We start from the raw sequence: 48,171 nt of genomic DNA on the forward strand, positions 1-48,171 counted from the left end.
CCATTCGGGCGAGCCGTTATAGGTTTGTTATCCGTATTTGCTCAGCTCGAAAGAGAGCAGATAAAAGAGCGTATGCAATTAGGTAAGCTGGGACGGGCCAAGTCTGGAAAGTCCATGATGTGGGCTAAAACCTCCTACGGGTACAACTACGACAAAGAAACAGGATCACTGACCATAAACCCAGCACAATCGCTAGTAGTCAAGTACATTTTCGAGCGCTATCTGGCAGGTCGTTCTATTACCAAATTAAGGGACGACTTAAACGAGAAGTACCCAAAAGAAATTAGCTGGAATTACAGAGCTGTCAGAGGGATCCTGTCAAATCCTGTCTACTGTGGCTACAATCAGTACAAGGGCCAGCTATTCCCTGGAGAGCATGAACCTATTATCTCAGAAGATGTGTACAAGAGGACGCAAGAGGAGCTAAAAATCAGACAGAGGGCTGCTGCAGAAAAGACAAATCCTAGACCGTTTCAGGCAAAATACATGTTGTCAGGACTAGCCAAGTGCGGATATTGTCACGCGCCTCTCAAGCTAATAATGGGCGGTATCCGCAAAGACGGTACTAGATTTATTAGATACGAGTGCTACCAGAGACATCCAAGGAAAACAGCTGGGGTCACTGTTTACAATAACAATCAAAAATGTCACTCTGGAGCTTATGAAAAGGACGAATTAGAGAAATATATCATTACAGAGATAAGCAAGCTACAGCATGACCAGAGCTATATCGAGAAGCTGTTTAACACCCAATCAAGCACTATAGACCGTGATAGCTACCAAAAGCAAATCGAGGAGCTGACTAAGAAACTGAGCAGATTGAATGACTTGTATATTGATGACCGCATCACTTTGGATGAGCTACAAAAAAGGTCCTCAGAATTTATGACAATGAGGACAACACTTGAGGAAGAACTAAAAAATGACCCAGAAAAACAAGGTCAGGAACGAAGAAATAATATAAAACAGGTACTAGACTGTGAGGATATCGCAAGTATTGATTATGATGGCCAAAAGGTCATTGCTAGGGCATTGATCGACAAGGTACAAGTGACATCTGAGCGGATTGTCATAAATTGGAGAATATAAAGAATTTTACTATCCTTCATTTCAATCAGAGTAAAAGCTTTTACCTTGAGTGTGCGCAATGATTTCATAAAGGAACCTCCAAATTTTCATAAATTGGCAGCAACATGGCTGCATAGAGCAAAACAATCATAAGAGCAACAAAGACAAAGACCAGTGGTTGGACGACATTCATGGCCTTGTTCAAACGATGGAAAAAGCCTGCCCAGGTCTTGTCTGCATAGATTTCCAGCTCACTACCGAGCTTGGACTTGGCCTCCCCATATTCAATCATGAGGGCCAGCTCTCGTTTAAAGAAAGGATAAGTCTGAATATGGTCAGAAAAAGACCTGCCACGAGCCAATGCCCGTTCTAAATCCTGTCCAATCTCTCGAAAGAGACGGGAACGTTGCCCCTGCATCACAGGAAAAATTTGATTCAGCTCCAACCCTTGGGCAATCATACTTCCCCATTCTCGAGCATAAAAAGCGGTCAGATAATCCTGTAAGAAGGGGCGAAGAAAAGGAAATCTAGCCAAACATGAAACCAGGGCCAGCCGTTTGGCACGACGGCCTAGGAAAAGGAGCATCAAAACTCCAATCGTCAGCAACACACTCCCTAACAAAACATACTGGGGAAAGACACTAATCAGTCGTGTCGCCCCATTTTGATTCTCCAACTGAGGCAAGAGATAATTTTTCAGCCCCAGCATAATCAAGATCAAAAATCCCAACAAGAGCACGGGATAGGTCGCCACCTCAACTAGTTTCTTTCGAACCTGGGTCAGATTTTCCAAGTAGCTACGGATTTTTTCCAAACTTAAGGTAACATTTCCATGCTGCTCCGCAAGTGCCAATTGAGTCGTTACCTGATCGGAGAAACCTAGATCAGAGAGAATGGCTGACAGGGGCTTCCCGTTGGCCAGTCCGACCTGCATCCTCTCGACAAAATCTGCCTCTACCAATTGACTGCGCCGAAGAAAGTCGATGACCTCTGATAGATGAAAGCCACTGCTGTAGAGATTGTGAAAGAGTTCAATGACATGTTCTTGCTTAGCAATCGATAATTTTTTCGGCTTGCGCCTGATCCAGCTCAATATGTCCCGCTTCATAAAGCGCATCCATTTGCTGGTTCCACTGTTGACTGGAGTGGTTTTGGTAATCTTGGATGGCAAAGTCAGTGACACCTCCTCCCTTTATCAAACGCTGGTAACATATCCCTTGAAGGACAATCCGTAACTCCTCCTCATTCACCCCCAACTCCAATAGGCGTTCATAGACCCCAGGAATGCTCTTGGCATGGATGGTAGAAAAGACCGTCACACCTGTCAGACTAGCCCGAATAACTGCACGAGCTGTCTCCGTGTCACGAATTTCTCCGATGAGGAGGAGATCCGGGCGATGGCGCAGAGACAGTTTAATCAAGCTATCATAAGTCATGCCAATCGCTTCATTGAGCTGCAGTTGCAGCATCTCTTCTTGCTTAATTTCTACCGGATCTTCAATCGACATGACTTGTTGCCCCGAAAATTTTTTCTTGGCCAGGGCATGCATCAGTGTTGTCTTCCCCGATCCGACTGGACCCGCAAATAAGTAGAGCCCCCGCTTACTCACCTTCTCTTCTAGCTCTTGAAGTTGGTCGAACCAGAAACGGAGCTCCCGGTCCTCATTGTGGAGCAGGCGAATAACTAAACTCTCGTATCCCCTATAGTCTCCCACAGTAGACAAGCGTAAGGACAAGACCTTATCCCCTAGAGAATAGTCACAGGAGCCCAATTGACTCCGGCGCCTTTCCCCCACATTCATCCCTGCCATAAACTTAAAATGACTGATGACCGCTACCATTTGTTCTTGCGAATAGGTCTCGACAAAGCGTCGCTCATCCCCAACCCTTAGAAAGAGCTGATAGTCTGACACTCGAGGAACAAAATAAATATCCTGAGCTTCGGCATTCGATGCCATTCGAATTATGGATTGTGCAATTTCTTGAACCATATTTCCTCCTTTCACTATATAATTCGCAATTAATTGGCCAACTAGCGCTGGATTTAGAAAAAAGAGCAAAAAAAAGAAACTCAACTGCATATTGAATTTCTCTTCCTATAGATTATTGCTCTCGTAGTCTAGCTTACAAGAGCGATGAGCCGTGTGGGCATTACCTTTTTCGTATCCTGGACGACGCTTGCTTCTCGGAATCTTCTGATCATTTTCTAATAAGGCAACTGAATGATATTGTTGCACGTATTCCGCACACTCTTCACACCAGCGCTGATCCTCAGGATCCCAAAAAATCGTCATTAAATCACTTCTACTTTTAAATAATGGAGATTGCTCTCTTAAAAGTAACCATTGGCGTTTGTAGTATTTTAGGGCTTCATAATAGTCATCAAAACTCTGACTAGTGACAATGTCCTTCTCCCAATCTTCTAAAAACCACCAGGGTTCGTAATCCCCATACATTTCAATTACTTGATACATATTTCTCTCCGTCCTTTGTATCCAATATTATATATAAAATCCTTTGATAATAAAAGAATTCTGCTCATGAAAGAAAAATACAGTAAATTTTCCGAATATTTTCATGTTTATCTTTCAAAATCTCCCCTTATGGAGGAGAGACAGGCTATTTTTTGACAAGAAAAAACTGAGAAGCCTAAAGTTCTCAGTTTTTCAAATGATGATCCATTAGAACAATTGAAGGGCAATCATGGTTGTCATGGTTGCATCGTAATAATTTTCTGTTGATAAATCTTGCATAAAGATAAACTTGTTCTGCTGCACCAACTTGAGATAGCCATCTCCATTTTCAGCCGCATAAGATACAGGAGCAATGAAGCTAGCTGCTTGGTACTGATGAAGGGCATTGCCTTTCAGATCATAGCCGGCATAGATATTTCGTTGCTTCATAAAGAAGTCCAGCATCTTCTTGCCCAATTTTTGACTGGTCTTGTCCTGGCTTTGAGCCAAGTTGTATGGCAGGCGACAAGCATTGTAAGAATAAGCACCATCATACTTGGATTCGATGGTATCTGGATCCGCTACACGCGCCCCTTGTTCATCTACCCACATAAAGTCTGGCAGAAGGCCTGTTTTAGTTTGCGAACTGATGGCGTCAAGCTGGGCCAACATCTTCTCTTTAATACTTAACCATTGTTCATTTCCAGTCAACTCATAGAAGGATTGGAAAAAGGATGGAAGGGTATCAGAGGTTCTCATCAAGTGATAGAATTCGGAATCTTGATTGGCCCAATTCCCAACGGTCAAGACACCCGTTGTCTCATTGTAGTTGTATTTGAGAATGTCGTCCAAGATAGCCTTGGCTTGCTGTTGATAGCCTTTACCTTTTTCAGGCCACTGTTTTGCGGCTTCCATCAAGGCATAGGCTATATATAGATCACCATCCGTCGCATTTTGATGCTCAGATGAAAGCTCCCCTTTTTTGATGATTTGTTTCCAGGCCATCAATTGGGTATCATCTAAGCGATTGTTTTGATAATACCGATACAGACGGTCAAAATCCTCTTGATTGGCTAGGTCTTTCTTGGCAGCCTCTACTGTGATCAGCATGCCATAACCTTGCGCTTCTGATAAGACAACCGTTTCTTGGTCACTGTTAGTCGTACGAACATAGGACTGTTTTCCATCCGTCACAAGGTAGTGTTCCGTCCATTGACGATAGAGGCGGTTCCGCATTTCCACCTTGCTTCTTGTCCGAGCCAAGAAGAGAGTCAAACAAAAGACTGCCAGGATGACCACAAACCATAAATATTTCATTTTTTTTGTTCTCATAAGTCCTCCTAACCAGCAAACCGTTTCGTTTTCACCCACTTGGTTCCTTCACGGTGAAGCAATTTATCCATGATGATGGATGAAATCGAATCAATCGAAACAATGATGAAGAGTTGGGAATAGCTAAAGTAGGCTGCTAGGGCCAACCAAATCTGTTTCACCGTCGCCTGACCAAACTGAGAAGCCATGGCAATGTTGATTTGCAACAAATACAAACCAATCATCAGCACCCAGTTAAAGAGCATCAATTGGGCAATGTAGATATTTTCGGAGTCAAAAGCAAAGGGAATCTGTACGCCCGGAGCAAAGAGATGGATAAACATAGCAAGGACATTGGCAAAGAAAATCAAGTCTGACAAGACAATCGCTGCATTAAACCAGAAGAAAATACATGAATAGTTGAAGACCTCTAGTTTTACCCGCCAGTTCCCTTTTCCGAATAAGTGTTTAAAGTTGGAAAGTACAACCTCGTAGTTCCCTTTTGCCCAACGTTTCCGTTGCATGTAGTAGGTTTTTAGAGTCTCTGGCTCTTGTTGGAAGGCTTCCGAGTTGTAAGCCAAAGCGATCAGTTTTCCGCTTTGCATGATCTTGAAGGAAATATCCGTATCTTCCGTCAAGGCACCATTCTTCCAACCACCGATACTTTTGACAAATTCTGTTTGGATAATAAAGTTGGTACCTGGAATCCGTCCGATTTTGAAGAGATTCCACATCCCGACGTGATGAACCCGTTGGGTCACGACGATTTCTTGGTTGATACAACGCGTCAAGAAGTTCTGGTTGGCATTTCTCGTCTTATTGCGTCCAAATGAAGCCACATGGCGTTCTGGATCTTTAAGAACTTCCTTAACCAAGAAATAAAGAGCATTTTTCTCAGGCATGGCATCCGCATCATAGACACAGATATAATCTCCTGTCGCCATCTTCAAGGCATCATTCAATACTCCAGCTTTCCCACCTGTACCGGTACGGTCAATAATGGTCACGTCCCGGCCAGCGTATTCCGGAAGGGCCTTGACAGCCAAACACTCCTCATAGGTACGATCCGAGCAGTTATCTGCAAAGAGAAGCAACTCCACACGATCATGAGGGTAATTCATATCCAAAATCGCCTTAGCAGTTTGAGCAATGACCACATCTTCATTGTGGGCAGGTACCACGATGGTTACTTTAGGATAATAGAGAAGCGGGCTCGTATCCACTCGAAAATCACTGTGTTTCAACCAGAATTGAACCGCTGAAATCAAGATCACCAAGCCCCAGGCTAGAGACAACCAGATAGAAATCAAGGTAAAAATCATTAAAATTTGACTAATCATGGTCCACCGCCTTAAAGTTTTTGTTTACCCGATGGTAGATGACCAAGTAGGCAATGAATAATGCACAGAAGCACACCGCAAAGAATAGACTAATCCCGAGGGCTAGCCCAAAAAATAGGTTTGTAAGAGTCATCGGTTCCCCCTAATATTCCACAATAATATCCGTTTCAAGTTGACGTTTCAAGTTACTAATAGCTTCCTGGTAGCTATGGAATTTCGTCCGATTGGTCGAATCCACTACCAAGTATCCTTTTTGGAATTGAATAGCTTGATTACCGTCTTCTCCCTTAAAGACCAGAGATTCCAATTGATTTTTTAAATACAACTGATAATATTCTTGCAAATTTCGTTGCTGACTATTCGTAAGTACTAGGAAATTGCCATCTGAAACATAATAAAGTCTCTCATCTTGTATCAAATGGTGGCCAATCAGATAATGAATTTGGTTCAGTGTCCGATTGTACTCACGAGGATGAATTTGATAGAAGAGTTCCTCATGAGACCAATGGATCAAGAGGGCTTGTAATTTCTGTTCCTGTTGAACACCTGAGTGTTCCAGCAAGCCACGGTAGGCAACTTCAGCATCCTCTTCTTGGTTTTGAACCTTGGCAACTTCTTTAAATAAGTAGTAGCGAATTTTTGATAGAATCCCAATCAAAATAGGGAAAGAGAAAAGTAATAACAGTGCCTGGTTTGCAGGGATATACACGACTCCTGCTACCAGAAAGACAATTCCTAAACCGAATGAAATTAAAATCGTCCAGGTCAGAAGCAAATTGGATAAGACAAGAGAGGCAAACAAGGCTAACACGAGAAAGAGAGCTTCCTCAATAATAATTTCCCGTGCAAAGAATAGACAGTATATCAGGACGGCCAATACAAAGCCGACTAAAATAAGCATCCAGTTTCCTAAATGATTCCTTTTTTTCATTCCTAAATCTCTCCCTCCATAAATTCAGATACCGAGTCAACGAGGCCATAATAGTGCTGAATAGCTTGAACAATCCGCTCAGATGCCTTCCCATCTCCATATGGATTTCGAGCCGAAGCCATTTTTTGATACAGATCTGGGTCCGTCAACAAAGCCGTCATTTCTTCCTTGACACGCTCAGGATCGGTTCCGACCAATTTTAAGGTTCCAGCTTTGACACCTTCTGGACGTTCGGTCGTATCCCGAAGGACTAAGACAGGCTTGCCTAAAGAAGGGGCCTCCTCCTGAACTCCTCCCGAATCAGACATAATAAAGTAACTTCTCGAAGCGAGGTTATGAAAGTCAAAGACGTCCAAAGGCGCAATCAAATGAATGCGGTCGTGTTCTCCTAAGATGTCCTTAGCCGCCTCTTGAACAGCTGGACTAAGGTGGACTGGATAAACGACTTCCAATTCCGGATGGGCATCCACCATTTCTCTCAAGGCACCAAACACAGCTCGCATCGGTTGGCCTTGGTTTTCCCGACGGTGCATGGTCACTAAGACCAACTTCTTCTGCGGATCCAACTGATCAAGAACCTGGTGGTGATAATCCTCTTGTACTGTTAATCGCAGGGCATCAATCGCCGTATTCCCTGTAATGAAAATAGACGACTCTGGATGATGTTCCATAAGAAGATTGGCCTTGCTTTCACTGGTTGGGGCAAAATAAAGATCCGCCAAGTTATCCGTCATTTGACGGTTCATCTCCTCAGGGAAAGGCGAATACTTATCGAAGGTTCTGAGCCCCGCCTCTACGTGACCGATACGGACTTGGTTATAGAAGGCAACAAGACTAGCCGCAAAAGTCGTCGTTGTGTCCCCATGTACCAAAATCATATCCGGTTGCACTTCTTTCACGACTGGGTCAAATTTTTCAAGGATTCTAGCCGTGATATCTAGAAGAGATTGGTTTTTCCCCATAATATCTAGATCGTAATCCGGTTGAATGCGGAAGGTCTCTAGCACTTGATCCAGCATTTGACGATGCTGTGCAGTTACCACTGTGATCGTTTCAATGGTCTCACTTTGCTTTTGGAGCTCTAGAACCAGGGGAGCCATTTTAATAGCTTCTGGGCGCGTTCCAAAAACAACCATCACTTTAATCTTTTTCATCATCTCACCTTTTTACCTTGTGATTTTATTAACAAAATCAACAACATATTTACCATCCATTCTACCTTCAATTGCTTCATAAGTCAAACTATCTCAATGCTTTCGTAATACATTTAATCGAATTTTAATAATCTGTAATTTATGTGTAATATTAATTAGTTTAAAACCCGTAAAAACCTTGAGATAGCTGGATTTTATACCATATTTATTTTAACAATCAAATCTTTCTAAACTTCCTTTTTCAGTCTTAATATATGCATTTTTTTGAATATATATTTATTATTGCGCATATCTTTGACATGGTATTATAGGAGAAAACAGTATCTTTCTATTCATTTTTAGGCATAAAAAAGAAGCCTTACTGAAGATCAGTAAAGCTTCTTTTGGGATTAATTTTCTTCCACTACAGGTGATTCAACAATTCCTGTTGCTTCTTCTGTGACTGGAACTTCTTCGATAATTTCGACTTCATTGACTGCTTGTGGTTCCAAGTTACGGTAACGAGCCATACCTGTACCGGCAGGAATAATCTTACCGATGATAACATTTTCCTTAAGTCCAAGGAGATGGTCTTTCTTACCACGAATCGCTGCGTCAGTGAGGACACGAGTTGTTTCTTGGAAGGAAGCCGCTGACAAGAAACTATTGGTTTCAAGAGAGGCTTTGGTGATTCCCATAAGGACAGGACGAGCCGTCGCAGGAACCCCACCAGAAATAACCACATCACGGTTGGCATCTGTAAAGTCTGTGATATCCATGAGAGTACCCATGAGAAGGTCTGTATCTCCTGGATCCATGACACGAACCTTACGGATCATTTGACGCACCATTACCTCGATGTGTTTGTCGCCGATTTCTACCCCTTGGCTACGGTATACTTTTTGTACTTCCGCAAGGAGGTAAGTTTCAACTGATAAGACATCACGAACGGCAAGGAGACGTTTTGGTTGGATAGACCCTTCTGTAAGAGCCGCACCACGAGAGACTTGATCTCCCACTTCGACTTTCATGCGGGCTGTGTAAGGGACAACGTATTCTCCCTCTCCAGTCGCACCACGTACAAAGACTTTCTTGGTCCGTGTCGAAGCATCTTCTTCAATGGCTGTGACTTCCCCTTTGACCTCAGTGATAACCGCTTCCCCTTTCGGATTGCGGGCTTCAAAGATTTCTTGGACACGAGGAAGACCTTGCGTGATATCGGTATTTGAGGCAACCCCACCCGTGTGGAAGGTACGCATGGTCAACTGTGTACCAGGTTCCCCGATCGATTGGGCAGCGATGGTTCCGACTGCTTCACCAACTTCAACCGCATCACCAGTCGCCAAGTTGATACCATAACAGTGACGGCAGACACCATGACGAGTGTTACATGTAAAGACAGAGCGGATGGTCACTGCTTCAACACCCGCATTGACGATGTCGCGAGCGATATCTTCTGTAATCAAGGTATCTGGACCAACGATGACTTCTCCTGTTTCAGGATGTTTAACAGTTTTCTTGGTATAACGACCTGTCAAACGTTCTTCCAATGGTTCAATCATTTCTTTACCATCTGTAATAGAGGTAATCAGAAGTCCACGGTCAGTTCCACAGTCATCTTCACGAATGATTACGTCTTGGGCAACGTCAACCAAACGACGAGTCAAGTAACCTGAGTCGGCTGTCTTAAGGGCCGTATCGGTCATCCCTTTACGAGCACCGTGAGTAGAGAAGAACATTTCCAGTACTGACAAACCTTCGCGGAAGTTTGAAAGGATCGGCAATTCCATGATCCGTCCGTTTGGAGCGGCCATCAAACCACGCATACCGGCAAGCTGTGAGAAGTTTGAGATGTTACCACGGGCTCCAGAATCCATCATCATAACGATTGGGTTCTTCGGATCTTGGTTATCAATCAGACGTTTTTCCAATTTCTCACGGGCTGCACGCCATTCAGCTGTAACCGCATTGTAGCGTTCATCATCTGTAATCATCCCTTTACGGAACTGTTTGGTGATTTGTTCTACACGTTTGTGAGATTCTTCAATGATTTCAGCCTTGTCTTCAACAACTGGAATATCGGCAATCCCCACTGTCAAACCAGCAAGGGTTGAGTGGTGGTAACCTAAGTCTTTCAAACGGTCCAAGAAAGCAGATGTTTCTGTTGTACGGAAGCGTTTGAAGATTTCCGCGATAATATTTCCAAGGTTTTTCTTCTTGAATGGAACATTTAATTCCAATTTCTCAATCGCTGCTTTGACATCTTGACCAGGCTCTAAGAAGTACTTAGCTGGAACGCCTTCTGTCAAGTTAGCATTATTTGGCTCTTGAAGATATGGAAGTTCTGCAGGCATGATATCGTTAAAGAGGATCTTACCAACAGTTGTCAAGAGAATCTTGTGTTGTTGCGCTTCTGTCCATGGTTTGTTCAAGCTATCCGTCGCAATTCCGACACGGGTATGCAAGTGAACATATCCATTGCGAAGAGCCATGACCGCTTCATCACGGTCTTTGAAGACCATGCCTTCGCCTTCACGACCAGCTTCTTCCATAGTGAGGTAGTAGTTCCCCAAAACCATATCCTGAGATGGGGTAACGACTGGCTTCCCGTCTTTCGGATTCAAGATGTGCTCAGCAGCCAGCATCAAGATACGAGCTTCTGCTTGGGCTTCTTCTGAAAGCGGTACGTGGATGGCCATTTGGTCCCCGTCAAAGTCGGCATTGTAGGCTTCACAGACAAGTGGGTGCAAGCGAAGAGCTTTCCCGTCAATCAAGACAGGTTCAAAGGCTTGGATCCCCAAACGGTGAAGGGTCGGTGCGCGGTTCAAGAGAACTGGGTGTTCTTTGATCACTTCTTCCAAGATATCCCAGATCCGCTCATCTCCACGTTCGACCAAGCGTTTAGCGGCTTTTACGTTTTGCACGATGTCACGCGCAACGATTTCACGCATGACAAATGGTTTAAAGAGCTCGATGGCCATTTCACGTGGCACACCACATTGGTACATCTTAAGAGTTGGACCAACGGCGATAACGGAACGTCCTGAGAAGTCAACACGTTTACCGAGCAAGTTTTGACGGAAGCGTCCTTGTTTCCCTTTGAGCATATGGCTCAAAGATTTCAGTGGACGGCTACCTGGTCCTGTGATCGGACGACCACGACGACCGTTGTCGATCAAAGCATCAACGGCTTCTTGGAGCATCCGTTTTTCGTTTTGCACGATGATACCAGGGGCATTCAACTCAAGCAAACGTGCCAAACGGTTGTTCCGGTTAATCACACGACGGTAAAGGTCATTCAAGTCAGAGGCAGCAAAACGGCCACCATCCAATTGGACCATCGGACGAAGATCTGGTGGAATAACGGGAAGGATGTTGAGAACCATCCATTCTGGCTTGTTGCCAGATTTGTAGAAGGCATCTAAGACATCCAAACGGCGAACTGCCTTCACACGTTTTTGACCAGTTGCAGTCTTCAATTCTTCTTTCAAGACAGCAATTTCAGCTTCCAAATCCACTTGTTTCAAGAGGTCTTGGATCGCTTCTGCCCCCATCTTAGCTACAAAAGAACCTGGTCCGTATTCGCGCAAGCGTTCACGGTATTCACGCTCTGTCATGATGGACTTATGCTCAAGCGGTGTATCTTTTGGATCGATCACCACGTAAGCTGCGAAGTAGATGACTTCTTCAAGGGCACGAGGACTCATGTCCAAGGTCAACCCCATACGAGAAGGGATGCCTTTAAAGTACCAGATGTGTGACACAGGTGCTTTCAATTCGATATGTCCCATGCGTTCACGACGAACCTTGGCACGTGTTACTTCCACACCACAGCGGTCACAAACGATCCCTTTGTAACGGATTCGTTTGTATTTTCCACACGCACATTCCCAGTCTTTTGTCGGTCCAAAGATGACTTCATCAAAGAGACCTTCACGTTCTGGTTTCAATGTACGGTAGTTGATTGTTTCAGGTTTCTTGACCTCTCCATAAGACCATGAACGGACCTTGCTTGGAGAAGCTAGGGTGATTTGCATACTTTTAAAACGATTTACATCAACCACTATTTCTTACCTTTCTTTATGTTCATTATCGATTGTATGTTCTTCTGCTTTTTGGCGAAGGAGAGAAAGAACTTCCTTCACTCCTTCAAGCCTAAAGCTTGGGATAGAGAACCTTCTCAGGTTTTCAATCCTATTGAACTACATATTAAATTATTCTTCTTTCCCTTCAGCTTCAAAAGCTGCGCGAGCTTCCTTGGCTGCTTTTTCACGTGCTTTTTCTAGATCATCTACGTGGATGACATCGTCGTCTTCCCCTTCGTCAAGATCGCGAAGTTCAACTTCTTTGTCATCTTCATCTAGGACACGCATATCCAATCCAAGTGATTGCAATTCTTTCACAAGTACTCGGAAGGACTCTGGCACACCTGGTTTTGGAATTGGTTTTCCTTTGGTAATCGCTTCATAAGCTTTCAAACGTCCGTTGACATCGTCTGACTTGTAGGTCAAGATTTCTTGAAGGACATTAGATGCACCATAAGCCTCAAGGGCCCAAACTTCCATTTCCCCGAAACGTTGTCCACCAAACTGAGCTTTACCTCCGAGTGGTTGTTGGGTAACCATTGAGTATGGTCCGACAGAACGAGCGTGGAGTTTATCATCAACCATGTGGTGAAGCTTGATCATGTACATGACACCGACAGAAACACGGTTGTCAAATGGCTCACCTGTACGGCCATCGTAAAGAATGGTCTTGGCATCGCTATCCATACCAGCTTCACGAACGGTATCCCAGAGGTCTTCTGAGCTTGCTCCGTCAAAGACTGGTGTTGCGATGTGGATACCCAAGTTACGAGCCGCCATACCAAGGTGAAGTTCCATAACCTGACCGATATTCATACGTGATGGCACCCCAAGTGGGTTCAACATGATATCAACCGGTGTCCCATCTGGAAGGTAAGGCATGTCTTCAACAGGAACAATACGGGATACAACCCCTTTGTTTCCGTGACGACCGGCCATCTTATCTCCGACGCGGATCTTGCGTTTTTGTGCGATGTAAACACGAACCAACATGTTGACACCCGATTGCAATTCATCTCCGTTTGCACGCGTAAAGATCTTGACATCACGAACGACACCATCTCCACCGTGAGGTACACGAAGAGAAGTATCCCGCACTTCACGAGATTTATCTCCAAAGATAGCGTGGAGGAGACGTTCTTCAGCAGAAAGGTCTTTTTCACCCTTCGGTGTCACCTTACCAACTAAGATATCGCCTTCTTTTACTTCCGCACCGATACGGATAATACCCATTTCGTCAAGGTTTCTGAGAGCATCTTCCCCAACGTTTGGAATTTCACGAGTGATTTCTTCAGGGCCTAACTTAGTATCGCGCGTTTCTGATTCGAATTCTTCCAAGTGAACAGATGTGTAGACATCTTCTTTCACCAAGCGTTCGCTCATGATAACGGCATCCTCGAAGTTGTAACCTTCCCATGTCATGTAGGCAACGATTGGGTTTTGACCAAGGGCCATTTCCCCTTTTTCCATCGATGGACCGTCTGCGATAAAGTCGCCTTTTTCAACGACATCGCCAACTTTTACAAGGGTACGTTGGTTGTAAGCCGTACCTGAGTTTGAACGACGGAATTTTTGGATATGGTAAACATCAAGAGATCCATCTTCCCGACGAACTTCTACCTTGTCAGCATCGGCATAAGTAACCTTCCCATCATGTTGCGCAATGACTGCAGCTCCTGAGTCATGGGCTGCTTGGTATTCCATACCAGTACCCACGTAAGGCGCTTTTGGATCGATCAATGGCACAGCCTGACGTTGCATGTTGGCACCCATGAGGGCACGGTTGGAGTCATCGTTTTCCAAGAAAGGAATACATGCTGTCGCAACGGCAACTACCTGTTTTGGAGATACGTCCATGTAGTCGACTTGATCAGATGGGAACTCTTGGTTGTTACCACGGTGACGTCCCATAACGATTGGCTCAGCAAAACCACCTTTTTCGTTCAACTTAGAGTTGGACTGGGCTACGATGTACTCATCTTCTTCATCAGCTGTCAACCAAACGATTTCGTTGGTGACCACACCTTTTTCACGGTCTACTTTACGGTATGGCGTTTGGATGAAACCATACTTGTTCAAGTGTCCATAGGATGACAAGTTGTTGATCAAACCGATGTTTGGTCCTTCAGGTGTTTCGATTGGACACATACGACCATAGTGAGTGTAGTGCACGTCACGGACTTCATATCCAGCGCGGTCACGTGTCAAACCACCAGGCCCTAAGGCAGACAAACGACGTTTGTGGGACAACTCAGAAAGTGGGTTGTGTTGGTCCATGAACTGGGACAATTGGGAAGAACCAAAGAATTCTTTGATTGCTGCAGTTACTGGACGGATGTTAATGATTTGTTGAGGTGTTAATACTTCGTTATCTTGAACAGACATACGTTCACGAACGTTACGTTCCATCCGTGAAAGTCCAAGACGCACTTGGTTGGCAAGCAATTCACCAACGGCACGAATACGACGGTTTCCAAGGTGGTCGATATCATCCACGCGGCCAAGACCTTCAGCCAAGTTAAGGAAGTAGCTCATCTCAGCAAGGATATCAGCTGGAGTGATGGTACGAACCTTATCATCTGGATTAGCATTGCCGATGATAGTGACAACGCGGTCTGGATCCGTTGGTGCCACAACCTTGAATTTTTGAAGAACGACTGGTTCTGTCAATACTGCTGAATCATTTGGAGTGTAGACAATCTTGTTCAAATCACCGTCCAAATGTTCTGAGATGCTGTCGATGACATCGCGTGTCATCACGGTACCAGCTTCTACAAGGATTTCTCCTGTTTCAGCATCTACCAATGGTTCTGCAATCGTTTGGTTCAACAAGCGGTTCTTGATATTGAGTTTCTTATTGATCTTGTAGCGACCAACTGGGGCCAAGTCATAACGACGTGGGTCAAAGAAACGGGCTACCAACAAGCTACGTGAGCTTTCCGCTGTTTTTGGCTCACCTGGACGAAGACGCTCATAAATTTCTTTGAGGGCTTCATCTGTACGAGAATCCATTGGGTTTTTGTGGATATCTTTTTCAACTGTGTTGCGAACCAATTCGCTATCCCCAAAGATATCAAAAATCTCGTCATCCCCAGAGAAACCAAGGGCACGAACCAAGGTCGTAAATGGAATCTTACGCGTACGGTCGATACGAGTATAAGCAATATCTTTTGAGTCTGTTTCAAGCTCTAGCCAAGCTCCACGGTTCGGAATAACCGTTGATCCATAGCCAACCTTACCGTTCTTGTCCACCTTATCATTGAAGTAGACACCTGGAGAACGTACGAGCTGAGATACGATGATCCGCTCTCCACCATTGATGATAAAGGTTCCCATCTCAGTCATGATTGGGAAATCACCAAAGAAGACTTCTTGAGTTTTGATTTCGCCTGTTTCCTTGTTGACCAAGCGGAAGGTTACAAAAATTGGGGCAGAATAGCTCGCATCATGGATACGTGCTTCTTCCAAGGTATACTTTGGTTCTCTGATTTCATAGCCGACGAATTCCAACTCCATTGTGTCTGTGAAGTTCGAAATTGGCAATACATCTTCGAAAACTTCTTTCAAACCATGATCCAGAAAATCTTTAAATGAATCCGTTTGGATTTCAATCAAATTTGGTAAATCAAGAACTTCTTTGATTCTTGAAAAACTACGACGGGTCCGATGTTTCCCGTATTGAACGTCATGTCCTGCCAAAGTTTTAACTCCTTTTCTATACTAGGATACCAGCTAGGGGAAGGCCCTCTCTGAAAATCCGGTTTCTAGATCGCTTCTGACCATATCAGAATGGTTCTGATCCAGTCGAAACGATGTTATGAAGGGGGTGTGATCTACATCACGTGAGAAGAAATCTCCTCCGTATCATTCATCCTTTTTGGAATTTTTAGAAAGATTAAGTTTGTGTGACAAGCTCCGTTTTTTCTAAAAATAGGCACAAAAAGAGCAGCTAAATCGACTTTTATAAAGTTTGATTTAACTGCTGTAAGCTTCTATTTGGACAATATTTCAAATAAAGCGCACGACAAATTACTTGTCCTTATTATATCGTATTTTCATAAAAAACACAAGGTTTTCTCTAGACATGAAAACGATTTTATGGTATTGCAACTCGTTATTTTTATCTGTTTTGTCCACTAGATGATGAACTAGCTGTCGTGTTCGAACTACTTGGCGTATTCGAACTACTTGGCGTGTTCGAATTGCTTGTCCGGTTGGTATTTCGATTTCCATTGGAAGTATTAGCTGAACCGCCTAGAATTCCAGCCCAGGCACTAGCATAATCACTATCCGATCCACCAATTGCGAAGCGGTAGGTCGTTTGTGGAGCGCCATTTTTAGCCCAATAGCTGGTAACCGTCGCACCCGACACATCGATATCACGACCATTGACATTGACACGACCAGGTCGTTGTCCTGTCGATTTGAGAACAGTCGATGAAATGACACTGCTATCTAGGGTGAAGCGATCTTGCACGCCCCAAGCAGCTGGATCCGCCTGGTAGATGGCATTGGCTAAATAGGCCATGTAACTTGCGTTATTATTGTAGCCTGTCAACGGAGCCATGGAAGCATTGTTGTCATGTCCAATCCAGCCACCTAAGGTAAGATTTGGAGTAGACAGCATGAGCCACATATCTCCATTCTCATTGGTGGTTCCAGTTTTCCCGATCCAATCGGCATTCGCAAGAGTTGGATTGACCTGGCTGATTCGGCTCTTAAAGGTCGTTGTCGCACCAGAGCTGATGACACCTCTTAACAGGTCTTGCATGATAGTCGCAGTTGCTGCTGAGTAGACGCGGGTCGCCTTGCTCTCATGTTGGTAGACCACTTCCCCATTGCGATCCATGATTTTTTCAATCATGTAGCTTTTTTGGTAATTTCCATTATTTGCAATGGTTTGATAACCATTTGTATGTTGGGCGACGCTTACTTCGATCCCGCCTCCCATTGGCAGACTTTCAATGCCGTACTCAGCGATATCGTAGCCCATTTTTTCCATATAGCCTGGGACATCGACACCCTTTTCACGGAGAGTACGATAGGTCCAATAAGCTGGGATATTCCATGATGTATTGAGGGCCTCTCGGAGGTCCATCATACCAGTTCCTCGGTTATCCACGTGCATAATTGGCTCTCCACTAGAGAAGTTGGTTGGGTAATTGGAGACGATGCTATTGCTTCCCATCAATCCTTGGTCAATGGCGATTCCATAAGCCAGCAAGGGTTTAATGGTAGATCCTGGAGAACGCTCTGTATCAAAAGCGTGGTTATTCTGATTCCCGTCAAAATTCCGTCCCCCAACAAAGCCAAGAATAGCTCCTGTTCGGTTGTCCATAAGGACATTTCCGACTTCTACCGTACCCGTTCCATCGTCCAAGATACCGCCATAATTGGCAACTGCTTCTTGCATGGCATTGTAGATAGCTTTGTTGATAGTGGTCTGAACCGTATAGCCACCCTCTCTCAATTCCTTCTTCGCCAACTCTTGATAAGATTTAACCGTTGAATTGTTTTTTAGGTCGTGACTAGAGACGTTGTCTCTCTTGATTAGATACTCATACATGGCATCTTCCGCTTCACTAACAGCTTGGAAATACAAGTAGTCGTGCGGCGTCTTCTCGATGCCATTTGACGGAAGGAAATCCTTGCTCAAATCATATTGACTATATTGGTCGTACTCTTCCTTGCTGATCGCCCCTGTCCGATACATGTTGTACAAGACATCCTTGGCACGATCCAAGCCTAAAGCTTGATCTTCCGGAGTCTTGAGGCTGCCATCAGAAGCGTAAGGTGAGTAGACAATTGGGCTCTGTGGCAAACCAGCAATAAAGGCTGCCTGTGGAACAGTCAAGTCTTTGGCAGAAACACCAAAAATCCCTTGAGCTGCAGCTTCCACTCCCGCGATATTTTGTCCCCGGTTGTTTCGACCAAATGGAGAGACATTGAGGTAGGTCGTTAAAATTTCGTCCTTATCCATTACCCGCTCAAGAGCAAGGGCATCGATAATCTCAGCAGCCTTCCGTGAGAAGGTCGGTGCATCTCCCACAACTTGTTGTTTAATCAACTGTTGGGTCAGAGTTGAACCACCACTAGAGGACCCTACTCCAGCAACTGAACCCAAGGTAGCCCGGATCACCGCTTTCGGAACAACCCCGTTATGGCTATTAAAGTTCTCATCTTCTGTGGCAATGACAGCCTTTTTGACATTGTCCGAAATCGCATCCTTTTGGACAGGGATCCGAATCAAGTCGCTGTCAATATCAGAAATGATGCTTCCATCTGAGTAGGAAATCTTTGAAACGCTCGAGATATTTCGCACTTGTTGAACCAATTGGGTCGGATCCGGCGTCTCTGTCTCATTAAAGAGGCTAGCTGCATAGCCAATCGCAATCCCTGCACCAAACAAGAGACCACCCAAAGCAAACACCAGTAGCACATCCCAAAGGAGTTTCATCGTCCGTAGAACCGTCGCTAGGAGATCTCCTAGTGACCAGCCCTCCTTGTCTTCTTTCTCATTGACTTCAACCGTCATTTTGGCAAAGAAGTCTTTTATTTTCTTCCCGCACTTCGTAAAAAATTCTCTCATTTGACTCACTCTATTTCTCCTTGTCCTTCCCATTATACCAAATGGACCTCTTTCTTTTCAATTCCTAGAGTTGAGAACACTGCTTCCGATTTGATTTTTTTCGTCCATTCATTGCTATTTCAAGTCATTATGGTAAAATAGAGAGAAACCATACAGATACTGGACTGTTTTCATCGATCTGGCCAGTAGCTTAGAAAAGGAGAGAACGATGCACATTTTTGATGAGCTAAAAGAACGTGGTTTGATTTTCCAAACGACTGACGAAGATGCTTTGCGTAAAGCCCTAGAAGAAGGACAAGTATCGTATTATACTGGCTACGATCCAACTGCTGATAGCTTGCACCTTGGGCACCTTGTTGCAATCTTGACCAGTCGTCGCTTACAATTGGCAGGCCACAAACCTTATGCGCTTGTCGGTGGTGCGACCGGACTCATTGGAGACCCTTCTTTCAAAGATGCCGAGCGCAGTTTACAAACTAAGGAGACTGTAGATGGTTGGGTCACTTCTATCCAAGGGCAATTGTCTCGTTTCTTAGATTTTGAAAATGGGGAAAATAAGGCTGTCATGGTCAATAACTACGACTGGTTTGGCAGCATTAGCTTCATTGACTTCCTTCGCGACATCGGAAAATACTTTACTGTCAACTACATGATGAGCAAGGAATCTGTGAAGAAGCGGATTGAAACAGGGATTTCTTACACTGAATTTGCCTACCAAATCATGCAAGGCTACGACTTCTTTGTTCTGAACCAAGAACACAATGTTACCCTGCAAATCGGTGGTTCTGACCAATGGGGAAATATGACAGCTGGTACCGAATTGCTTCGTCGGAAGGCGGACAAGACTGGTCACGTCATCACTGTTCCCCTCATTACAGATGCGACTGGTAAGAAATTTGGTAAATCTGAAGGGAATGCGGTTTGGCTCAACCCTGAAAAGACTTCTCCATACGAAATGTACCAATTCTGGATGAATGTCATGGACGCTGACGCTGTTCGCTTCTTGAAAATCTTTACCTTCTTGTCTCTTGATGAGATTGAAGAAATCCGCAAACAGTTTGAAGCTGCGCCACATGAACGCTTGGCTCAAAAAGTCTTGGCGCGTGAGGTGGTCACCCTTGTCCACGGTGAAGAAGCCTACAAAGAAGCCCTCAACATCACAGAACAACTCTTTGCAGGAAATATCAAAAACCTTTCTGTCAAAGAACTCAAACAAGGCCTTCGTGGTGTGCCAAACTACCAAGTACAAGCAGACGAAAACCACAATATCGTAGAATTGCTTGTATCTTCTGGCGTGGTCAACTCCAAACGCCAAGCCCGCGAAGATGTTCAAAACGGAGCTATCTACGTCAATGGCGAACGCATCCAAGACCTTGACTATGTCTTGAGCGATAGCGATAAATTAGAAAATGAATTGACCGTTATCCGTCGCGGTAAGAAAAAATACTTTGTTTTGACTTATTAAAAAGAAGACCTCTGAAGCTATGACTTTCAGAGGTTTTTTGGTACACTAGATGTATCATGACGATCAAACCTAAATTACAACGATTTCAAACAGCCACTGCTTTTGCCTGTCCCATCTGTCAAGAAGCCCTCGACCTGGTCCAGCAAAGCTTGGTCTGCACGAACCGCCACTCCTTTGACCTTGCTAAGTTTGGCTATGTGAACTTAGCCCCACAAGTGAAGGCTTCTAAGGACTATGACAAGGAGAATTTTCAAAACCGGAAACTCGTTCTAGAGAACGGTTTCTACGACCATATCCTCACTAGCCTGTCAGAATGCTTGTCTCCACTGGACCATCCAGCCAACATTTTAGATATTGGTTGCGGAGAAGGCTACTATTCGCGCAACTTGCAAGAACGCTATCCAGACCATTCCTTTTACGCCTTTGATTTATCTAAGGAATCGATCCAACTGGCTGCCAAAAGCGACCAGGAATGGAAGGTCAAGTGGTTTGTCGGGGATCTAGCCCGTCTCCCTCTTTTAGACCAGAGCATGGACCTTCTCCTAGATATCTTTTCACCAGCAAATTATCAGGAATTTAAACGGGTCCTGGCCCCAGACGGTCGCCTTATCAAGGTCATCCCAACAGCCACCCATCTGCAAGAGATTCGTCAGAAGGTGAAGGACCACCTGGATCAGGCCGATTATTCCAATGAGCAGATTATTCAACATTTCTCTGATCATTTTACGATTGAAAACACCATTCATTGCCAGGAAACCTTCGAACTCACACCAGCATTGCGAGAGGCTCTTCTAAGCATGACGCCTCTCCTCTTTCACGTCGATCCAGCTCAAATTGACTGGAACGATCTGACTCAGGTCACGATTTCTGCCACGATTTTGATCGGAAGAAGCAACTAAAAAATACCCTCCATTGATTAAAAATGGAGGGTATTTTTCATGTTTTCAGATCAGTCACTTTCCTCTACGCCGATTTGTTGACGGTAGGCTTTAGGAGACTTGCCACACAACTTGCGGAATACTTTATAAAAGTAACCGACATTGCTATAGCCGACCTCATAGCAAATATCTTCGATACTTTCCGTTGTGGACAACAGCAACTGTTGAGCTGCTTTGATCCGTTGTTTATTCAGCAGTTCCGCAAAGGTGGAATTGGTCTCACGCTTGATCAATTGCCCTAAATAAACAGGATTGATATAAAGGTCTTTACTGATATCCTTGAGCGACAGTTCCTTCCGATAGTCGCGCCCAATCACTTCTAAGACGGTCGCCACATTATTGTTCATTCGATATTGAGAGAAGAAGGTCTCCAATTGATTCCGAACGCAGGTAACAAGCTCCTCGAAAGTCGTTGTCTCATGAACAGCTTTCACAACTTCTGTCAGGTCATCTCCCTGCAGGTGTTCAAACAAATGAAAGACATCCATAATGAATTGAATAAAGAGTTGCTTGGCTATCGCCACTTTTGGGGTATGGCTTTTCACGGTTTCTTCCAACCAGTTCAACTCCTCTAAAATCTGTTGGATATTTCCCTGGACGATGACACGGTAGATGGGTTCGTAGTAATTAAAGACACCATCTTCTTCCTCCAAAGGGAGATCCCCATAAAACAGACTTCGTTCAACAAGCTCTTTAAATTGTTGAAAATGTTCTTTGTAAGGTGCTTGGAAACGGCGCTGTAGGAAAGCTCCTTCATCCTCGTCTGAAAGATAGAGTTGAAGATTTTTTCCTAAGACCTGATAAGACGAACTGGCAAAGCCTTTCCTTTCCTTATCCACTCCAATCCAGAGTTGTTTTCTCCCTCGGATGGCTTTCTCAAACTCTTCTTCTGACCAGTCTTCATGAAGGAGCCGATTGGCCGTCTCTTGATCTGGTTTTTTTAGAGTTTGAGATAACTTTTCTAGAATATTCCCCAGCTCCACCTTATTGACAGGCTTTAACAGGTAGTCTGCTACCCGGAGATTTAAGGCTTTTTTTACATAAGCAAAATCTTGGTACCCCGACATAATGATATAGGCTGCATGGGGAAGAATGGACTGCATTTGATCAATCATTTCTAGACCAGTTTTTCCTGACATATTGACATCCGTAATCACGATATCCACTGGATAATCCGCAACATAGGCCAAGGCCTGGTCTGCATCCTCTGCTGTGTATACAACTTCCATGTCCCATTTTTCAAAGGGAATCAGTTTTTTCAGCCCCTCCGTAATCATATATTCGTCGTCAACCAATAAGACTTTATACACGATTTTTTCCTCTTAAGCATCCTCGATGGTAATCGTATAGAGGACACCTTTTCCTTTTTCTGATGTAATTTGAATGTGGTAACGATCCCCAAAGTAGAGAAGGAAACGCTCGTGGACATTGACAATCCCAATGGATTGCCGTCCCTTACTCTCTTCTACTTCCTCTCGAGGATCCCTATGACTCAACATTTGTTGGATCCGTTGCAACTGGCTCGGTTCCATTCCTCTCCCATTGTCTTGAACACGAATTTCTACCGCTTCTCCAACACGACGGACTTTGATACTAATGACATTGTCCTTGCGCTTGTGATCAATCCCATGGACAAAGTAATTTTCCACTAATGGCTGAAGAGTAAACTTCGGAATGACCATCTCTTCTAGACCGGGTTCAATTTTAAAGCCATAAGCAATCGATTTTGGATAACGTACCATACAGAGATAGCTGTATTTTCTACAAAATTCCAACTCATTTTCGATGGTCGTCTCCTTCTCCTCTGAAATATTGTTTCGAAGAAGACTACTAAATTCGTAAATAATATCGGCTAATTCTTCTTGATCCTGCATGACTGCATACATGCGAATAAACTCCATGGTATTATACATGAAATGCGGATTAATCTGCGCTTGCAAGGCTTTCATATTGGCATCTTTTTGACTCAGTTGTAGCTGATAGATATCCCGGATAGACTTGTCCATATTATCCAACATGGTATTGGTCATTTCCGCAACTAAGAGGAGCTCCTGCTCTTTGGTATCCACATTAATCCGTCGCTCGGAATCCCCCTGGCTGATGGCTTCCATGGTATCTACCAAATCCAACACTTGTTTTTGGTAATTACGGAAAATACGTTGAAGCAAGAGATACAAGACCAAGACCAGGATTAGGGCGACCGAAATCATCCAGGTAAAACTAAATAAGGCTGTTCGAACCGTGTAAGAGGTCGGGATTCCAACCCAGATTTGATAGCCGTAAGCAGTATCTCGCACAATCCACTGGCTGTGGTCTTTAGGGTTGATATCCCCTCTGTGGTAAAAAACCTTGCCCAAGGGATTATAGATCTGGACAGCAACTGGAATCGTGTCTTGAATATTGTCGACAACAGAATCCAAAAGTGCTGGATTAATTTTAATGTAAGCCAGTCCAATATCCTGGCCAGTCGTCACATCTGTCAAGGAAACTGGGATGGCTTGCGAGCTAGCTATGTATTGATCCGCTGGAACTTGTTCTCCCCCTTTTTTATTCTTACTGGAAACAAAGACCGTTGTATAATCGTTTAATACCAAATCGATTTGGTCGAGTGCATCGTGTTCCAAGTAAAGAGTCTCAACATTGCGGTGTAGGGAGACTTGAATATAGTTGGAAAAATAATTGTCCAGACGCCAACTTTCGTATTCCGAAGGCGACATTGAAAAGTACTTGTAAACTCCTTCGAGCTTGGCAGGGTTTTCTACCAGACTCTTTCCCCATTGTGTCGATCTTTTGTAGATATCCTCTACCTCAGCAGTCAAGCGAGAGGAAATCAACTGAGCAATCCGATCGGTTTCTGCTCGCTGATTATGCCAATAGACCAAGGATACCGTCACGCCTAAGGTCGTGATGATCCCCACCATGATATAGGCATAGAACTTCAAAAGAGTTGCTAACCATATTTTTTTCATAATTAAGAAACCACTTTAGAGCGAATTGTTTCATAGACTGGTTGAAAAATATCATTGACAAAGAAATGCCACAAGCCCAGTAAAACAAAGAAAAACAAAGCCGGAACGAAATGGGTAACAACCCCTAACAGAAAGGTCCCCAAGAGAAACTTGGTCACTGCACGAATATCCAGAAAAGCACCAATGAAACTCAACTTCAAGCTGTTGAGATAGGACAAGTCAAAATGGACTTGAAGCTTGAGATAGACTGCAAAAGTCAGGGGAGCCACCAATAAGAAAATCAAATTAACCAATAAGATAAAAATCTGAAACAGGGACAAGTGGGGCAATTGAACCATCAGATACATGCCATAAACAAGAATGGCTTCGATTAAAAAAAATGTATAGAAAACCTGGTTGGCTCGACGGAAATTTTCTTTATAGAGCGCCCAAGCCTCAGACCAACCATATTGCTTGTAATCAGATCCATGTTCGGCATATAGACTCATAATCGTTGCACTAGCTGGCCCAAACCCGAATAGGATGCCTCCACAGAAGGTTAAAGCCCAAAAGATCCCTGTTGCCAACATAGCTAAATAGACCCTTGTAAAAATTAATTCAATCATTCTTCCCATAATCTGTCTCCATGTTCATTTGCTGTAGAGGGGAACTTACGACTTAGTATAGTTTCCCTAGTACAACTGATGATTATACCCTATATTATAGCACATTTCCCCTGATGGTTTCGATTTCAAAATCCTCAACAGAAAAGACTTTGAAGCGCGAAGACCTCAAAGTCTTTTGATAGACTTAAGCAAGTAATGTTAGCTTATTTCTTAGAAGCAAGGTACTCATCGTATTGTTTTTGGATTTCATCCAATACTTTTTGGTAGGCACCTTCTGATTTCAATTTTTCAAGCATCTTAGGAATTTCAACTTCAGGATCTACTGTACCTGTATTGATAGCACTTGTGAATTGGTTCAAAGTGTTAGTAAGGGCAGTGATTTCTGATTTCACGTTTTCAGTGTTGAAGATGAATCCAAGTGCTGGAGATTCTTTTGCAGTTTCCAAGTCTTTCTTAGATTGTGCAATTTGCTCATCCGTTACGTTTTCGTTGATGTAAAGAATCCAGTTGTTACCAGTATTCCATCCAGACATGTGAGTGTTTCCGTTGTAGCCATCCAAGACTTTCACACGGTTTTCTTTACCTTCAACTTTTTCCCAGTTCTTGCCTTCTGGACCATAAACAAGACCGTTCAAGAGTTCTGGGTTTGTGTTCAAGAGGTTCAATACTTCCATTGCTTTTTCTTTGTTCTTAGAGTTGTTTGAGATGACAAAGTTTGCAACTTGAGTAGTGTTGTTCTTCTTGTAAAGTTGAGTGAATGGTTTGATTTCAATCTTACGATTTGCTACACGAGTAAGCAAGCTGTTACCGTAGTCAGCAGGTCCTACTGTTTCTTCACGTACCAACCAAGTATCTTGAGAAAGGTCATATCCAGTGTCGCTTGTAGCTACGTCTTTTGGAATGTAGCCAGCTTCATAGTATTTATGAAGAGTCTTCAAGTTTTCAACATAACGTGGAATAGTGTAACGGTCAACGATCTTAGTTGTGTCACCTTGCAAATCGACAACGAATGGAAGTCCATCTACTGCAATGTAATCGAAGTCATCAGAAGGTCCACCGTAGCTCTTGTTCATTGCGAATGGAACAACGTTTGGATCTTTTTCTTTGATCGCTTTCAAGACTGGTTCAAGAGAAGCATAGTCAGTGACGTTTGAGATGTCGATACCATATTTTTCAAGAAGTGGTCCGTTGAAGGCAAAGTTTTGTGAAGATGCAACGTTGGCTGCAACTGGAACAGAGTAGATCTTGCCGTTTACAGTATTCCCTTTGATATAAGCTGGGTCAAGTGCTTCATAGAGCTCTTTCCCTTCTTTCTTGTACAAGTCTGTCAAGTCAGCGTAAGCACCTTTTTGAGCGTTGATGACATAGTTGTTTGCGAAAGCAATATCGTAGCTTTCACCAGATGAGATGATAACGTTCATCTTCTTGTCGTAGTCACCCCAACCAAGGTATTGGATGTCTAATTTAACGCCAGCTTTTTCTTCGATGATCTTGTTCGCATTTTCTAACAAGGTATCCAAGTTATCCGGTTTGTCACCGATTTGGTACATTTTGATAACTGTTTTGCCATCTTCACTCTTAGATGATTTTTGGTTATCACCTGTCAAGTTACCACAAGCAGCAAGAGTTGCTCCAAGTGTGAGAACGCTAGCAGAAGCTAAAGCATATTTTTTCCAATTTTTCATGAGAAAAACTCCTTTTTTATTTTTCTTTATTAACATTATGAAGGGTGGGTGAGAAAGGTTTGCTTACTCTTTCACACCACCGATGGTCAATCCTTTTACAAAGTAACGTTGGAAGAACGGATAGAGGATAGCGATTGGAACTGTTGCCACCACCACCATGGCCATCCGTCCAGTTTCCTTAGGAAGGGATTGGACTGCACCAGCGATTTGGCTAGATGCACCGACTGATTTAGAGATGTAATCCATATTATTTTGGATTTGCATTAGCAAGTATTGAAGGGGATAGAGGTTTTCACTCTTGATATAGAGGAGGGCGTTGAACCAGTCATTCCAGAAGCCGAGGGCTGTAAAGAGACTGATGGTCGCAATCCCTGGGAGAGAAAGTGGTAAACAGATCTGGAAGAAGATCCGTGTCTCACTGGCTCCATCTATCCGAGCAGACTCAAGAATGGCTTCTGGGATCGTCCGTTTGAAGAAGGTCCGCATCAAGATGATGTTAAAAGGACTCAATAACATCGGAATGATGAGGGCTCCAACCGTATCTCCTAAATGAAGCAACTGAGTGGTAACGATATATCCTGGTACCATCCCTGCACTAAAGAGCATACTCAAGAGGGCAAAGACAGTAAAGAAGTTTCTGTACTTAAAGGTTCTACGAGAGATCGCATAGGCGTAGGTCGTTGTAATAAAGACATTACATGCTGTCCCTACAATCGTTACAAACAAGGTAATAAAGAGGGCTTGAAGAATCTTATCCTTAAATTGCACAAGGAAAAGATAGCCATCTGTACCGAATTTAGCAGGCCAAAATTGGAAGCCGTGAATTGCCAAACTTTGTTCATCTGTCAAGGAAATCATGACAACGAAGATGAAGGGCAAGATACAGGATAGAGCAACCAAGCCAACGATGCTACTAAAGAAGATGTCTGCTTTCTTACTGAAGGAGTGGATCCCAACATTATCAACTTTTTCTTTTTTAATTTTTGATTTTGCCATGGTATCCTCCTTTCTAGAAGAGCGCTGCATTCTTATCAATCCGACGTGCTACAATATTAGAAAGTAAAACGAGAATCAATCCGACAACTGATTGGTAAAGACCAGCCGCTGCGGCCATCGCAATATCTCCTGATTTAGCAAGTCCGTTGTAGACATAGACATCAATTACGTTTGTCACACTATAAAGAGCACCTGAGTTATGTGGGATTTGGTAGAACAATCCAAAGTCAGCACGGAAGATATTTCCGATGGCAAGGATGGTCAAGACCGTAATCAAGGAAGCCAACTGAGGAATGGTAATGTGGCGGATTCGCTGCCACTTTGATGCTCCATCCACTGTTGCTGCTTCATAGAAGGTTGGGTCAATCCCCATGATGGTTGCATAGTACATAACACTGCTATAACCAAAGCCTTTCCAGATTCCTAAGAAGAGGAGGAGCGCTGGCCAAATGGCAACCTCTGTATAGAAGTTGATTCCTTTCATCCCAAGGGAAGTCAAGATATGGTTAATCAAGCCTTTATCGACGTTTAAGAAGGCATCTGTAAAGAAGCTGATGATAACCCATGACAAGAAATAGGGGAACAACATTGATGTTTGAAACACTTTAACCAACCGTTTGGAACGCATCTCACTAAAGATAATGGCAATCCCAACAGAAACAATCAAGCCCAAGAAAATAAAGGCTAGGTTGTAAAGGACGGTATTTCTTGTAATGATATAAGCATCTTTAGAACTAAAGAGGAATTTGAAGTTATCAAATCCTACCCACTTACTCTTCATTACACTATCAATAAATCCCTCTCCGGTGATATGATAGTCTTTAAATGCGACAACGTTTCCCAAAACAGGTATGTAGAAGAATAAAATCAACCACGCTGCACCTGGTAAAACCATCAAGAAGAAAATGAGATTTTCTCTCAAGGTCTTAACAAACTTTTTCATCTGACTCCCCCCTTTGTCATTTTATTTTTTTGGTAACGTTTACATTTTTTATTATAAAACTCTATGAAAACTTTTTCAAACTCCTAATTATAGAAAAAATTCTACAAATTTATGACATAGCCTTAAAAATGGAGAAGAAATGTCTCCATCGGACATCTTTCTCCTCCTTCAACAGCATTTTCTTTAAAGACAGCCTTTTGGATTAGGTTGTATAAATGGTCGAAGCTGTCGCAATGGTATGCCACTGGTTAGCCGTCGTCGCTGCGAAGTCCTTATCTCCGTAGAAATCATTAAATGGCAGGATGTCTACTTCTAGTTCGTCGATACGAGAGATTTCGCCTGCTAGGTAGTTTTCAATGCGGCTTTCTGCGCGCTTGATCCGTTGCAAGAGGCCACCCATACGAATATCCACGGTATCCAAGCCAAAGACCTTGTTTTCTTTCAACCATTGGTGGCTAAAGAGCTTGTGGAAGTTTTCAATCTCGCTTCTGAGTTTTGGCAAATCTTCCTGAGCGATTTGTTGCAAGCTCTCTTTATCGCCTGCTTGATAGGCTTGACGAATGCGTCGTCCCACATCCACCTTGTTACTTAAAATAGCATTCAACTGAGCTTGAGTTTCGAAAAGATAAGCATAGTTGCCTGCTTTTTCTTTAATAGCAGCAAGAGTCTCAGCTGCTTGGGCAAAGTGTGGTTTGTCCTGATCAAGAGTCATGTGCTTATCAAGAATTGGGCAAAGGACATCCTGATAAAAGACATAGCGGTTGGGATTGATCCCACTGAGATTATCTGGTAGATCTGGCAAAAGGTTGGCAAGATCAAGTTGCATAAAGTCCTCAACCGGTAGACCTGTATTGGTCTTAAAGTGAGCAGATAAACGCTCTAAATCATTTCGATAGCTGAGTTCTGCCCAGATTTGTAAGCTTGGCAGAATAGAGAACTGAGCTGTTTCACCACCATTGTCCCCCCAACCAGTCACAATGACTTCTTTGATCTGATTGGCACGGCAGGCTTTGTTTGCTTCGATAGCGATGAGACGACTGAAATGGTTGTGTGGTGTGAAACCAATCCACTTCCAAGCACCACCTGCAAAGGCAATATCCTGGCTAATCTTGTGGTGATTACCGAAGTTACGGTTGTATTTTTCTTCGCTATCCTGATAATAATCCCAGTAAACCAAGGTCACTCGGTCTTTAAGGCGGTCAAGAAAAACTCGTGTTTCCTCTGGAATTTCGACATCACGGTCGTACTGGCCATCTGCTGACATGAGTTTGAAGAACATATCGCTCCACATCTGGCAGTGGAAACCATACTTGTCTGCAATATCCAGCACGCGCTCCAAGTGTTGGCACATAAGGAGACTACGATCCACAACACCATTGAGAATCAAATAGCGACCCAAACCAACCAAGTGGGCTTCGTCCATGCCGATATTGACCTTGCGTGTTTGTAGCTTAGACAAAGTCGCAAACATGCCGTCGATTAGGTCGTAAACTTTTTCTTCGCCGATAAGGAGAATGTCCTCTACATCACGGAGTTGCTGGACTTCTTTGACACCCCATTTGACAAAGGCTGATAAGTGAGCCAAGGTCTGGATACATGGTACAAAGGTCATATCAAACTGCTGGGCATAGGCTTCGATTTCCTGTAATTCTTCAGCTGAATAAGCCCCACGGAAATAGCCAAAGTAAGGTTGCCCTTCAATCTGATAGGTGTCTTCCATATAAAGCTCAAAGGTTGAATAACCCATGAGAGCTAAGACTTCAATCATCTGCTTGGCAGATGCAACATTTAGAACCGCATTACGGGAACAATCCGCCATGTAGGCTAAATCTTCATAAGCCGCTTGCTCGTCGATCTCTACCTTGTCCCCTTCTGCTAAAGCTGTTGCGAGAACAGACAAGGCGCGATAGAGTTGGTGAGGTTTGTGATAAGTCAATTGATAGCTTCCGTCCTCACCCTTGATAGAGATAGAAGCTTGGTCAGACTGAGTGACTGCCACTTCTACATCTGGTAGAGAAATGTGCTTTTGAAGTAAGTCTATAGCTTGCTGTTGTTTACTGCTAATTCCGGTAAAATTTACCATTGGTTTTCCTCCTGTAACCAGTTGACAAGGGCACCGTAGAGATTAGCATCTGCCTGATAGGTGCAAGCTTGGATCACTGGCGCAATTGTATACTCTTCATATCTTTCCACAAAGACGTCTACCGCTTTTTGCACCCCTTTGATAAAATCTGGGTTCTGACTGATAGAGCCACCTAGGCTAATGACATCTGGATCGATGAGATACTGGATATTGAGCAAGCCTTGAGCTAGGTTACGATTCATACGCTCAATGGCTTCTTGGCAAAGGGCATTGCCTGCTGCAGCCTCTTGATAAACCTTACGGCCATCCCAGTCTGACTGACCCGATTTTTCAATCACATAACGAACCATGTTTCCTGTAGAAGCTAGTTGTGACCAGTTATTGAGTTTTTCTGCTGGTTCGATAGTTGTCATGTAACCAAACTCTCCACCCAAGCCATGGCGACCACGGTGAATTTTGCCATTAATAATCATAGCCCCGCCAATCCCTGTGCCAATGACAACACAGGCTGCATTTTCAATCTCAGGATGAGCTAGCAGTTCACTAAGTCCAACACAGTTGGCATCATTTTCTAGATGGACAGGGAGTTGGTGATGAGCAAGGGTCTCATACCATGAAAAACCATGGATATAAGGAATGGCACTAATCCCCTCAATCACACCTGTTTCTTGATTGACTGCTCCTGGAACGCTCATAGCAATCCCACGATAGTCCTGTTCTGATAAGCATTGGTCCAACCAAGCTAGCAAATCTTCTAAAGTTTCTGGAGTTGGGGTGCTGGTTTTATCTAAAATCTTTCCATCAGGAGTTAGACTAGCAAACTTAATGCCAGTCCCTCCGATATCAATCGCTGCAATGGTCATTGCTTTCACCTGCAAAAAGGAGCGAATCAGCAGTTGGTTCTTACTTTTTCGCTCCTCCTTTCTGTTTATGTTTACTTTTTGAAATTAAATTTCTTCTTTTTGAATGAGTTCTGTACGAATTTCCTGTGGCGCCAATAGTCCTGAATGGACTGGGTATGGGCGTTCCAGCAAGTCAAGAATGATTTGTTGTTTTTCAGACACGCGGATATTTTCTTGACTCATGTTGTAGTAACGAAGGACATAACCTTCTTCATTCTCAGCCACCTTAAAGGCTGTTGGACAGACTTGTGGCAAACTGAGTGCCGGATGGTTAAAGAGGCTACCCGTTGCTGCAACGCTACCCTCTTGTTTTGCAACTTGAAGAGCTGTAAATGGCACCTGGAAGGCTTTGGCACGACGGAAAGCTGAGAAGCGTTCCCCTGCTTGGTGGCATTCTACTGCAAATTCAACTTCGATATCACGCAAGCACTGAGCTTCCGGTGTTGGGAAATAGCCCCAGTCACCGAGTTCGCCTGAAGCACGAAGAAGGGTTACAGCCATGGTGTCATCTCCAAGAATTTCATACTCGTGCAATCCTTTATTGGATACTGTCACTCCTTTAACATCATCATACAAGCTGACAAAAGCTTGTTGGTGTTGTGGATTTTCAGGATTTTCCCAAGAAGCTGCTGGTTTATTCGGCCGTGTCACCACCTCATAAATGCTTTCCGAGTCATTGCTTGGACGAGTGTTATGAGTTTTGACCAAGAGACGGATACGGTGGTCTTTAGCTGTATTGGTGAAGCGCGTCTTGAAGCGAATTTGTGGGTCATCCACAAAGACCGTCATCTCAGTCTCAAGAGGAATAGTTGTCAGCTCTTCTGAACGCCCTGCTTCTCGGTTCATAAACTCGATAATGCCTCTTTGTTCCGCATCCAATTGTTCATCTGCGCTGATCGGGATGGTCAAGTTATGTTTGAGCAAGATTTTGGCATAGCGAGCATTATTTTCCAAGACCTCATGAGCTTTCAGCTCTGCGTAGATTGGTTCCGTTCCTTTTGGTTGGAAGTAAATATATTCATTGCCAATATCACCGCGGTCTTCGAAGCCAAGGAAGTCCTCATAAGCCTCATTGGTCGTCTTGTCATAAAGGGTCAAGCCATCATCAATACTGAGGGTTACAAACGGCGTATCGAGAACCCCATTTTGGTAAATACCATCATGATGGGAAGCTTTTCCTTCCAGAAGCTGGAAGGTGGTCCAAGAAAGAGGCGCTAGGTGAACCGGAACCGTCACGCGCACTTGACGCGCAATATAGGGTTGGCGGAATTTATCCTTAGGCAAGGTATAGCCAAAGCTTGCCCCCAAGTCTTCAATCTCAGCTTCTACAAGATGCCCCTCTAAATCCTCTACATGGTAGTCTGGCAAGGTCAAAGCCGCCATCTTCTTGAAGCCTTCTGTCGGATGCAATTCCTTAAATGGACAAACCGCTACATCGACAATCGTGCTGACAGTGTCCACCTTGCTATGCAAGCCAGTGTTGATGACTGTAAAGAGGTGCTCACTCTGGGCTTTCTGAGTCGCTAGTTTCTCTTTCCATTCATTCAGAAGGTTGGTCTTGACAAAGTTTCCGACTTGATTGACCTTGGCAAAACGAACTTCCATTTCCCGGTGAACTTCGTCAATACTACAACCACAGATACTATCGTGTGGCGCATTCTGTAAGAGCGTCTTCCAGGCATAGGTTAACTGATCCTTGTGGTTATGACCACCAGTAATAATGGTCAAAGGTTCCACCACTTGTTCTAGCAAGTTGCTGTTTTCTTGGAAGGCTTGCTTGAGGTAAATCCGAGAGGAAGACGTATTTGCCAGTGTGTACCAACCATCAGTTTCCTGACTGGTCAATTCTCCTGTAACTGTAGATAATTGTTCAGGAAGCGCACTTTCCACTGCTTGCACATATTCATCAAAGGAGCTGTGAACAAAGGTCACGTCAGGGAAGAGTTCATTGGCCACGCGAATAGCTTCACTCAAGTTTCGTTGAACCGGTTGGTGGTCGCAACCGTTCATCATCAACCATTGGTTGGTCGATGCATAGTCACGAACGTCTGCCAATTTTTGTTTCCAGAAAGCTAAAGCTTCGTCTTTATCCACTGGAATTTCATTCCCGTTACTGTACCAGTTAGCAAAGAGAATACCAAGCACACGGCTACCATCAGCACCCTGCCAGTACATCTCAGAAAATTGAGAGGTAAACTGCTCATCTTCAAGGACTTGGTTGTCAAAGCCGATTGGTTTGACCCCGCGCCCAAAGGCTGCTACGTGAATCCCTGATTTTTGAAGGATTTGAGGAGCTTGCCCCATATTCCCAAAGGTATCTGGGAAGTAACCAATTTGAGTAGATTTGCCCCATTTGGCACATTCAGCCTGTCCAATCAAGGTATTGCGGACATTGGCTTCACTAGAGATCAGGTAATCATCCTGCAAAATATAGAAGGGACCAATCTTGAGCTTGCCCTCGTCGATATAACGCTGCACCTTGTCACGGTTTTCAGGGCGAATTTCTAAATAGTCATCGAGGACGATGGTTTGTCCATCCAAGTGGAAACTTTTGAATTCAGGGTCATTTTCAAAAAGATCAAAGAGATTGTCAAAGAGTTCCACCAATTGCATGCGGTGACTTTCAAAAGGTAAATACCACTCACGATCCCAGTGGCTGTGAGAGATGATATGAACAACAACATTTTCCATGAGTAAAACCTCATTCTAACTTAAATTTTTAATGTTTTAAATATAAACTTGTGATTCTAACAAGAATCAGTGAAGCTAAAGCGTGCTCCTTATACTCAATGAAAATCAAAGAGCAAACTAGGAAGCTAGCCGCAGGCTGTACTTGAGTAAGGCAAGGCGAAGCTGACGTGGTTTGAATTTGATTTTCGAAGAGTATTAGCGGATATCCAAGTAATCCAAGACTAATTCACAGAACATCATGTTGGCCCAAGAGAACCATTCACGCGAATATTTGGTTGGATCATCCACGTGGAAACTTTCGTGCATGACACCTGTTCCACCATCGCAGGCAACCAACTGATCCAGCAAGAATTTCTTCTCAGCTTTATCTGTCGTTGTCAATCCTTGGATGGATAAAGCAATCGGCCAGATATAGCGATAGAAGGTATGAGAACTTCCGAGTCCGCTTGCGTACTTCCCTTCATAGAAGTAAGGATTTTCAGAGCTCAAAATAGTCCGACGAGTAGCTTGGTAGACCTCATCGTCGATCGCGCAGTAGCCAAGATAAGGAGCAGCTAACAAACTTGGCACGTTCGGATCATCCATGATGCTAGCATTTCCTAAACCGTCTACTTCGAAGGCATAAATTTTTTCACCCTTGCTGTTAGTAGTGTAGGCGTAGTTTTCGATCCCTTCTTGAATCTCCGCTTGGAGGCGTTTGGCATCTGCAATGATACTCTCACTATCAGCTAGATTCAATGCTGCAAAGATTTCTTGGACATAACCCAAGACTACCACTGCAAACATATTGGATGGAATCAAGTAGCTATACTGACAGCAGTCATCGCTTGGACGGAAAGCTGACCAGGTCATTCCTGTCACAGCAAAATCTGGCCCAAAGCCGTCATTTACCAAGGTATCTTCCTTACGATCGGTATCACGGACGAAACGGTATGGTGAGTTATTGTGGTCTTGCTCCACTGTCCAGAGATGAAGGATTTCCTTGGTCGCTGTAACAAAAGTCTCATCAAATTGACTAGTTTCTCCTGTTTCTTTCCAGAGAAGATAAGCCAACTGCAAAGGGTAGCAAAGCGAGTCTACTTCATACTTACGTTCCCAAATCCAGCCATTCAAATCGGTGTGGTCTGTTTCGTGGTGACCTTTCCAGTTTTCCTCAATATTGAAAGAGTTAGCATAGGGATCCTTGAGAATCAAGATCATCTGGCGCTTGACCAAACCTGCAATGGTCTGACGCAAACGATGATCTCTTTTAGCCACATGGAGGTAGGGTCTCAGTTGAGCAGTTGAGTCACGAAGCCACATAGCTGGGATATCTCCTGTCAGTACAAAAGTTGAGCCGTCTTCTAAGATCTCAACTGTATTGTCCAAGGTGTCTGTATAGCAACGCTCAAAGACATCCACCCATTCCGGGTACTCCTTGGCACGTTCTGCTACTTGGTCCAGCCATTCTCTGACGATTTCTTTTGAATAAGTCATTCCTTTTCCTCACACGTATCGATTCTTTCCTATTCAGTATAAAAGATTTCAGATGGGAAATACATACGCAAATTATAGCCCTTTTTCTACAAACTTTTCTAGTTTTGAAAAAGACTTTCCCATTTGAGTGGCTTCTGCTAAAATAAAGAAAGAAAAGGGCTTGAAGGCCCTCGTATGACACAGGAGGTCCCGCATGAAGACCGATATTACTCACATTGATACCCGCTTAGGAACAGACAATCACTCAGCTTATTCCAACGGCAACACCCTCCCTTACACAGGAGTTCCTTTTGGGATGAATTATTTCCTCCCACAGACAACACATGAACAGGGGGCTTGGTTTTTCAATCCCAACCTTCCTATCTTTCAAGGTATTCGCTTGACCCATCAGCCTAGCCCTTGGATTGGAGATTTTTCCTGGTGTCTCCTCACCCCACTGACAGACATTCCGACTCAAGAAGACCTCTATTTCAGACAGAGCAGTTACCGGGTCCAAGAAGCTGTCTTTCAGCCCCATTATTTAGCCCTCACCTCAGAGCGCTATCAAATCCACACAGAGCTGACACCCAGCCTCTACGGGGCTATTCTCCGCTTTAGAGGGCCGTCTGCACTTTCACTGGCCATTCATTGCCCCAATGGACTAGCTGAAGTAGAATTCGGAGAAACGAATCTACATTTCTACATCCTAGACCAAAATCATACCGACCAACAAGACTTTCCTTTCTATCTTCATGTTGAATTTGACCAAGCCATCACTCGCACTCACTGGCTAGGACAGGATTTAATCCTAGAATTTGACAGCCCTAGGCTAGAAGCTCGATTAGGCACTTCCTTTATCAACCCTGAGTTGGCCAAATCTCACCTTCCTACAGCTAGCTTTGAAGAGATGAAAGAAAAAGCGAGCCGCAAATGGCAAGAGCTAATGGACCGATTTGACATTTTAGATACGGGCGGAGAGGATCGAACATTTTTCGATCACTGTCTCTACCGTAGTCTGCTCTTTCCTCAGACTTGTTATGAAGTAACCCCTGAGGGGAAAGCAGTCCATCGCGATTTCGCCCACAACCGCATTCAAGAAGGAAAATACTTCACGAGTTTGGGCTTCTGGGATCTCTTTCGGACCACCTTTCCTCTCTATAGCCTAGTCTATCCCGAGATTTACCAGGAATTTCTCGAAGGCTTCCTCAGCCATTACCGAGATACCGGTTTCCTCCCTAAATGGCTAGCGCCTGACGAAAGAGGCATGATGCCTGGAACCCTCTTTGATGGGGTCATTGCCGATGCCATTCAAAAAGGCCTAGCTCCCGACCTCCACACGGAGCTTTTTGAAGCCATGCTAGATACAGCTAGGAAGGAAGACCCAAATGGTCATTACGGTCGACGAGGAGCTAAAGAATACAAGGAATTAGGCTATCTATCCACTGACTATCACGAAAGCGTGAGTCACACCATTGACTTCTCCTATAGCGATTTTTGTATTGCCCAAACTGCCCAGCTACTTGGCAAGGAAGAGTTGGCCAAAGAATATGCTCAATCTAGTCTTTCCTATCGAACCCTCTTTGATCCAGAAACAGGTTATATCCGGGCCAAAGATAAGAAGGGCCATTTCAGACCAGACTTCTCGCCCATCAGTTGGGGACGCGACTATGCCGAGTGCTCTGCCATTCAGGCAACCTTAGGCGCCCTTCACGACATCGAGGGCCTCAAGCAACTCTTTGGAGGAGAAAAAGGCTTCACCCATTACTTAACTCGACTAGCCACTCAAGCGCCGTATTATGAAGTGACGGGCTATGGCTACGAAATTCATGAAATGAGTGAGATGGCCCAAGCTCCTTTTGGACAAATTGCCATTTCAAACCAACCGAGTTTTCACATCCCCTATCTCTTCCGCTATAGCCAACACCCGGAATACACTAGCATCCTGATTCAAGCCCTTCGCAAGGAAGCCTTCCAGCCAAGCTTCAAAGCTTATCCAGGAGATGAGGATAATGGCAGCCTATCCTCCTGGTATATCTGGTCGGTTTTGGGACTCTATCCGACTTGTCCAGGCAAGCCAGTCTATGACCTAGGGATTCCCCTCTTCAAACACTTGCGCCTTTACCTCCCTCAAGAGAAAAAATGGCTGCATATCCATAGCACAGCCCACACAGCCCAGGCACACTTTCTTCAAGATGTTTTTCTTGATGGAAAAAGGATCGACAGAGTGAGCCACCAAGAGCTCTTGAAAGCGGAGAAGCTAGACTTCCACCTTTCTTGGCTCCCTAAAATCTAAAAAAGAATGAAGAGTAGGACACTCTTCATTCTTTTTCATTACACCTATACTAGTTAATCCCCGACCTTATAAAGGAAAGAACCTTGTTCCGTAAAACTGTACATCCCAGTTCCGGTCCAGAGACGATCCTTGCTGGCATCAGAATCATCATGGAAGATGACTTCTCCATTTTCATCCGTTTGGTCATCAATCGTAAGCCCGGCAGGAATAAATTCCATCAGAAATCCACCTGTGATTCCTCCGTAGACTCCTCCTGAAACAGTCCCATAGTCTGTCAAGGAAAGACCATAAGACTCATATTCGTTAGAGACCAAACCATTTTGATCAAAGACGAGTTTATTCCCCTTATCATCTTGCCAGACACCAGCTACGCTACTATAATCCCCTTGAGCGATTGCTTCAATATCCATCTTTGTTTTCTCTTTCTTATCACTCGAACTCTCAGCTTTCTTTGTTTCACTAGTAGCTGAGCTATCCTTCGATTGACGAACTGTACTTTCTTTACTTTCAGATCCTGTCTCCTGCTTTTTATCACCACAGGCTCCAAGGAAAAACAGTAGAGCAGAAAGCAACAATAGCAAACGATACTTTTTCATCATGAATCTCCCCACATTCAATCTATTCTATAAGCCTAATTTTATCCTTTTTCTAGCAATTTGACAAGTTTCTGTTACTATCAAAAAAGGAACCAACTGGTTCCTTCTCTAATTGATTAATGTGCCAACATTTCCTGCGCAATTTCGAATCCGGATAAGTCACTTGGGTAGTAAGTAGGCCAATTTTCCAATTCCTTATAAAGAGCTTCTTGGCTTTCCCCTCCGAAGAAAATATGGAAGTGAGCTGCCTTATTAGGAGCAATTTGATGGTCACTGAATTGAACATACTTGAATTCACCCGCATTCGGATCAGTTGCTTCAAAGAGATACCGCACTCCACGATTCCCTTTTGTATAGGTTAGCGTATGCTTCCCAGCATAGCGGTATTCGAACTTCTTCTCTTCGCCATTCTTATAGAAGGTCATGGTTTTGTCTGTAATGACAATCCGGTCGACATCTGTTTTATAACCGGTGGTGTAGTAGGCTTTATACTCTTCAGCTGTTTTGGATTTGGTTAATTTGGCTTTGTAGTCAAAGACTTGATCCAAGGTTCCATCTTTTAGATAAGGATACACAGACTGCCAATCACCTACATAGTCTGAAAGAGTTCGGTCCTTAATAGCACTGTCCTCAAAGTAGCCATTGGCTACTGTTTTGGTGTCTTCTTCCTCTTCTGGAGCGATTTCTTTTCCGGCTTGAGTCGTTGTTAACTCCAAAGATTTGAGGTTGGCTCCCATGATAGAGATGTAGTCTTCACCATCTTTCATCTGCTCATCTGTCAAGCTCTCTAATGGATTCAAAACAGCTAGATCCACACCGGTTTCAGCAGACAAGGTTTTCGATAAGGATTTAGAAGCATTTTCTTCAAAGTAGATGACCTTGATGTCGTTCTTCTTGATGTACTCTGCCAATTCACTCAAGCGAGTTGCAGACGGTTCACTATCTGGTGACAAACCTGAGATAGAGACTTGATTCAAACCATAGTCCAGGGCCAAATAACGGAAAGCTGCGTGTTGAGTAACAAAGTTTTTCTGTTTCGCTTCAGACAAGCTCTTCGTATAGCTATCATCCAATTTTTTCAACTTGGCAATATAGGCATCCGCATTAGCGGTAAAGCTAGCCTTTTTATCTGGGTACTGTTTCACCAGTTGATCACGAATCGTTTCCACCATTTTAATAGCTCTCTGTGGAGAAAGCCAGACATGGGGATCATAGTCATGATGGTGTTCTTCCCCTCCCTCATGGTCATGCTCTTCTTCACCACCTGGTAAAAGCAGCATATTTTCCGTCGCTTTGACAACCTTAGTTTTCTTGCCATCCATTGATTTCAACAACTGAGGCACCCACGTTTCCATGTTCTCGTTCTCATAGACAAAGACATCTGACTCTTGGATTTTTGCGCGCCCCTTGGCAGACAATTCAAAATCATGGGGTTCCGAACCAGACCCGATCAAGAGCTCCACATCTCCCTCGTCTCCAACGACTTGCTTAGTAAATTCATAGACAGGATAGAAAGTCGTCATGACTTTCAATTTCCCTGACTGATTTTGACCACCACTACAAGCTACTAAAAGAAGACTACAAAAGGCTAACACCAGCCATGCAAGTTTTTTCATAAGATCACCTATTTTCTAAATTTAACAAAAAGATTTGAGAGCAAAAAGAAGGATACAAATAAGAGGGTAATGGTCGCACTAACCGGTGTATCCGGGTAATAAGAAAGAATGAGACCACTGACCATCCCCACAAAACCAATGACCACTGCCAGAAGCATGACTGAACGGAAGGTTTTTCCTAGCTTTAAAGCAATACTAGCTGGCAAGACCATGATGGTAGATACCAACAAGGAACCCGCAGCCGGAATCATCAAGGCAATAGCCACCCCTGTCACAATATTAAACAAGATAGACATGAGACGCACGGGTAAACCATCTACATAAGCTGTATCCTCGTCAAACGTAAGAATATACATTGGACGAATAAAGAGAACCGTCAAACATAAAACAATCGCCGCTATGACAAACAGAGCTAGCACTTGCTCATCGGTAATGGTCAAGGTAGAACCAAATAGGTACTGGTCCAAACTCATGGAGCTTTTACCGCCGCCCTTCATGATCACCAAAGCCAAGGCCAAGCCGGTTGACATGAGAATCGCTGTCCCAATTTCCATAAAATCTTTATAGACTGTGCGTAAGTACTCTAAAAATACAGCCGCTATGATCACCACAATGACTGTAGAAATAGTCGGGGAGAAACCAAGAAAGAGACCAAAAGCAACCCCTGATAGAGAGACGTGGCTCAGTGTATCACTCATTAAGCTCTGACGACGCAAAATCAAAAATACACCTAAGATTGGAGAGAAGAGACTCATAGCAACCATCGCCAACAAGGCCCGTTGCATAAAATCATACTGAAAGAGACTAAGCATGGTCCTCACCTCCATCTTTCTCATGGACATTAAAGCAACGCCATGGAGAGTTTTGTTTCCTCACTAGGTGAATATTGCGATCCGCGTAATGGCTCACCTCTTCAGGGTCATGCGTAATCATCAAAACAGACTTCCCATGATGATGGGCACTGTGGTGCATCAATTCATAAAATTCATCCTTACTACCAGCATCCATCCCAGTAGTCGGTTCATCCAAGACAAAAATATCTGGATCAGACGCAAACATTCGTGCAATGACAGCCCGTTGTTTCTGGCCACCGGATAGAGCCCCTAATGGTTTATCACGATGCTCTAACATCCCAACAGCAGATAAACTAGCTAAAATGTGCTCCTCATCGTGATGATTTAACCGACGAAACCAACCCTTGCGAGGATACCGCCCCGATTTCACAAACTCATAAACAGAACTGGGAAAGCCAGCATTGAAGCTTGCAATTTGTTGCGGAAGATAGGCAATTCGTAATTTTTTACCAGCTACATTTTCCTTAGCAATTTCAACCGTTCCTACTTTAGGTTTTAAGATGCCAAGACTTGCCTTGATCAAAGTAGATTTGGCTGCGCCATTCTCACCAGTCAGCGTCACAAACTCCCCGCTGTCCAAGTAATAATTCACACCTTCTAGAACAGGCTCACGATCATAATAAAAAGAAAGATCATTAACAGTGATATAACGCATTAACGAAGATCCTCCAATAAGCGAGATAAAAACTTAGAAATAACCATTTGTTCTTCTTGAGAAAATTCGCTCAAAACTTGATTATAAACAGCCAAAGTATGATCATGATGATGAGAATGTTCCTCAGCAACTGGACGCCCTAAATCTGTTAAACGGTACAAAACGATTCGAGCATCTTTCTCATCTTTTAGGGCTTCTAACATCCCAAAAGAAAGTAATTGTTTAACAGCCTTAGTAACAGCAGCTTGACTAACATTCAGCAATTTAGCAAGCTCAGAATTGGAATAATTATTCTTTGATAATAACATTAAAATATGTTCTTGCGTATTGGTTAAAGAAAAACCACTTGTACAAGAACCTATCAATACTTCATGCTGATTCTCAGAAATAAGTAAGATAGAATTCAAAAACTCATCTATCTGATTAGCAACCTTCATAGGAACTTCCTTTCTATTAACCAGTAAATACTTTACCGGTTAATTATAACACAGTAAAGGAAAATAGTCAAAGTATTTTCAGAAAACAATAAAAACAAATTTTAGTAACTAATAGGTAACTCAACATTACAAATTCAACGAAAAAAAGAAAAAGACAAGGTCCGAAAACCTTGTCTTTAATACTATACCGGCGGCCGGGGTCGAACCGGCACGTCCTTGCGGACACTGGATTTTGAGTTCTATGAATACACTTTTTAAATCTTATATCCTTGATTTAATAGGGTTTTAGGACTTTTGAATCTTGCAAAATAGACTCATTTTTCAAATTTTAGTAACTTTTTGGTAACACTCCATAACTTATCGTCCTAAGATCAACATCAGAGAATCTCGCTATCTTAATTATATTCTTCACTATTTTTAAAATAATTGCTATAATATAAGTCAATCATCAAAATGACTATTGATTGAAATTAATTTAAATAGAGAGGTGGCACTAGATATGATGGACTTTAATGTAGTATGTGATTTTAATGCACTTGTTTTTGCTGAAGAACATATAATTATTCATGCAGAAAGAGATAAAATTATGGCAGTATTATCTGAAATCAATAATTGGCATAACTGGCGTAATGGAATTTCAGAAATAAAATTATTAGCATCTCACATTCAAGAGGGGGCAAAATTTGAATGGAAATCAGGAGGTCTAAAATATAAATCCGAAATCCATACAGCTTCAGCTGCATGTTTTGGATGGACAGGTAATACAATAGGAGCTCATGCAATTCATAATTGGTATATAAAAAAATTATCAAATGGATCTTCTGAGGTTGTAGTTCAAGAGAGTTTAAGTGGCTGGTCTATCTTATTATTAAGGAAAATGATGAGACGTGAATTGCCTATCTTACTAAAAAAAGATCTTCAAGAGTTAAAATTTGCATGTGAAAATAAATTATAGAAGTAATTAGTTTTTTAAAAATGAATTTTAAATTTATTGACTGTATTAGCTAGAGTGATTGATTAGAGAGAGTCGATTTTGAGTCGGTTCTCTCTTTTTGTTAATGATAAATTGCAAGAATAAGTACAACATTTACTCAAACTCATCCACTAGAGCTTCACAAGCAGTTCTGTAAGCCAAATATTTTCGTTGTCGGTGATTGATATCATATAAGGGCTTGTTCAAAGCCTCATCAGAAGTTCTCTACCAGTGGATATCAGTCAAACTCTTTCCCCTTTCAACTATAAACAACCTTCATAAAATAAAATCACTCAACAAGAATATACTAATCTTTACCTATTGAAACTTAATCAAATAAACCATCAATCTGCATTAAAATAGTCAGAAACCTCTTTAAAAAGGGTATGCAATATTTCTTGCTCTTCTTCATCTAAATTATATTCAGAGACTAGCTCATCCAAATACTTAGGTAGAGTCGAATGGTTTTTAATTCCATTCATAACAATCGCAAATTTCAGATCGTCTAGTTCAGTTTTATTAAACCCTTTTAGCTTCTTCAAATCAATTCTAGTGATTGGATGTGGGACAACATCTAGAGTACTGTAAATCGTTTTTCCTAATAAGTAATCTGTCGTGGTATCAAATAATTTTGCTAATTTGACAACGGCTTCTAAATTAGGCTCTAAAGTTCCATTTTCCCAACGAGAATAAGTACCTTGTTGTACATCAATCATCTCAGAAACTTGTACTTGAGTTAACTTCTTACTCTTTCTCAGTTGCTTAAGACGATCTCCAAAAGAATTATTATTAAACATTGTTTCCTCTTCAATATTCGATTCTGTATATTTTAGCTTGACAAAATATTCTAAACGGTATAAAATAGAATTATTCCATAAGGAATATTTATTTTAAGATTAAATATTCCATTGAGAATATTATATCATAAAAGGAGGTAAAAGCGTATGTAACTAATAGTTCGATTTAAAAAATTTTAATAAAGGAGGTAAGATTCGACAAAAAAAAAAAATCTTGAAACAAATGTGCCGTTCGTTCCAAGATCAAAACATATTATGTAACAATTATACCACAGAAAACTCTTCAGTTGCACAAGAAAATTTCGGAGGTTTCACAAAAAGATGACCAATAAAGAGTTAGTCAATCAAATTTCTGGCCTAAACTCTACCTCTACTCTTAAAAATTGGATTCAACTGATTAAAGAGATAAGTGGCAAGGAATTTAAAAAAATTAAAATTCCTATCAGTAGAAATCCAAGAACTCGTCAATTAAGTTATACAGTTGCCTATGACTTTACAAACGAAGACCTTAGACAATTTCAAAAGTTAGCTAAACTAAAACTTGAAATAGGTCTAAAAGAGGCTATACAAGCCGTATTTGGGAGTCTAGCAGACAATGAGCACGAATCCCTAAACCAAGTAATAGATGAGCTCTACGATGAACTGAGCGCCTTAAAACAGGAATTCAAGCGAGAAATACGGTTGATAAAAAATGAGAATGCCAGTCTAAAAAAGAAAATCCAAGATATTGAAGAGTCGATGCAAACCGGCTTACTAGGGTTTGTTCAGAAGAGGTCAAAAAATAGGTTCGGCTAATAGCGAGTTTTCGGCTGAGCCATGAGGCAGAAAGCCGAAAATGAGCGTAAATGCGGACGGACCATTTTTGACCGTTAGGGTGTGTAGTAACACCACCCTCTGCAAGTTAGGTGTACCATCGAAAGAATTCAGTATTCCCAAGGGTTTCGGAGATTTTAAGGGTGGCAAAATTAGGCAAAAAGTTGAATCAAAATCTATGGCAAAAAATGAACATTTACGTTCTGTATTTGACTGGATTCAAATTCAGTTTGATAAGACTGAATTTTCGCCAAGAGAAATAATCGAAGACATTCTATTTCTTGATTATGACCTATTTATTGAGAATAAAGGGAGCCTTAAATACTATAACTATGATAGCCAGCTTCATCATGGGAATATCCGTATCTACTATGGAGCGAAAGAGTCGTCCTACATGCTTGTCATGTCAGGACAGGCACTCGAGTTCTTTAGAGATATGGTATTAGATCCAAATAGTCTGTCCGAAAGACAGTTTCTGAACAACCTCTACTACAATTACAATCAGTTTTCAGTAAGACGAATTGATATTGCAATAGATGATTTTAATGAAACACCCTATTTCACTCCTAATCAGCTTCTAAAGATTTGTCAGAAGAAACGCTTTATATATGGAAAAAGCACTTACTACAATACCTACGGAGATGAAACAATCGGCCAAACCTTATATTTGAGAAAACCCAATGATGATGAAAGACTTAGAATTTACGATAAACGCTTAGAACGAGCTGAGAAGCTCGGCATCAGCAAGCGGTATATAGAAAATTGGATAAGAACTGAGTTAGAACTTAGGAAAGAAAAAGCTCACTACTTCATTCAAGAATGGTTGCATTCAGAAATAGATCTTCTCAACTTTACCAAGGGATATCTCAAAGAAAAAGTGAGGTTCTATAGTGATAGTCACTTCTCAAAACCCTTGAGATCTTGGGAAAAGTTTTTAGGTCACTCAAAACCTGTCTCTATCATTATTTCAAAACCAAAAACAGAACTAGAACAAAAATTAGAATGGTTTACCTATAAAGGTTCTGGAGCTATTCTAAAAGCGTATAAATTTCTATACGACAATAACTTACTGCATGAGTATGAGAAATCTAACTATCTCGCACTCAACAATATGGAATATCCACCAGATTTAGCAAGTGGATTAATAGAAAGGGCAATTCTCTTTAAAAGAGAGGATTTGATCCCCACAATCAAAGAAAATATCAAAAGGAGAAATTAATTATGGCAAAAATGCTTTCACAAAATGACTGGAATTTTAATAACATTGGAACAAAATTTGAATTGGATGAAGTTATTCCAAAATTTGAAACGGAAGTCCGAGCAGATGCAAACGGAGAAATTATCAAAAACCGAGATGGTAGCGAAAGACGTTTTAATACCGATAGAATCATTGGTTGGAAATACAATGTAACAATTAAGGATGGACAATTCAAAAAGAAATCAACCCAAGTCTCAGTAGACAATCCAGATGCCTTGGTTGATAATGACTATATCCAAGCAATGGATGAAGTACCAGTTACATTTGACAATTTACAAGCTACTATGATTAGTTCGACAATGTATTACAAGGCAGATGCTATCCATTTAGTAGATGTAAAACAAAAATAAATATCAGACAAGGGGAGTTAATCCTCCCCTTACTTAATCTAATTAGAAAAGGAGATCACATGATTAAAACTGTAACAAAAGATGACCTTATCGAACTTGGATTTGCTCCAGGAACTGCAAGAAAGATTATCCATACCGGCAAATTACTATTAGTGAATCGTGGTTTTAACATCTACGATAACAAAAGGATTGGTACAATTCCAGCCAGTGTCGCAGAAGAACTATTAGGAATTGAACTCCAGAAAGAAGCGTAGCTTATGGCTTTACGTAAAAGTAGAGACGGAACTTGGATTGTTGATGTTTCCAATGGTATAAATCCAATATCTCTAAAACAACGTAGAATTGTAAGAAAAGGATTCAAAACTAAAAAAGAAGCATTGGAGGCCGAACAATACTTACGAAGTGTCGAACTTAAAGAAAAAAGTTTCAACTCAAAAATATCAATTGATATCCTTTATGATCTCTTAAAAGAAGAGGATAGAATAAACAACAGAAAACAAAGCTATATAGATACACAAGAAAACAACTATAACAGGCATATAAAAAACTATTTTGAAAAAGTTGATGATGTAGCTAAATTAACTTATGAAGATATCTATCAATTCAGAGAACATCTAAGAGATAAAAATACTCAAAACTCAGAAAAGAAGCTAAGTCCAAACACTATTAATAAAATTATAATTTTACTAAAGAAAATTCTGGATGTTGGATTAAGAAAGGGATTTTACAAGGAACATCCCGTAGGATTACTGAAAAAATTACCCATAGAAAAAGTAAAATTAAATTTCTGGACAGTAAAAGAATTTAAGCATTTCTTAACACTATTTAGCAACGATGAATACAATATAAAATTACTATTCACAGTTCTATTTTTTACTGGTCTAAGACTCGGAGAAGCTCTTGCTCTAACGTGGAAGGACATAGAGTTTTCTACAAATACAATCCATGTAAGTAAATCAATATACGTTAAAAAAGGTGAAGAACACATTAGTAGTACAAAGACAAAAGCTGGAACCCGAAGAATCATCATGAACACCAAACTAGTGGAGACACTAGAAGAATGGAGGCAAACACAGCATGAAAGATTAAAAGAATTTACAACCAACCTAGATGATCTACAGATATTTCAAAAAAGCCCGATTACGATAACTAAGGATTCAATCGAAAAACAATATAAAAAAATATTACAAAGAGATAGTTCTTTAAAAAAAATAAGAATTCATGACTTCAGGCATTCACATGCTTCCCTACTAATAAACCAAGGAGAAGATTATCTTGTCGTAAAAGAAAGATTAGGACATGCTTCTATAACTACAACAATAGATACATACTCTCATTTGTATCCAAGCAAGCAACAAAAATTAGCGGATAAATTAGATGATTTGTTATAAAACTAGTAATTTTAAGTAACTCAGCGTTACAAATTCAACAAATAAAAGAAAAAGACAAGGTCCGAAAACCTTGTCTTTAATACTATACCGGCGGCCGGGGTCGAACCGGCACGTCCTTGCGGACACTGGATTTTGAGTCCAGCGCGTCTGCCAATTCCGCCACGCCGGCAAAGTATAACTGGGGTAGCTGGATTCGAACCAACGCATGAGGGAGTCAAAGTCCCTTGCCTTACCGCTTGGCTATACCCCAATAATATAAAATAGGCGAGTGATGGGGATCGAACCCACGCATGCCAGAGCCACAATCTGGTGTGTTAACCACTTCACCACACCCGCCATATTCTTATACACGGGCAGTAGGAATTGAACCCACACTGAAGGTTTTGGAGACCTTAGTTCTACCTTTAAACTATGCCCGTAAAGGATGGAAGGGGAGGGATTCGAACCCCCGAACCCGAAGGAGCGGATTTACAGTCCGCCGCGTTTAGCCTCTTCG

Annotated in this window: 37 protein-coding genes, 4 tRNA genes and 1 pseudogene; 10 read left to right on the forward strand and 32 right to left on the reverse strand. The window is 42.5% G+C overall.

The genetic code is table 11. The annotated features are described in order from the left end of the window. The coding region (locus tag ADH27_RS08950; protein ID WP_048715024.1) for a recombinase family protein at window positions 1-1,089 on the forward strand (1,089 nt) is incomplete at its 5' end. A gap of 64 nt (window positions 1,090-1,153) precedes the next feature. Here ADH27_RS08950 and comGB read toward each other — a convergent pair. The 11 genes from comGB to pbp1b form a co-directional block, all read right to left on the reverse strand. Further along, window positions 1,154-2,176 (reverse strand): competence type IV pilus assembly protein ComGB, encoded by a 1,023-nt coding sequence (comGB, locus tag ADH27_RS08955; protein WP_048717459.1) that lies wholly within the window; start codon window positions 2,174-2,176, stop codon window positions 1,154-1,156. Beyond that, entirely contained in the window at window positions 2,118-3,059 is a 942-nt protein-coding gene (comGA, locus tag ADH27_RS08960; RefSeq protein WP_048717506.1) for a competence type IV pilus ATPase ComGA, read from the reverse strand. Before comGA ends, comGB begins: the two co-directional genes overlap by 59 nt. A 105-nt stretch (window positions 3,060-3,164) precedes the next feature. Next, window positions 3,165-3,542 (reverse strand): DUF1033 family protein, encoded by a 378-nt coding sequence (locus ADH27_RS08965; RefSeq protein ID WP_048717460.1) that lies wholly within the window; start codon window positions 3,540-3,542, stop codon window positions 3,165-3,167. 207 nt (window positions 3,543-3,749) lie between these two features. After that, entirely contained in the window at window positions 3,750-4,853 is a 1,104-nt protein-coding gene (locus tag ADH27_RS08970) for a glycosyl hydrolase family 8 (RefSeq protein ID WP_006595140.1), read from the reverse strand. Between the two features lie 8 nt (window positions 4,854-4,861). Next, window positions 4,862-6,172: a glycosyltransferase family 2 protein gene (locus ADH27_RS08975; RefSeq protein WP_023027557.1), complete on the reverse strand. Its 1,311-nt coding sequence runs from the start codon at window positions 6,170-6,172 to the stop codon at window positions 4,862-4,864. Then, window positions 6,165-6,305 carry a hypothetical protein gene (locus ADH27_RS10365; protein ID WP_006595142.1) on the reverse strand — a complete coding sequence of 47 codons (141 nt, stop codon included), beginning with the start codon at window positions 6,303-6,305 and terminating at the stop codon, window positions 6,165-6,167. The genes ADH27_RS08975 and ADH27_RS10365 overlap by 8 nt, the downstream gene beginning before the upstream one ends. A gap of 9 nt (window positions 6,306-6,314) precedes the next feature. Continuing rightward, entirely contained in the window at window positions 6,315-7,103 is a 789-nt protein-coding gene (locus ADH27_RS08980; protein ID WP_048717462.1) for a hypothetical protein, read from the reverse strand. Window positions 7,104-7,105: 2 nt separating this feature from the next. Beyond that, entirely contained in the window at window positions 7,106-8,257 is a 1,152-nt protein-coding gene (gene wecB, locus ADH27_RS08985; protein ID WP_048717463.1) for a non-hydrolyzing UDP-N-acetylglucosamine 2-epimerase, read from the reverse strand. Window positions 8,258-8,646: 389 nt separating this feature from the next. Continuing rightward, complete coding sequence (rpoC, locus tag ADH27_RS08990; RefSeq protein ID WP_048717465.1) at window positions 8,647-12,300, reverse strand: DNA-directed RNA polymerase subunit beta'; 3,654 nt, start codon at window positions 12,298-12,300, stop codon at window positions 8,647-8,649. A gap of 150 nt (window positions 12,301-12,450) precedes the next feature. Beyond that, window positions 12,451-16,020 (reverse strand): DNA-directed RNA polymerase subunit beta, encoded by a 3,570-nt coding sequence (rpoB, locus tag ADH27_RS08995; RefSeq protein WP_048717467.1) that lies wholly within the window; start codon window positions 16,018-16,020, stop codon window positions 12,451-12,453. A 421-nt stretch (window positions 16,021-16,441) separates the two neighbouring features. Then, window positions 16,442-18,856 (reverse strand): penicillin-binding protein PBP1B, encoded by a 2,415-nt coding sequence (gene pbp1b / locus ADH27_RS09000; protein ID WP_414717669.1) that lies wholly within the window; start codon window positions 18,854-18,856, stop codon window positions 16,442-16,444. Window positions 18,857-19,118: 262 nt separating this feature from the next. On the opposite strand from pbp1b, the gene tyrS reads away from it, so the two are divergent. Together tyrS and ADH27_RS09010 are read left to right on the forward strand one after the other, a co-directional pair. Continuing rightward, complete coding sequence (gene tyrS / locus ADH27_RS09005) at window positions 19,119-20,375, forward strand: tyrosine--tRNA ligase (protein WP_048717469.1); 1,257 nt, start codon at window positions 19,119-19,121, stop codon at window positions 20,373-20,375. A gap of 56 nt (window positions 20,376-20,431) precedes the next feature. Next, window positions 20,432-21,274 (forward strand): methyltransferase domain-containing protein, encoded by an 843-nt coding sequence (locus ADH27_RS09010; RefSeq protein ID WP_048717472.1) that lies wholly within the window; start codon window positions 20,432-20,434, stop codon window positions 21,272-21,274. A gap of 50 nt (window positions 21,275-21,324) precedes the next feature. On the opposite strand, the gene ADH27_RS09015 is transcribed toward ADH27_RS09010, so the two are convergent. The 10 genes from ADH27_RS09015 to ADH27_RS09060 all read right to left on the reverse strand — a co-directional run bounded on the left by ADH27_RS09015 (window position 21,325) and on the right by ADH27_RS09060 (window position 35,663). Continuing rightward, window positions 21,325-22,623, reverse strand: a complete 1,299-nt coding sequence (locus ADH27_RS09015; RefSeq protein WP_048717474.1) for a response regulator transcription factor — start codon at window positions 22,621-22,623, stop codon at window positions 21,325-21,327. Between the two features lie 12 nt (window positions 22,624-22,635). Next, complete coding sequence (locus tag ADH27_RS09020) at window positions 22,636-24,282, reverse strand: sensor histidine kinase (protein WP_048717476.1); 1,647 nt, start codon at window positions 24,280-24,282, stop codon at window positions 22,636-22,638. A gap of 2 nt (window positions 24,283-24,284) precedes the next feature. Continuing rightward, window positions 24,285-24,896 carry a YesL family protein gene (locus tag ADH27_RS09025; RefSeq protein ID WP_048717477.1) on the reverse strand — a complete coding sequence of 204 codons (612 nt, stop codon included), beginning with the start codon at window positions 24,894-24,896 and terminating at the stop codon, window positions 24,285-24,287. Window positions 24,897-25,090: 194 nt separating this feature from the next. Further along, window positions 25,091-26,572, reverse strand: a complete 1,482-nt coding sequence (locus ADH27_RS09030; protein WP_048717479.1) for an ABC transporter substrate-binding protein — start codon at window positions 26,570-26,572, stop codon at window positions 25,091-25,093. Between the two features lie 63 nt (window positions 26,573-26,635). Beyond that, on the reverse strand, window positions 26,636-27,568 hold the full coding sequence (locus ADH27_RS09035; RefSeq protein ID WP_048717481.1) for a carbohydrate ABC transporter permease: 933 nt from the start codon (window positions 27,566-27,568) through the stop codon (window positions 26,636-26,638). Between the two features lie 13 nt (window positions 27,569-27,581). Beyond that, a complete protein-coding gene (locus ADH27_RS09040; RefSeq protein ID WP_023022063.1) occupies window positions 27,582-28,511 on the reverse strand; it encodes an ABC transporter permease in 930 nt (309 codons plus the stop codon). Between the two features lie 202 nt (window positions 28,512-28,713). Then, window positions 28,714-30,594, reverse strand: coding sequence for a beta-N-acetylhexosaminidase (locus ADH27_RS09045; protein ID WP_048717483.1), 1,881 nt, complete (start codon window positions 30,592-30,594; stop codon window positions 28,714-28,716). After that, entirely contained in the window at window positions 30,588-31,457 is an 870-nt protein-coding gene (locus tag ADH27_RS09050; RefSeq protein WP_048717485.1) for an ROK family protein, read from the reverse strand. Before ADH27_RS09050 ends, ADH27_RS09045 begins: the two co-directional genes overlap by 7 nt. Before the next feature lie 84 nt (window positions 31,458-31,541). After that, entirely contained in the window at window positions 31,542-34,187 is a 2,646-nt protein-coding gene (locus ADH27_RS09055) for an alpha-mannosidase (protein WP_048717487.1), read from the reverse strand. Between the two features lie 195 nt (window positions 34,188-34,382). Next, window positions 34,383-35,663 (reverse strand): glycoside hydrolase family 125 protein, encoded by a 1,281-nt coding sequence (locus tag ADH27_RS09060; RefSeq protein WP_048717488.1) that lies wholly within the window; start codon window positions 35,661-35,663, stop codon window positions 34,383-34,385. A 193-nt stretch (window positions 35,664-35,856) separates the two neighbouring features. Here ADH27_RS09060 and ADH27_RS09065 point away from each other — a divergent pair, with 193 nt between their 5' ends. Further along, complete coding sequence (locus tag ADH27_RS09065) at window positions 35,857-37,935, forward strand: GH92 family glycosyl hydrolase (protein WP_048717489.1); 2,079 nt, start codon at window positions 35,857-35,859, stop codon at window positions 37,933-37,935. Between the two features lie 53 nt (window positions 37,936-37,988). On the opposite strand, the gene ADH27_RS09070 is transcribed toward ADH27_RS09065, so the two are convergent. The 5 genes from ADH27_RS09070 to ADH27_RS09090 all read right to left on the reverse strand — a co-directional run bounded on the left by ADH27_RS09070 (window position 37,989) and on the right by ADH27_RS09090 (window position 42,093). Beyond that, on the reverse strand, window positions 37,989-38,534 hold the full coding sequence (locus ADH27_RS09070) for a DUF6287 domain-containing protein (protein ID WP_048717491.1): 546 nt from the start codon (window positions 38,532-38,534) through the stop codon (window positions 37,989-37,991). Between the two features lie 113 nt (window positions 38,535-38,647). Continuing rightward, window positions 38,648-40,147, reverse strand: coding sequence for a zinc ABC transporter substrate-binding protein AdcA (locus tag ADH27_RS09075; protein WP_048717492.1), 1,500 nt, complete (start codon window positions 40,145-40,147; stop codon window positions 38,648-38,650). Between the two features lie 8 nt (window positions 40,148-40,155). Beyond that, window positions 40,156-40,959: a metal ABC transporter permease gene (locus ADH27_RS09080; protein WP_023022055.1), complete on the reverse strand. Its 804-nt coding sequence runs from the start codon at window positions 40,957-40,959 to the stop codon at window positions 40,156-40,158. Next, on the reverse strand, window positions 40,952-41,656 hold the full coding sequence (locus ADH27_RS09085) for a metal ABC transporter ATP-binding protein (protein ID WP_048717494.1): 705 nt from the start codon (window positions 41,654-41,656) through the stop codon (window positions 40,952-40,954). Before ADH27_RS09085 ends, ADH27_RS09080 begins: the two co-directional genes overlap by 8 nt. Next, window positions 41,656-42,093, reverse strand: a complete 438-nt coding sequence (locus ADH27_RS09090) for a zinc-dependent MarR family transcriptional regulator (protein ID WP_048717496.1) — start codon at window positions 42,091-42,093, stop codon at window positions 41,656-41,658. Before ADH27_RS09090 ends, ADH27_RS09085 begins: the two co-directional genes overlap by 1 nt. A gap of 499 nt (window positions 42,094-42,592) precedes the next feature. On the opposite strand from ADH27_RS09090, the gene ADH27_RS09095 reads away from it, so the two are divergent. Next, window positions 42,593-43,048: a hypothetical protein gene (locus ADH27_RS09095; RefSeq protein WP_000968642.1), complete on the forward strand. Its 456-nt coding sequence runs from the start codon at window positions 42,593-42,595 to the stop codon at window positions 43,046-43,048. 132 nt (window positions 43,049-43,180) lie between these two features. On the opposite strand, the pseudogene ADH27_RS10530 reads toward ADH27_RS09095, so the two are convergent. Further along, window positions 43,181-43,285, reverse strand: a pseudogene (locus tag ADH27_RS10530) (IS30 family transposase); the annotation flags it as partial. Window positions 43,286-43,410: 125 nt separating this feature from the next. After that, complete coding sequence (locus tag ADH27_RS09100) at window positions 43,411-43,863, reverse strand: helix-turn-helix domain-containing protein (RefSeq protein WP_048717498.1); 453 nt, start codon at window positions 43,861-43,863, stop codon at window positions 43,411-43,413. A gap of 321 nt (window positions 43,864-44,184) precedes the next feature. On the opposite strand from ADH27_RS09100, the gene ADH27_RS09105 reads away from it, so the two are divergent. Genes ADH27_RS09105 through ADH27_RS09125 form a run of 5 tightly spaced genes read left to right on the forward strand, consistent with a single transcriptional unit; the run spans window position 44,185 to window position 47,675 of the window. Further along, window positions 44,185-44,658 (forward strand): hypothetical protein, encoded by a 474-nt coding sequence (locus ADH27_RS09105; RefSeq protein ID WP_048717500.1) that lies wholly within the window; start codon window positions 44,185-44,187, stop codon window positions 44,656-44,658. Between the two features lie 40 nt (window positions 44,659-44,698). Continuing rightward, window positions 44,699-45,895, forward strand: coding sequence for a replication initiation factor domain-containing protein (locus tag ADH27_RS09110; RefSeq protein WP_048717502.1), 1,197 nt, complete (start codon window positions 44,699-44,701; stop codon window positions 45,893-45,895). A 2-nt stretch (window positions 45,896-45,897) separates the two neighbouring features. Then, window positions 45,898-46,284: a hypothetical protein gene (locus ADH27_RS09115; protein ID WP_009732035.1), complete on the forward strand. Its 387-nt coding sequence runs from the start codon at window positions 45,898-45,900 to the stop codon at window positions 46,282-46,284. A gap of 59 nt (window positions 46,285-46,343) precedes the next feature. After that, window positions 46,344-46,538: a DUF3173 domain-containing protein gene (locus tag ADH27_RS09120; RefSeq protein WP_000598356.1), complete on the forward strand. Its 195-nt coding sequence runs from the start codon at window positions 46,344-46,346 to the stop codon at window positions 46,536-46,538. A gap of 3 nt (window positions 46,539-46,541) precedes the next feature. Continuing rightward, window positions 46,542-47,675, forward strand: a complete 1,134-nt coding sequence (locus ADH27_RS09125) for a site-specific integrase (protein WP_048717504.1) — start codon at window positions 46,542-46,544, stop codon at window positions 47,673-47,675. An 85-nt stretch (window positions 47,676-47,760) separates the two neighbouring features. On the opposite strand, the gene ADH27_RS09130 is transcribed toward ADH27_RS09125, so the two are convergent. From ADH27_RS09130 to ADH27_RS09145, 4 genes are all read right to left on the reverse strand, one after another. Further along, a tRNA-Leu gene (locus tag ADH27_RS09130) sits at window positions 47,761-47,844 on the reverse strand. A 9-nt stretch (window positions 47,845-47,853) separates the two neighbouring features. Beyond that, window positions 47,854-47,925, reverse strand: a tRNA-Gln gene (locus ADH27_RS09135). A gap of 13 nt (window positions 47,926-47,938) precedes the next feature. Further along, window positions 47,939-48,011, reverse strand: a tRNA-His gene (locus ADH27_RS09140). Window positions 48,012-48,023: 12 nt separating this feature from the next. Further along, a tRNA-Trp gene (locus ADH27_RS09145) sits at window positions 48,024-48,094 on the reverse strand. Window positions 48,095-48,171: the final 77 nt, after the last annotated feature.

The sequence above is a fragment of the Streptococcus sp. 343_SSPC genome (assembly GCF_001072385.1).
Lineage (GTDB): Bacteria > Bacillota > Bacilli > Lactobacillales > Streptococcaceae > Streptococcus.

Excerpts from the sequence above, each read along its gene's own strand:
- comGB (WP_048717459.1), bottom strand. The coding sequence starts at position 2,176 with ATGAAGCGGGACATATTGAGCTGGATCAGGCGCAAGCCGAAAAAATTA.
- comGA (WP_048717506.1), bottom strand. The coding sequence starts at position 3,059 with ATGGTTCAAGAAATTGCACAATCCATAATTCGAATGGCATCGAATGCC.
- ADH27_RS08965 (WP_048717460.1), bottom strand. The coding sequence starts at position 3,542 with ATGTATCAAGTAATTGAAATGTATGGGGATTACGAACCCTGGTGGTTT.
- ADH27_RS08970 (WP_006595140.1), bottom strand. The coding sequence starts at position 4,853 with ATGAGAACAAAAAAAATGAAATATTTATGGTTTGTGGTCATCCTGGCA.
- ADH27_RS08975 (WP_023027557.1), bottom strand. The coding sequence starts at position 6,172 with ATGATTAGTCAAATTTTAATGATTTTTACCTTGATTTCTATCTGGTTG.
- ADH27_RS10365 (WP_006595142.1), bottom strand. The coding sequence starts at position 6,305 with ATGACTCTTACAAACCTATTTTTTGGGCTAGCCCTCGGGATTAGTCTA.
- ADH27_RS08980 (WP_048717462.1), bottom strand. The coding sequence starts at position 7,103 with ATGAAAAAAAGGAATCATTTAGGAAACTGGATGCTTATTTTAGTCGGC.
- wecB (WP_048717463.1), bottom strand. The coding sequence starts at position 8,257 with ATGAAAAAGATTAAAGTGATGGTTGTTTTTGGAACGCGCCCAGAAGCT.
- pbp1b (WP_414717669.1), bottom strand. The coding sequence starts at position 18,856 with ATGACGGTTGAAGTCAATGAGAAAGAAGACAAGGAGGGCTGGTCACTA.
- tyrS (WP_048717469.1), top strand. The coding sequence starts at position 19,119 with ATGCACATTTTTGATGAGCTAAAAGAACGTGGTTTGATTTTCCAAACG.
- ADH27_RS09010 (WP_048717472.1), top strand. The coding sequence starts at position 20,432 with ATGACGATCAAACCTAAATTACAACGATTTCAAACAGCCACTGCTTTT.
- ADH27_RS09020 (WP_048717476.1), bottom strand. The coding sequence starts at position 24,282 with ATGAAAAAAATATGGTTAGCAACTCTTTTGAAGTTCTATGCCTATATC.
- ADH27_RS09025 (WP_048717477.1), bottom strand. The coding sequence starts at position 24,896 with ATGGGAAGAATGATTGAATTAATTTTTACAAGGGTCTATTTAGCTATG.
- ADH27_RS09030 (WP_048717479.1), bottom strand. The coding sequence starts at position 26,572 with ATGAAAAATTGGAAAAAATATGCTTTAGCTTCTGCTAGCGTTCTCACA.
- ADH27_RS09035 (WP_048717481.1), bottom strand. The coding sequence starts at position 27,568 with ATGGCAAAATCAAAAATTAAAAAAGAAAAAGTTGATAATGTTGGGATC.
- ADH27_RS09040 (WP_023022063.1), bottom strand. The coding sequence starts at position 28,511 with ATGAAAAAGTTTGTTAAGACCTTGAGAGAAAATCTCATTTTCTTCTTG.
- ADH27_RS09045 (WP_048717483.1), bottom strand. The coding sequence starts at position 30,594 with ATGGTAAATTTTACCGGAATTAGCAGTAAACAACAGCAAGCTATAGAC.
- ADH27_RS09050 (WP_048717485.1), bottom strand. The coding sequence starts at position 31,457 with ATGACCATTGCAGCGATTGATATCGGAGGGACTGGCATTAAGTTTGCT.
- ADH27_RS09055 (WP_048717487.1), bottom strand. The coding sequence starts at position 34,187 with ATGGAAAATGTTGTTGTTCATATCATCTCTCACAGCCACTGGGATCGT.
- ADH27_RS09060 (WP_048717488.1), bottom strand. The coding sequence starts at position 35,663 with ATGACTTATTCAAAAGAAATCGTCAGAGAATGGCTGGACCAAGTAGCA.
- ADH27_RS09065 (WP_048717489.1), top strand. The coding sequence starts at position 35,857 with ATGAAGACCGATATTACTCACATTGATACCCGCTTAGGAACAGACAAT.
- ADH27_RS09070 (WP_048717491.1), bottom strand. The coding sequence starts at position 38,534 with ATGATGAAAAAGTATCGTTTGCTATTGTTGCTTTCTGCTCTACTGTTT.
- ADH27_RS09075 (WP_048717492.1), bottom strand. The coding sequence starts at position 40,147 with ATGAAAAAACTTGCATGGCTGGTGTTAGCCTTTTGTAGTCTTCTTTTA.
- ADH27_RS09080 (WP_023022055.1), bottom strand. The coding sequence starts at position 40,959 with ATGCTTAGTCTCTTTCAGTATGATTTTATGCAACGGGCCTTGTTGGCG.
- ADH27_RS09085 (WP_048717494.1), bottom strand. The coding sequence starts at position 41,656 with ATGCGTTATATCACTGTTAATGATCTTTCTTTTTATTATGATCGTGAG.
- ADH27_RS09090 (WP_048717496.1), bottom strand. The coding sequence starts at position 42,093 with ATGAAGGTTGCTAATCAGATAGATGAGTTTTTGAATTCTATCTTACTT.
- ADH27_RS09095 (WP_000968642.1), top strand. The coding sequence starts at position 42,593 with ATGATGGACTTTAATGTAGTATGTGATTTTAATGCACTTGTTTTTGCT.
- ADH27_RS09100 (WP_048717498.1), bottom strand. The coding sequence starts at position 43,863 with ATGTTTAATAATAATTCTTTTGGAGATCGTCTTAAGCAACTGAGAAAG.
- ADH27_RS09105 (WP_048717500.1), top strand. The coding sequence starts at position 44,185 with ATGACCAATAAAGAGTTAGTCAATCAAATTTCTGGCCTAAACTCTACC.
- ADH27_RS09110 (WP_048717502.1), top strand. The coding sequence starts at position 44,699 with ATGAGCGTAAATGCGGACGGACCATTTTTGACCGTTAGGGTGTGTAGT.
- ADH27_RS09115 (WP_009732035.1), top strand. The coding sequence starts at position 45,898 with ATGGCAAAAATGCTTTCACAAAATGACTGGAATTTTAATAACATTGGA.
- ADH27_RS09120 (WP_000598356.1), top strand. The coding sequence starts at position 46,344 with ATGATTAAAACTGTAACAAAAGATGACCTTATCGAACTTGGATTTGCT.
- ADH27_RS09125 (WP_048717504.1), top strand. The coding sequence starts at position 46,542 with ATGGCTTTACGTAAAAGTAGAGACGGAACTTGGATTGTTGATGTTTCC.